We start from the raw sequence: 56,306 nt of genomic DNA, 5'->3' as shown, positions 1-56,306 counted from the left end.
AAGCCGGCGCCACCCCCCCCTTGAACCTGCCCGCCAACCCCTGCAAGCCCCTCATCAGCACCGTGGTATCCACCCCCACCGCGACAAACCCGGCGCCCAGCTCCAGGTAGCGCCGTGCCAAGGCTTCATCGGCACTGAGAATCCCTGCTGCCTTGCCGGCCTTTTGAATCTGCCCGATCGCTTGTTCAATCGCCGCCTGCACCTCGGGGTGGGCGGGATTGCCGCGATAACCCATGGACGCACTCAGGTCCGCCGGGCCGATAAACACCCCGTCAACGCCTTCGACCGCGGCAATCGCATCCAGGTTCTGCAGCCCTTCAAGGCTCTCGATCTGCACCAGCAAGCACATTTGCTCATCGGCCTGCTCCAGGTAACCGGGGATGCTGTTCCAGCGCGACGCCCGTGCCAGGGCACTGCCCACGCCGCGCACGCCCTTGGGCGGGTAGTGCATGGCGCGTACCAGCTGGCGTGCCTGTTCAGCGCTTTCGACCATGGGTACCAACAGGGTTTGCGCGCCGATATCCAGCACTTGCTTGATCAGCGCGGTGTCGCCGATCACCGGGCGGATGATCGCCTGGGCCGGGTAGGGGGCGATGGCCTGCAACTGGCCGAGCATGCCGCGCAGGTCGTTGGGCGCATGTTCGCCGTCGATCAGCAGCCAGTCGAAACCGGCGTTGGCGGCCAGTTCCGCGCAGTACGGCTCGGCCAGGCCGAGCCACAGGCCGATTTGCGCCTCGCCCCGTTGCAGGCGTTGTTTGAAGCGGTTGACGGGCATGTCCATGGGCAAGTCCTCAAACGAAACGACAGGCAATCGAACCGAGCATGTCGTAGTCGACATGGAAGGTATCGCCGGGGTTGGCCGCCACCGGGCGGGTGAAGGAGCCACCGAGGATGATCTGCCCGGCTTCGAGGGGGACGTCGTATGGCGCCAGCTTGTTGGCCAGCCAGGCGACGCCCTTGGCCGGGTGGTTGAGCACCGCCGCCGAGACGCCGGACTCTTCGATCACGCCATTGCGGTAGAGCACCGCCGGCACCTTGCGCAGGTCGATATCGCCCGGGCGCACCGCGCGCCCGCCCATGACCACGCCGGCGTTGGCGGCGTTGTCCGAGATGGTGTCGAAGACCTTGCGCGTGGCCTGGGTCTGCGGGTCGATCTGCTGGATGCGCGCATCGATGATTTCCAGCGCCGGGATCACCCATTCGGTGGCGTCGAGCACGTCGAACAGGTTCACGTTCGGCCCCTTGAGCGGCTTGCCGAGCACGAAGGCCAGCTCCACCTCGACCCGTGGCACGATAAAGCGCTCGAAGGGAATGTCGCTGCCTTCGTCGAAAAACATGTCATCGAGCAGCGCGCCGTAGTCCGGTTCGGTGATGTTCGACGACACCTGCATGGCCCGCGAGGTCAGGCCGATCTTGTGGCCGACCAGCTTGCGCCCGTCCTGGATCTTTTGCGCGACCCAGGCGCGCTGGATGGCGTAGGCGTCTTCAATGCTGATGCCCGGGTGCTCCAGGGAGAACTGCCGCACCTGTTCGCGGCTGCGTTCGGCGCGCTCGAGCTGGGCGGCGGCTTGCAGGATCTGGCTGTGGTCAAGCATGGCTAAATCTCTTACTGAGGGTTGACGATGGCAGCCTTGGTGCGCAGCACCAGCAGGCCGCCGAGGGTGATGAACAGCGCCAGCACGAACAGCGCCAGGCTGGCGCTCTGGGTGGTGTCGCGCATCCAGCCGATCAGGTACGGGGCGAGGAACGCGGCGATGCTGCCGAACGAGCTGATCAGGGCGATGCCGGCGGCCTGGGTGGTGTTCGACAGGAACGCTGGCGGCAGTTGCCAGAACATCGGCAAGGCGGCGCTGGCGCCCATGCCGGCGATGATCAACCCGCCCAGCACCATCACCGGGTTGCCTGGCGACAGGCCGGCGATGGCAATGCCCAGGGCCGACATCAGCAGCGGCACGCACAGGTGCCAGCGGCGTTCACGCTGACGGTCGGAGGAGCGCCCGCAGGCAATCATGAACAGGCAACCGGCCAGATACGGTACGGCGCTGAGCAGCCCGACCCGGCCATCGCTGCCGATGCCGGCGCCGTGGATCAGGGTCGGCATCCAGAACGCCAGGGTGTTGACTGCCAGCATCACCGCGAAGTACACCGCCACCAGCAGCCAGACCTGGCTGTCGCGCAGGATGCCGCCGAACGAGGTGATGGATTTGCGTTGTTCTTCCTGGTTCAGCTGTTCGCGCAGTTGCAGCTTTTCTTCGCTGCTGAGCCAGTTCACGCAGTCGAAACTGTCGGGCAGGCACTTGAGCACCACCAGGCCGAGCAGGATCACCGGCGCGCCTTCGATCAGGAACATCCACTGCCAGCCACGCAGGCCGGCGGCGTCGTGGAACAGTTCGAGGATGCCGCCCGACAACGGCCCGCCGACCACACCGGCCATGGGCACGGCGATGGCGAACAGCGCGGTGATCTGCCCACGGCGACGGGCCGGGTACCAGCGGTTGAGGTAGACCAGGATGCCGGGAAAAAAGCCGGCTTCGGCCACGCCCAGCAAAAAGCGCAGGACGTAGAAGCCCGAGGCCGATTCGACCCAGAGCATGCTGGTCGACAGCGTGCCCCAGACCACCATCAGGGTGGCGATCCAGCGCCGTGGGCCGACCCGGTCCAGGGCGATGTTGCTCGGTACGCCGAACAGCGCGTAGGCGATGAAGAACAGCCCGGCACCGAAGCCGTAGACCGTGTCGCTGAAGTGCAGGTCGCTGCTCATCTGCATCTTGGCAAAGCCGATGTTGATGCGGTCCAGGTGAGCGAACAGGTAGCAGATCAGCAGCAGCGGCATCAGCCGCCAGGTGATCTTGCTGTGGGTCGAGTCATGTTGGGCAAGGGCAGCGTGTTCGGCAGTATTGGCTGTGCTCATGATCTTGTACTTTTTGTCAGAGGGCCGTGGGGGGAGGGTGGCTGTGCGTCAGCCCGCCTGGTTCTGGAGAAAGGCGTGAACGTTGTTCTGCTTGAAATTCAGTTGCGGGTGCAGCTCGATCATCTCGAACGAGAGCGCCAGCAGGCGTTGACTTTGCAGCTCGGCAAAGTGCGCGGTGATCACCTCGAACAGCGCCTGGGCAACCTGGGTGCGGGTGTCCAGGTCACGGCCGTGGCCGACCTTCAGAGTCATGTGGACGAAGGCGTAGTCATGCTTGCCATCGGCCATGCGCCAGCTGTCCAGGCGCACGCCGCGGCTGCGGATGCCACCCAGGGGGAACACGCCGCTGGCGCCCAGGCTGGCGTGGACCTTCTCGAACAGGCCGGGCAGGTCGGCCTGTTGCTCGATGTTGTCGGTGTACTCAATGATGAAATGCGGCATGAAGATCTCCGTCTCATGTGGGAGCGGGCTTGCCCCGCGATGGGTGATCGCGGGGCAAGCCCGCTCCTACAGGGTTACAGGGGGAAGATGGCGTTGATTTGCCCGGTGCCGGAACTGCCGAACGGCTCGGTCAGCACCTCGACCGGCTTGTTGTAGTCGGCGCCGCCGAGCAGGCCCAGGAGCATCGCCGTGTCGTGCATGCCGCCTTCGCCGTAGCAGTGAGTGGCGTAGTCCGGAAGCATTGCGCAGAACTCCTTGAAACGGCCCTGCTTCCACAGCTCGACCACCCGCATGTCCATCTGCTTGTCGAATTCGCGGGTCCAGTTGTGGATGTTGGCTTCGGCGTTGCGGTCGTCCGAGAAGCGGTGCGACAACGACCCGGACGCCAGCACCAGGACCTTGCGGTCGCTCTTTTCGATGGCCCGGCGCACGGCGGCGCCGAAGGCGAAGCTATCTTCCAGGCGGTGCCAGGCGCACCAGGCGGCGATCGACACGACCTTGAGCTTTTGCGCCTCCGGTACATCCATGTGCATGTAGCGCATCGGTACCAGGGTGCCGTACTCAAGCTCCAGGCTCGGGATGTTGTGGGCCAGGGTGCGCACGTCAGCGGCATTGGCCTCAAGGCCGATCAGCTCGCCCAGCTCCGGGCAGCCGGGGTACTCGAAGTCCATGTTCTTGATGAAGTGCGGCAGCTCGTTGCTGGTGTAAGTGCCCTTGAAGTGCTCGCCACAGTTGATGTGGTAGCCGCTGTTGACCAGCCAGTGGACGTCGAACACCACGGCGGTGTCGGCGCCCAGTTCGCGGGCGCGGCGGCCGATTTCCTTGTGCCCGGCGATCGCCGCCTCGCGGCAGCCATGGTGCTTGCCGGGCAGTTCGGACAGGTACATCGAGGGTACGTGGCAGACTTTGGCTGCCAGGACGACTTCGCCCATGATGGAACTCCTGGTAATTGTTGTTCTTGTGTGCTGTCAGTGCCATCGCTATCGCCGGCAAGCCGGCTCCCACAGGTTTTGAGGTGACATCAGACCTGTGGGAGCTGGCTTGCCAGCGATGACGTCAGACGCCCCAGCGCGGAATATGATGACTGCCCATCGAGATACACACGTTCTTGATCTCGGCAAACACCTCGAAGCTGTATTGCCCGCCTTCACGGCCAGTGCCCGAACCCTTGACCCCGCCGAACGGCTGGCGCAGGTCGCGCACGTTCTGGCTGTTGATGAACACCATGCCGGCCTCGATGCCGCGGGCCAGACGATGCGCCTTGCCGATGTCCTGCGTCCAGATGTACGAGGCCAGGCCATACTCGGTGTCATTGGCCAGTCGCAGCGCCTCGGCTTCGTCCTTGAACGGAATCAGGCACACCACCGGCCCGAAGATTTCTTCCTGGGCGATGCGCATGTTGTTGTTCACGTCGGCAAACACCGTCGGCTGGATGAACTGCCCACGGGCCAGGTGCGCCGGCAGGTTGGCCGGGCGCTCCAGGCCGCCAGCGAGCAGGGTCGCGCCTTCCTCGATGCCGATCCTGATGTAACCGGTGACCTTGTCATAGTGGGCTTGAGTGATCATCGAGCCTACCTGGGTTTTCGGGTCTTGCGGGTCACCGACGATCAGCCGTTTGGCCCGTGCGGCGAACTCGGCGACGAACTGCGGATAGACGCTTTCCTGGATGAAGATACGGCTACCGGCGGTGCAGCGCTCGCCATTGAGCGAGAAGATGGTGAACAGCGCCGCATCGAGGGCGCGCTCCAGGTCGGCGTCTTCGAAGATCAGCACCGGCGACTTGCCGCCCAGCTCCATGGAGTACTTCTTCAGGCCTGCGGTCTGCATGATCTTCTTGCCGGTGGCGGTGCCGCCGGTAAAGGAGATCGCACGTACGTCCGGGTGACGCACCAGGGCATCACCGGCGGTGGCGCCGTAGCCCTGGATGACGTTGAGCACGCCGTTGGGGATGCCGGCCTCGACGGCCAGGCGGCCCAGTTCGTTGGCGGTCAATGGCGACAGCTCGCTCATCTTCAGCACCGCGGTGTTGCCCAGGGCCAGGCATGGCGCGGTCTTCCAGGTCGCGGTCATGAACGGCACGTTCCACGGCGACACCAGCCCGCACACGCCCACCGGCTGGTACAGGGTGTAGTTGAGCATCTGGTCGTCGACCGGGTAGGTGTGGCCGTCCATGCGTGTGCAGACTTCGGCGAAGAAATCGAAGTTGTGCGAGGCACGGGGGATCAGCACGTTCTTGGTCTGGTGGATCGGCAAGCCGGTGTCGAGGGTTTCCAGTTCGGCCAGCTGCGGCACGTTCTGCTCGATCAGCTCACCAAGCTTGCGCATCAGCCGGGCGCGTTCCCTGGCCGGGGTGTTGGCCCATTTCGGGAAGGCTTCTTTCGCCGCTGCTACTGCCTGGGCAACTTCTTCGGCGCCGCCGCTGGCGACTTCGCCAATGGCTTCACCGGTGGCTGGGTTGTAGTTGACGAACACGTCTTTGCTTTCGACCTCGCGGCCGTTGATCCAGTGTTTGATCATGTTGCTCATGCCTCTTGGCGGTTGAGGGCGAAGAACTCGGCTTCGCTGACAATACGGTTGACCAGGCGCCCGACGCCTTCGACTTCGACCACCACTTCATCGCCCGGCACCACGTCGGCCAGGCCCTCGGGGGTGCCGGTGGCGATCATGTCGCCCGGCTGCAGGGTCATGAAGCTGGACAGGTATTCGATCAGGTAGGGGATGTCGAAAATCATGTCCTTGGTACTGCCTTGCTGCTTGAGCTCACCGTTGATCCAGGTGCGCAAGGTCAGGTTGGAGGCATCCGGCACCTCGGCGACGTCGACGATCCACGGCCCGACGGGGGTGGTGGCGTCGCGGTTTTTCACCCGCAAGTTGGGCCGGTAGTAGTTTTCCAGGTAATCGCGGATGGCGTAGTCGTTGCACACCGTGTAGCCGGCCAGGTACTCAAGGGCATCCTCGCGCTTGACGTTGCGCGCAGGCTTGCCGATCACCGCCACCAGCTCGCACTCGTAGTGCATGTAGGCGACGTTGTCCGGGCGCCAGCTCACCTGGTTGTGGCCGGTGTAGGTGCCCACCGACTTGACGAACGCCAGCGGTTCGGTGGGCGGTGTGAAGGCCAGCTCGGCGGCGTGGTCGGCGTAGTTCAGGCCCAGGGCGAACATGTTGCCGGTGGCCGGCGGCAACCACTCGACCTGCTGCTCTTGCAACAGCCGGCCATCAGCCAGGCGCACGGCGTTGTCGGCCTCGACGGTGACGGCGTGGACTTCGCCCTGGTAGCGGATACGTGCGTGTTTCATCAGCGCTTCTCCTGCGCGGCAACGATGCTGTTGGTCAGGCGCCCGAGGCCGCTGATCTCGACTTCAACCTGATCCCCGGGCAGCACATCGACGCGGCCTTCGGGGGTGCCGGTGATCAGCACATCACCTTCGTGCAGGGTCATGAACTCGCTGATCTCGGCAATCAGCTGGGCAACGCTGCGGACCATGTTGGCGGTGCTGTTCTGCTGGCGCAGCTGGCCATTAATGAACAGCCTGATGCTCAGCTGCTGCGGGTCGGCGACTTGCGCGGCCGGCACCAGTTCAGGGCCCAGGGCGCAGAAGCCGTCGCGGCACTTGGCCTTGACCGCCGGGCGGTAGTAGCTGTCTTCCGGCAGGCTGAATTCATTGACGATGGTGTAGCCGGCGACATGGCTGAGGGCATTGTCGACGCTGACCCGGGTGGCACGCTTGCCGATCACCACGCCCAGGGCCGGGCCCGGTTGCAGTTGTTCGATGCCTTGCGGATAGACCACGGGCTGGCCGTGGCCATTGCGGGTGTTGGGGGTCTTGATGAACAGCACCGGCTTGACCGGCGGCTTTTGATACGGCGGCTGTTCGAATTCGGCGAGACGCTGGTTCAGCAAACCCTGGTAGTTCAGCGCAACGCCGAACAGGGTACCGCTGGCAGCATCGTGCAAGGCACGGCTCATGGGGTTCTCCTGGCTGGGGCAGGGGCAGGGTCCCTGCTCGAATAATTGTTAATGTGTTAACGTTATAATTAAGATGTTAACGAAATGCAAGCGGCTTGCTGCAGGAGTAAGCTGGCGACAGAACAACAAGAGTGACCAGGGCCATGAGCGAGCGCCAGCCAATCCCCAACATCAACATCGGTCAGGTCTATGACCAGCGCTACAGCGATGCCGAGGTGCACTACGACAAGCTCGGCAACCTGGCCGGGTTCTTCGGCCGCAACATGCCGGTGCACCGCCATGACCGGTTTTTCCAGGTGCATTACGTCAAGAGCGGCACGGTGCGGGTGTACCTGGACGACCAGCAGTACGTCGAATCGGGGCCGATGTTCTTCCTCACGCCGCCGACCATCCCGCATTCCTTCGTCACCGAGCCCGATGCCGATGGCCATGTGCTGACCGTGCGCCAGCAACTGGTCTGGCAGTTACTCGAAGCTGATCCGGGGTTGGCGCCGGGGCCGCAGGTGGCGCCGGCCTGCGTGGCCTTGAGCGGCCTGGAGCCGAGCTATGCCGCCGAGGCGCGGCGCCTGGCCCTGCTGTTCGATGAGCTGCACAGTGAGATCAACGCCAGCGCAGCCGGGCGCGGGGCGGCGCTGGAAAGCCTGACGCGGCTGATCATGACCAGCCTGCTGCGCCTGTGCGCGCGCTCGCTGCCCGCACGGCAAACCCGTCATGAAGACTTGCAGGTGTTCCACCGCTTCAACGAACTGATCGAGGCCCACTACCTCGAACACTGGCCGTTGGCGCGCTACGCCCAGGGCATCGGCGTCACCGAGGCGCGGCTCAATGAAGTGTGCCGGCGCATCGCCGACCTGCCGTCCAAGCGGCTGATCCTCGAACGGCTGATGCAGGAGGCGCGGCGCCTGCTGCTGTACACCGGCAGCTCGGCCAATGAGATCTGCTACAGCCTGGGCTTCAAGGACCCGGCGTATTTCAGCCGGTTCTTTTTGCGCTATGCGCAGCTCACGCCGGGAGAATATCGTCAGCGTCAGGCGGGGTTGCGCTGATGTCAGGGGGGGCCAGGTCAGGCTCTGTCGCCGATAGTGAATTCCCAGCAACCGACTTTCTCTATGTCGGTGCGTTCATCTTCCACGCTGAATTCAAAGTTACCCAGGACGTACAGGCCATCATCGCTGTGTTGTACTTCATCAACCGTTAATAGGCCTTCACTGAGCTTGAAGGGTTGTTGGAGGTATTCTCCGAACTCCAGAGTTACGCGTGCCTGTTCGCCGCTATCCTCATCCTCAGGCTCGGTCTCCAGAGCAAACTTGTAAGTGCCTGGCGCTAGCTTCCCCCAGCAACTCAAGGTCCATAGGTATCTTTCGGCCTCGGATCCTGCGCAAACCTCAAACGTGTCTTCGGTGAAAATGGGTTTCCACATCGTCAGGTTCAACGGTTTGCTACCGCTCGTTGTCTCCAGAATCAGGTCGATGCCCACAAAAGCATTCTCGATATCGTCCATCATGACGCGGCTCTCCAGCAGAGGGGGGGCGCTAAACCGACGTGTAACCGTCGTTCCTTAACCTAGGGGGCCTGCCTCGACCCGTCTACTGGCAAAAATGCTAGGTGCGCAGCCAGAGGTTGTCGAAACGCCAGGTGCTGAACAGCGTCTGCTCGGCTGCGGCGCCACCGACCTGGCGCGAGAAGGCGTCGAGCAAATTCACGTAGCCCCAGATCAGCAAGCCGCCGCGCTCGTACTGGATCTGCTGGGCCTGGTGCACCAGGGCACTGCGCTTGGCCAGGTCCGGCTGGGCCATGGCCTGGAGGAACAGTTCGCTGAACTGCGGGTCGTTGAAGTGGGTCTTGTTGGCCACGGCAAAGGGCGCATCGATGTGCATGGCGCTGGCCAGAAACGGCGCGCCGATGGTGCCGCCAGTGCTCAGTTGCCACTGGTCGTGCTGCGGGCCGTCGAAGGTGGCCTGGTCGACCTGGCGCACCTTGAGGCTCACGCCGATGCGCTTGGCCTGTTCGGCGAACACCAGTGCCGAAGCCAGGGCCGGGCCACTGGTGGTCACCAGCTCGACTTCGAGCTGTTCGTGGCCGGCTTCGCGCAGCAGTGTTGCCGCCCGTTGCGGGTCATGCGGGCGTGGGCCGAGGCGGTGGTTGAAGGTCGGGTCGTTCGGTGCGTACAGGTCGTTGGCCACCCGGCCCTGGCCATTCAAGGCGCGGCGCACCAGCTCCGGGCGGTCGGCCAGCAGGCGGAAGGCTTCGCGTACCTTCGGGTTGTCGAACGGTGGCCTGCTGGTGTTCATCTCGAACGACAGCCAGTTGCCGCTGACCGAGGTCACCAGTTGCAGGCGCGGGTCGCGTTCGATGATCTGCAACTGTTCGCTGGGCAGCCCGTTGGCCATGTCGATCTGCCCGGCGCGCAAGGCGGCCAGGCGCGAGACCTGGTCCTTGAAGTCGATGATCTCCAGCTCGTCGGCGTAGGGTTTGCCGTCCTTGTAGTAGTTTTCGAAGCGGCTGAACACCGAGCGCTGGCCGGGTGTGAAGCTTTTCAACTTGTAGGGGCCGGCGCCGACCGGGTTGGTCAGCGGGTGGTAATCGACCGGGACGATGCCGCCGAAGTTGACCCAGGTTTCTGCCAGCGGCAGGTAGCTGCGCCCGTCCTTGAAGCGGATGCGCACGGTGCGCGCGTCGAGCTTTTCCAGGTTGTCGCGGTCGACCCAGTGCAGCAGCGCGGCATAGGGCGAGGCCAATCGCGGGTCGGTCAGGCGGCGAATGGAGAAGATCAGGTCGTCGGCATCGATAGTCTTGCCGTTGTGAAACTCAAGGCCCTGGCGCAGGCGTACGGTCCAGCTGCTGGCGTCGGCGCTGGCCTCGGCTTCTTCGGCCAGGGCCAGGCGCGGTTGCATCTGCTCGTCCCATTCCCACAGCTTGCTGTACAGGGCAAAGCCGCGGACGATGCCGCTGCCGATGGGTTTGTGGGCGTCGAGGTTGCCGACCTGGCCGCCGGACAGCACGCCCAGGCGCAGGCGCCCGCCATGGCGCGGCTGGTCGCTGGCCAGGTTGCTGGCAGCAGGTGTATCGGGGCCGCAGCCGCTGAGCAGCATGCCGCCGCCCAGCGCCAGGCTATAGCCGAGAAAACGCCGGCGCTGGTAATCAAAAGGGTCCATGGCCTCAGCCTCCTGCCGCACGCAGGGCCGGCGCCTGGGTGTCGATCCGCCGTAATGGCGCTCGCTCGCCGCGAAAGTGCGGGAGGATGTGCTCGCCCAGGCGGTAGGCTTCTTCCAGGTGCGGGTAGCCGGCGAGGAAGAACAGGTCGATGCCTAACTGGTTGTACTCGCGAATCCGTGCCACCACGTTCTCGTAGCTGCCGACCAACGCCAGGCCCGGCGGGATGCCGATGTAGCCGAAGCCGGCCCAGACATTGGGGTAGATGAAAAAGTCGTCGAACGGCCGGGTTTCATCCTTGGCCGCGTATTCATTTTCGTAGCTCAGCTTGCGTGCGCTGCGCAGCCCGGCATGGGCGGCCACGGCCTTGACCGCGCCCTTGGCCACGCCTTCGTCGAAGAAGCGCTTGGCCTCGGCCAGGGCCTGGGCTTCGGTCTCGCGGGTGATCACATCGATCGACAGGCCGAAGCGGATGTTGCTGCGACCGTGCTTGAGCGCCCGCTCGCGAATGTCGGCGATCAGCGTGCGGATCTCGTCCGGGTGCTCGGCGCGCATCAGGTAGAAGTCGGCGTGGCGGGCGGCGAACTCCCGCGCTGCGATCGACGAGCCGGCAGTGCAGATCAGCGGCAGCTCGGCCTTTTTCTGCGGGCCGCGCAGGCCGCCGCCTTCGGCCTGGTAGAAGCGCCCCTGGTAGTGGAAGTTCTCCGAGTGCCAGTAGCCCTTGACCACGTCCATGAACTCGATGGCGCGCGCGTAGCGTTCATCGTGGTCGCTGAAGTCGCCGACCTGGCGCTGGACCGCGTCGGAGCCGCCGTTGATGATGTTCCACACCAGGCGGTTGCCGGTGGCGCGCTGGTAGGTGGCGGCCTGCTGCACGGCGACCCAGGGCGTGTAGTGGTAGGGCTGGAAGGCGGTGACGTAACTCAGGGTGCGGGTCTCGCGGGCGAGCAGCGAGCACACCGTCCACGGCTCTTCGCCGGACGGCGCGTTGACCATCAGCGCGCCGCCAAAGCCGTTGATCTCGGCGGCGCGGGCAATTTGCCCGAGGTAGTCGATGTAGGTGAAGTGATCGCCCACGGCGAAGTTCGACACGGCGCCGGTGCTGTCACTGCCGCTATGCCAGTCGCCGCGGTTGCGCGGATCGCCAGGGAGGAACTGGGTTTCGCCGTGCAAGGGCAGGCGGGTAAAGAATTCGATGCTCACGGTGATAGTCCTTATTGCACGGTGGGGTTGCAGATCGGCGCGATGGGCTGGTCGCTGAACACCTTGCGGGCGAAGGGCAGCGAGTCCTTGAGTGAGGCGTTGACCGTCTCGCTGTGGCCCAGCCCCTTGTACAGGTGGCCTTCGACGATCGAACCGGTCTTGCAGGCGTCCTGCATCAACGCCACCTGGGTGGCGGCGGCCGGGGTCTTGTCTTCGGCGCCGGTGCCGATGAAGATCGGCTGCTTGAGTTTCAGGGTCGGGTAGGACACCTGCGCCAGCCACGGCTTGAGCTGCTCGCCGCTGTTGGCCTTGCGGGTGTTGGCCGGGGTCAGGCCGGTGCCGACCACATCGGCCACCAGTGACGACAGGCAGGTGCTGCGCGCCTGTTCGAACAGCGGCAGGGCCTTGTCGGTGTAGAAGTCGCGCGGGTCGATGCGCGGGTCGTACTGCTGGGCCGCCAGCAGGGTGTAGAAGCCGTAGGCCAGGGAGGCGTCGACCTGGTCCGGGTCCTGCTCGCCGACGTTTTTCGCACCCACGGTGTAGATCACCCCGGTGCCGACGCTGCCCTTCAGGCCCAGGTCCGGGGCGTAGGTCGGCGCATAGGCGGCCGAGGCAAAGGCGCCGGCGCCGCCCTGGGACTGGCCGACCACCAGCACCTTGTTGGCCAGCCCCGGCACCCCGGCAATCACTGCGCGAGCGGCGTCGAGGATGCCGTAGGCGGCCATGCGGTTGTTCAGCAGCGGGTGGCCGCCGGGCACGCCCAGGCCTTGGTAGTCGGTGGCGACGATGGCGTAGCCCTCGTTGAGCCAGCGCGCCAGGTACTGCACGTCGCGGTACGAACGCCCGGCCCAGGACGGCGCGCAGACATCCGCCACGCCCACGGTGCCGTGGCCCCAGGTCACCACCGGCCAGCCGCCTGCTGGCGCCGTGCCCTGGGGAATGAACAGCGCACCGGAGACTGCCACCGGAGTCTTGCCGTCGATACCGTCGGTGGAGCTGTAGAGGATGCGCAACTGCGACGCCGCGCCGGGCAGGCTCAGGGTCTGTTCCAGCGGCTCGCTGCGCAGCAGTTTGCCGGGGCTGGCGGGGATGGCCTGGTTCCAGCTGTAGAACGCCGAGACCCGGCCATCGCCTTGCAGCGGGTCGGGTTTGGGCGCGAAGGTTTGCGCGGCCACGGCGCTGAACGACAGGGCCAGCAGGCTCAGGCCGAAGGCGAATGTTTTCTGCAGTTTCATCGAGAGGTCCTTGCACGGTGCGTGTGCCAGGCTTGAGCGAAATGCGTGCCAGAGCGCTGCAGGCCCTGCATTTGCGGGACTTCGTTGTCATCAAGGGGGATCTCGGGGGGCGTCGATGCTGGCCAGCAGCCACGGATTGCTGGGCGACTGCTGCTGGGGCAGCAGTGCCAATCGCATATCTCTTTATGGAATATATAAATACTAATTAATAATTATTTGTTCTAATTTGTTTCGGGCACTATGGCCCTGCGCTTTCACTGCCAGGAATGCACCATGTCGCTGATAACCCATCCCCATGCCCGGGAACTGACCAAATCCGTTCGCGCCACCGTTCTGGTGTTCAAGGACCCGCGCTCCCAGGAACTGCTCAGCCGCATCGAACGCCTGGCGCCGAGTGAAGCCAACACCCTGATCATCGGCGAGACCGGCACCGGCAAGGAGCTGGTCGCCCGCCACATCCATCAACTCAGCCGCCGCGGGCGCGAGCCGTTCGTGGCGGTCAACTGCGGCGCCTTTGCCGAAACCCTGGTCGAGAGCGAATTGTTCGGTCACGAGAAGGGCGCCTTTACCGGCGCCACCAACAGCAAGGCCGGCTGGTTCGAAGCGGCCAATGGCGGCACGTTGTTCCTCGATGAAATCGGCGACCTGCCGCTGAACATGCAGGTGAAACTGCTGCGGGTGCTGCAGGAGCGCGAAGTGGTGCGCCTGGGCTCGCGCACGCCGATCCCGATCAACGTGCGCCTGGTGGCGGCGACCAACGTCAACCTCGCCGATGCGGTGGTGGCCGGGCATTTTCGCGAAGACCTGTTCTACCGCCTGCACGTGGCAACCATCCGCCTGCCGCCGCTGCGCGAACGGCCGGGGGACATCCTGCCGCTGGCCGAGTTCTTCCTCGAAGAGCACTGCCAGCGCCTGGGCTACAGCCGCGCCAGCCTGAGCCTGGAGAGCGAACGCAAACTGCTCTCGCACAGCTGGCCGGGGAATATTCGCGAGCTGGAGAACGCCATTCACCATGCCTTGCTGGTGTGCCGGCAACAGGTGGTGCAGCCGGCCGACCTGCACCTGGTGGACATGCGTTCGGTGGGCATTCGCCAGGAGGAACACAGCCAGCCGCTGCGCCTGGCCAGCGAGCCGCCGAACCTTGAGGCGGCGCTGACGGCGCTGTTCGAGCAGAACATTCCAGACTTGTACGAGCATATCGAGGAAACGGTGTTTCGCACCGCGTACCGCTTCTGCCATGGCAACCAGTTGCAGACCGGGCGCTTGCTGAACATCAGCCGCAACATCGTGCGGGCGCGGTTGGAGAAGATTGGCGAGTTGAAGCGCAGCGAAGGTGTAGTGGGGTAGGGCCTCATCGCGGGGCAAGCCCGCTCCTACAGGGTGGGAGCGGGCTTGCCCCGCGATGCTTCAAGTCCATCTGATCCGTATAAATACCCCCAACCTGAATCTGTAACCCAGTACACCCAAAAGCCATAGTAACGGCCTCCCTGATGAGGTCCGAACCATGTATCACTATGACGAGTATGACCGTGCGCTGGTGTTCGAGCGCGTGGCGCAGTTTCGCGATCAGGTGCGCCGGTTCATGGCTGGCGAACTGAGTGAAGAAGAGTTCCTGCCCCTGCGCCTGCAAAACGGCCTGTACCTGCAAAAGCATGCCTACATGCTGCGCGTGGCCATCCCCTACGGCACCCTGGGTGCCCGGCAGATGCGCACCCTGGCGCAGATCGCCCGCGAGTACGACCGCGGCTACGGCCACTTCACCACGCGCCAGAACATCCAGTTCAACTGGATCGAACTGGCTCAGGTGCCGGACATTCTCCAGCGCCTGGCCGAGGTCGAGATGCATGCGATCCAGACCTCCGGCAACTGCGTGCGCAACATCACCACCGAAGCCTTTGCCGGTGTCGCCGCCGACGAGCTGCTCGACCCGCGGCCGCTGGCCGAGATCCTCCGGCAGTGGTCGACCATCAACCCGGAATTCCTGTTTTTGCCGCGCAAGTTCAAGATCGCCATCTGCTCGGCCATCGAAGACCGCGCAGCAATCATGATGCATGACATCGGCCTCTACCTGTACCGCGACGGCCGTGGCCAGATGTGCCTGCGGGTGATGGTCGGCGGCGGCCTGGGGCGCACGCCGATCCTCGGTTTGCAGATCCGCGAAGGGCTGCCGTGGCAGCACCTGTTGTCCTATGTCGAAGCCATTTTGCGTGTGTACAACCGCCATGGCCGGCGCGACAACAAGTACAAGGCGCGGATCAAGATCCTGGTCAAGGCGCTGGGCATCGAGGCGTTCTCCCGCGAGGTGGAGGAGGAGTGGCAACACATCAAGGACGGCCCGGCGCAACTCACCGAGGACGAGTTCCAGCGGGTCGCCGCCGCCTTCGAGCCACCGGCCTACGACAGCGTCATCGACGATGAGCTGGCCTACGACACCCACCTGGCCCAGGACCACGCCTTCGCCCGCTGGGTAGCCTGTTGCGTCAAGCCGCACAAGGTCCCCGGTTATGCCAGCGTGGTGCTGTCGACCAAGCCGGGTGACGCGTCGCCACCGGGCGACCTGACCGATGCGCAGATGGATGCAGTGGCCGACTGGTCTGAGCAGTTCGGCTTCGGCGAGATCCGCATTGCCCATGAGCAGAACCTGATCCTCCCGGACGTGCGCAAGCGTGACCTGCACGCGCTCTGGCGCCTGGCCTGCGAACGTGACCTGGGCACGGCCAACATTGGCCTGCTGACCGACATCATCGCCTGCCCGGGCGGCGACTTCTGCGCCCTGGCCAACGCCACCTCGATCCCTATCGCGCAGTCGATCCAGCGCCGCTTCGACGACCTCGACTACCTGCACGACCTGGGCGAGCTGAGCCTGAACATCTCCGGCTGCATCAACGCCTGTGGCCACCACCACATCGGCAACATCGGCATCCTCGGCGTCGATAAAAACGGCAGCGAGTGGTACCAGGTGACCCTCGGTGGCGCCCAGGGCAAGCACAGCACCCTGGGCAAGGTCATCGGCCCGTCGTTCAGCGCCGCCGAGATCCCCCAGGTGATCGAGCAGATCATCGCCACCTACTGCGCCTATCGCGAGCAGGACGAACCCTTTGTCGACACCGTGCGCCGGGTCGGCCTGGAACCCTTCAAGGAGCGGGTCTATGCCAAGCGCCCGGAGGAGCTGATATGCGTAATGTGATTGGCCTGCGCAATGGTGAGGCGCAGTTGATCGAGCACGATCCCTGGCAGCTGTTGCGCGAACCCGGCGAGGTGCTGCCCGACGGTCTGCTGATTTTGCCGCTGGCCACCTGGATTGCCCGCCGCGCCCAGCGGCCCGTGGGCCGTGACGGCTTGTGGCTGGGGCCTGACGATGAGATCGAGCCGTTGCGCGCCTGGCTGCCCCAGGTGCCGCTGATCGCGGTGGACTTCCCCAGCTTTCGCGACGGCCGTGGCTACAGCCAGGCTTACCTGCTGCGCAGCCGCCTGGGTTGGCATGGTGAACTGCGCGCGGTGGGCGATGTACTGCGTGACCAGCTCAGCCATATGCGCCAGTGCGGTTTTGACAGCTACGCCGTGCGTGAAGACAAATGCGCCGAGGATGCGCTCAAGGGCCTGGCCGGCATGAGCGTGCTGTATGGGCGTTCGGTGATCGAACCACGGCCGCTGTTTCGTCGCCGCTGACTGGTACGGCGCCGGCGCTGGTCTATCGTTTAGCTTTTGTTCGCCCGGCAACGCCGCGCCTCAGGAGCCGCCATGAACCAGGATCAGGAAAGCCGCCGCCGTTTCATCGCCGCCAGTTCCGTGCTTGGCGCCGCCGGGGCCATGTACTCGACGGCGCCACTGGCCGCGGGGGCCATTCTGCGCGGTACCGAAACGGCCGTGCCGGCCGAGCTGATCCTGCACAATGGCCGCTTGCACACGGTGGACCGCGAGCGGCCGCAAGCAAGCGCCGTGGCCATTCGCGACGGACGCTTCGTGGCGGTGGGTGATGACGCCCAGGTCATGGCCTTGCGCGGGCCGGCGACCCAGGTCATCGACCTCAAGCAACGCACGGTGATCCCCGGGCTCAACGATTCGCACCTGCACCTGATCCGCGGCGGCCTGAACTACAACCTGGAACTGCGCTGGGAAGGCGTGCCGTCCCTGGCCGATGCCCTGCGCATGCTCAAGGACCAGGCCCTGCGCACGCCAGCGCCGCAGTGGGTGAGGGTGGTCGGTGGCTGGAACGAGTTCCAGTTCGCCGAACGCCGTTTGCCGAGCCTCGACGAGCTGAACCAGGCGGCGCCAGACACGCCGGTGTTCGTCCTGCACCTGTACGACCGCGCCTTGCTCAACCGCGCCGCCCTGCGCGTGGTCGGCTTTGACCGCAACACGCCCAATCCGCCGGGTGGCGAGATCCAGCGCGACGCCAACGGCAACCCGACCGGCATGCTGATCGCCCGGCCCAATGCGATGATCCTTTATTCGACCCTGGCCAAGGGGCCGAAGCTGCCGCTGGAATATCAGGTCAACTCGACCCGCCAGTTCATGCGCGAGCTCAACCGTCTGGGCCTGACCAGCGCCATCGATGCCGGCGGTGGTTATCAGAACTACCCCGACGACTATGCGGTGATCGAGCAACTGGCCAAGACCCGGCAGTTGACCGTGCGCATCGCCTACAACCTGTTTACCCAGAAGCCCAAGGAAGAACTGGCCGACTTTAAAAACTGGACCCGCAGCGTCAGGTACGGCCAGGGCGACGACTTTCTGCGGCACAACGGCGCCGGCGAGATGCTGGTGTTCTCTGCCGCCGACTTCGAGGACTTCCTCGAGCCGCGCCCGGACCTGCCCGGCAGCATGGAGGGCGACCTGGAACCGGTGGTGCGGCATCTGCTCGAGCAACGCTGGCCGTTTCGCCTGCACGCCACCTACGATGAGTCGATCTCGCGCATGCTCGACGTGTTCGAGAAGGTCGACCGCGACATTCCCTTCAACGGACTGCCGTGGTTCTTCGACCATGCCGAGACCATCAGCCCGAAGAACATCGAGCGGGTACGGGCGCTGGGCGGCGGCATTGCCATTCAGGACCGCATGGCCTTCCAGGGCGAATACTTCGTTGAACGCTACGGCGCCAAGGCCGCGCAGCACACACCACCGATCAAGCGCATGCTCGGTGAAGGCATCCCGGTCGGCGCCGGCACCGACGCCACCCGGGTGTCCAGCTACAACCCCTGGACCTCGCTGTACTGGCTGGTCAGCGGGCGCACCGTGGGCGGGCTGGAGCTGTACCCGCAGGGCCTGGACCGCGATACCGCGTTGTCGTTGTTCACCCACGGCAGCGCCTGGTTCTCGAGCGAGCAGGGCAAGAAGGGCCAGATCAAGGTCGGCCAGCTGGCAGACCTGACGGCCTTGAGCGCCGACTATTTCAGCATCGACGCCGAGGCGATCAAAAGCCTGGAGTCGGTGCTGACCCTGGTCGATGGCAAGGTGGTGTACGGCGCCGCCGAGTTCGCCCGGCTCGACCCGCCGACTTTGCCGGTGTTGCCCGACTGGTCGCCGGTGGCCAAGGTGCCCGGGCACTGGCGCCAGGGTGCGCCGCTGACCGCACAAATACATCAGTGCGTCGGTGCCTGTGCGGTGCATGCCCATGCGCACCAGCGCGCGCGGCAAGCGTCGGTGCCGGTCAGTGATTTTCAGGGCTTTTGGGGCGCGTTTGGTTGTTCCTGTTTTGCCTTCTGAGGGATCGGGCTACCATGCCGGTTCGCCCGTTGGACAGGATGTTGCTGCATGCCATTCACTACCCGTGTTGCCCGGCCCAGTGATGCCGAGGCGCTCAGCCATGTTGCCGGCCAGACCTTCGCCCTGGCCAGCCCGCCGGATTCTGCTGCCCAGGCTTTGCAGGAATACATCGACACCCGGCTGCAGCCCGAGCACTTCGTGCTGCACCTGCTCAATCCGCGAAAGCGCCTGCGGGTGCTTGAGCACCTGGGTAAAGTGGTGGGTTACAGCCTGGTCGACAGCGCGCCGGAATCCTTGGGGATTGCCGAGGCCGATGGCGTGCCGGAGCTGAGCCGCTGCTATGTGCTGCCCGAGCACCATGGCCTCGGCGGCGCCCAGCTGTTGCTCGACGACACCCTGGCGCCGGTGCGCGGCGGCATTCGCCTGACCGTCAATGAACAGAACACCCGGGCCATCCGTTTTTATCAGCGCAATGGTTTTAGCAAGGTCGGCGAGGCCGTGTTCGAATGTGGCCCGGAGCGTCACCGCGACTGGGTGATGGTCGCGCGGCGGTGACAAAACTGGTTACAGTGTCTGCCTCAATTTCTTGCTCAAGGTTCTGTTCATGACCGATCTCAGTGCATTCCCGATCACCCGTAAATGGCCGGCCAAACAGCCCGAGCTGCTGCAGCTGTACTCGCTGGCCACGCCCAACGGCGTGAAGGTGTCGATCATGCTCGAGGAGATCGGCCTGGCCTACGAGGTGCATAAGGTCAGCTTCGAGACCAACGACCAGTTGACCCCGGAATTCATCTCCCTGAGCGCCAACAACAAGATCCCGGCGATCCTCGACCCCAATGGCCCGGGTGGCGAGCCGCTGGCGTTGTTCGAGTCCGGGGCGATCCTGGTTTACCTGGCAGAGAAGAGCGGGCAACTGCTGTCGGCGGACCCGGCCCAGCGCTACGAGACCCTGCAGTGGCTGATGTTCCAGATGGGCGGGATCGGGCCGATGTTTGGCCAGGTGGGTTTTTTCCACAAATTCGCCGGCAAGGCGTACGAAGACAAGCGTCCGCGCGACCGTTACGTGGCCGAGTCGCGGCGCTTGCTCGGGGTGCTGGACCAGCGCCTGCAAGGGCGTGAGTGGGTGATGGATGCTTACAGCATTGCCGATATCGCCATTCTGCCCTGGGTGCGCAACCTGGTCGGTTTTTATGAGGCGGGCGAGCTGGTGGGCTTTGATGACTTTGCCAACGTCAAGCGGGTGCTGGCGGCGTTCGTGCAGCGGCCGGCGGTGGCGCGCGGGTTGAAGATACCTGCATAGGCCTTATCGCGGGTCAAGCCCGCTCCTACAGGATCGGCGCAATCACTGTAGGAGCGGGCTTGACCCGCGATTCAGAACACCTGCCGAAACAACCAGTACAACCCCCCCGCCAGCACAATCGCCGCCGGCAAGGTCAGCACCCAGGCCATCAGCAGGTTGAAGAGGGTACGCATCTGCAAGCCCGAGCCATTGGCGACCATGCTCCCGGCCACCCCGGACGACAGCACATGGGTGGTCGACACCGGCAGCCCGTACATGTCCGCCGCACCAATGGTGCACATCGCCACCAGCTCCGCCGAAGCGCCCTGGGCGTAGGTCAGGTGGGTCTTGCCGATCTTCTCGCCAACGGTCACCACGATGCGCCGCCAGCCGACCATGGTGCCCAGCCCCAGGGCAATGGCCACGGCAATCTTCACCCACAGCGGAATGTAGTGGGTGGCGCTGTCGATCTGCTGCTTGAACACTTGCACCTTGGCCTGGGTATCGGCATTGAACTGCGCCAGTTGGTGCTTGTCGATCAGGCGAATGGCTTCGGAGGTCAGGTACATGTCGTTACGCACGTTGGCCATGGCCTCTGCGGGCACCCGGTTGAGCGAACCATAGCTTTTGACCTCGGTGCCGATCATCCCGGCCAGCGCTGCCAGCGCCGGCAGCAGTTCTTCACTGGCCTGCGGCTCGCGGATGAACGCGCTGAGGGTCTGTCGCGGATCCGCCGGTGCGGCCTGCGGGGCGCTGCGCTGCAAGGCCTGCTGAGTGACCTCGGCCACCGCGGCGAACTGCAGCGACTGGTTAGCCGGCATGGTGCGGTTCAGGGCATAGGCCATGGGCAGGGTGCCGACCAGGATCAGCATGATCAGGCCCATGCCTTTTTGCCCGTCGTTGGAGCCATGGGCGAAAGATACCCCGGTGCAAGTGAGGATCAGCAGCCCGCGAATCCACCAGGGCGGTGGCGTGTTGCCGACCGGCGCCTGGTACAGCTCGCGGCGCTTGACCAGCATGCGCAGGGCCAGCAGCAACAGCGCCGCGCAGGCAAAGCCCACCAGCGGCGACAGCAACAGCGAATAGCCAACCTTGCTGGCCTGGGTCCAGTCCACGCCGCTGGTGCCGTCGCGCCCGTGCATCAAGGCGTTGGCGATACCGACGCCAATGATCGAGCCGATCAACGTATGCGATGACGAGGCCGGCAAGCCCAGCCACCAGGTGCCCAGGTTCCAGATGATCGCCGACAGCAGCAGGGCGAAGACCATGGAGAAGCCTGCCGAGGAGCCGACCTGCAAGATCAGCTCCACCGGCAGCAAGGCGATGATGCCGAAGGCCACGGCACCGCTGGACAGCAGCACGCCGAGAAAATTGAAACAGCCGGACCAGACCACGGCGACTGACGGTGGCAGCGAATGGGTGTAGATCACCGTGGCCACGGCGTTGGCGGTGTCGTGAAAACCGTTGACGAACTCGAAGCCCAGGGCAATCAGCAACGCCAGGCCGAGCAGCAAAAATGGGGTCCAGGTGGTGACCACGGTGCCGGTGGCGTCGATGTCGCGAAACAGGCTCCAGGCGGTGTACAACAGCCCGCCCACCAGCAGGCTGAAAAACAGGGTCAGGGTGGTGCGGCCGGGTTTGTGGTTGAGACGGGGGCGGGGGTCAAGGTTGGCCAGCGATGGGCTGCCAGCCAGGGTCGGGGTGGTCATGATGACGGGTCCGGGTTACCAGGAAGGGTCGAGCCTTGCCCGGCCATGATAAAAACAATCGCTGACTTCATCGTGACCTCGGTCAAGGAAAGCCCTAGGATCAAGGGACCTGCCGATGGAGCGAAGCGATGATCCGCTGCAAACGCGTTTATGATCCGCTGCAAGCCAGCGATGGCCAGCGCGTGCTGGTCGACCGCCTGTGGCCGCGCAACCGGCGCAAGGACCAGTTGCAGGCCTTGTGGCTGCCGGAGGTGGCGCCGTCAACGGCGTTGCGTCAGGCTTTTCATGCCGGTGAAGTGGATTTTGCCGGGTTTGCCGAGCGCTACCGCCAGGAGCTGACGGCGCGGCCCGAGCATTGGTGGAAGTTGCTGGGCATGGCCGGGCAGGGCGATGTGACCTTGCTGTATGCCGGCAAGGACACCGAGCACAACAATGCGATGGTGCTGGCGCAATGGCTCGAGGATGAGCTGGAGCGCCAGGGGCCGGGGAGTTCGCCGGTGTGTTATGCCGACGAATTCAAATCTTGAGTCAATGGGGCTGCTTTGCAGCCCATCGCCGGCAACGCCGGCTTCCACATATCCTGGCCCTTGTGGGAGCCGGCTTTGCCGGCGATGCAAGGCGCAGCCTTGCTGAATGAGAACGACTAGAATGACTGTGCAACTGACCCCCGCCACCGACCAGCACCGCACCTTCGCCCGCGACCTCACCCGCCGGGCCATGCTGCCGTATTACCGCGAGTTCGACCTGCTCTGGCAGGAAGAAGCCTTCGACCAGGCCTGGGAGTGGCGCGAGCAGTGGTTGATCAGCGAAGCCCAGCAACCGCTGGGCTACTTCAGCCTCAGCCAGGACCGCCAGGCCCTGTTCATCCGTGAACTGCACCTGCTCGAAGGCTTTCGCGGCCGTGGCGTCGGCAGTTGGGTATTAACGCAACTGGTGGACTGGACCCGCCAACGGCAATTGCCGCTGCTGCGCCTGATGGTGTTCAAGAGCAACCCGGCACGGTTCCTGTACCTGCGCGAGGGTTTTGTCTGTGTCGGCGAAGACGAGTGCTTTTTGCGTATGCAGCGCACGCTCGCCTAGCTCGACCCGCACCACGCAGCCCCGGCGCTGGGTGGCGTCGAGCAGCAGGCCCTGCACCGGCAACAAGTCACCAATCAGCAGGTTCTGCAAAATCGGCTTGCCCTCGAAAGTGTTCGGCCCCAGCACCACCTGCTGCAAGCCCTCGACCCGCACCACCGCCTTGCCGACCTTGCCCAGGGTGTTGCCGCTCAAGGTCAGCGGCCCGGGTAGCGGCGCGGCATTGCGCAGGCTGACGGCGTATTCCGGGCTGTTGCCGATGCGGTTGCCGATCAGGCTGACGGCGCCGACCTCGCTGGCGTCCACGGCGCTGCCCTGGCTGTTGCCGATCAGGTTGTCGCTGATCAACAGCGGCGCGGCAGCCGTCGGCGCCAGGTTGCGCAGCTGGATGCCGTTGCCACGGCTGTCGCCGATCAGGTTGCCGGTCAGCAGCAGGGCGCCCTGTTGCTCGCTGACCTCGATGGCCGCCTTGTGCGCGCCGAGGATCAGGTTGTGCTCGATGCGCCCGCGGGTCTGGCCGCGCAGGCGGATGCCGCTGTTGTTGTCGATGCCGCGCAACTGGTTGTTGCGCAGCGTCACCTGGCTGTCACGCACGTCGATGGCGTACTGCTGGGACTGGCCGAACTGGCTGTTGTCGATCTGCGCCTGGCTGTGTTGCAGCTCCACCGCGCTGGACAGCTCATTGAACTGGCTGTTGCGGATGATCAGCGTGGCCGGGCGGGTCGACGCGGCCTGTTGGCTGCTCAGGGCGGTGGTCAGGCCGCGCGAGAGGTTGGCGTTGTAGCCGAGGCGGTTGAGGGTCGAGCCCAGCACCTGGGTATGGCTGCCGGCCCAGGCCACCACGAACGGCCGCCAGGCGCGGTCGGTACTGCCGGGTTTGTCGCCGGCGACACTCTCCAGGCGTGACTGGTTCAGGCCCAGCCAGCCCTGGTTGATCAGCGCCGTGCCGGAGTAGCTGTACAGGTACAGGCTGGTGCCTTCGAGCAGCAGGCCGCCATCGCTGGCGATCACCAGCGGGTAGCTGAGCAGGTAGCCGTCCTTGTAGCGCTTGATGATCTTTGGGTCGTTGAGGGCGTCGTGCAGTTGCGCCAGGCTGATGCTGCCGCCGCGCACCATTACCGCTTGCGGGTGATGCGCCTGGTAGCCGGCGATGGCGCGGAACAGGCCGTTGTTGACGAACGGCTCGAACGGCCAGCTGCCAGCCTGGGACGAGAACATCGGTTGCAGGCTGACACTGGCGCGACCCGCTGGGCGCGGGCGTTCGTTGACCTGCAACTGCACGGCCTGGCTGACCTGTTGCTGCAACTGCTGCAGGTCGCGCTGGTGTTCGGCGCTGCTCACGGCGCTCAGCGATTGCTGCAACGGCAAGCTCTGGCTGGCAGCCTGGGCCATCGCGCTGAACAGCAACGCGAGGCAGGAAAGGGTAAGCGGGCGGGCAAGCATGGCCATGACGGTTCGTCCTTGATTACGGCAGTTTGGGATAGAACGGCTTGAGCGGGCCGCCGATCTGGCTGTAGTTGTCGACCTCGCCATCCTCGCTGTCATACAGCTGGCGGGCCAGGCGGTTGCCCGGGGCGCGCTGCAGGAAGGGGATCAGCCAGGCCAGTTTGTACGGGGCGACGTCGGTCTGCGACTTGCCCTTGAGCTCGGGCAGGTTGTCGGGGTCGAGGATGCTGCGGGCGGCGAAGTTGGCCAGCAGTTCCAGGGTCTGCTGATCGTCGCTGCTCCACGGCAGGCCGTTGGCCCGCGCCGACTCGGCCAGCAGCACCAGCGGCACCAGGGCGTACTGGCTGTAGGTGGCGGCCAGCTTGCTGCGCGCCACTTCCAGTGGCAGGTAGGCGTAGCTGCCATCGCTGGCTTTCACTGCTTGCTGCAGGCCACGGCGCAGGTTGCCGTCGGCCCACTGGATGAAGTCGTCGCGCTGCACCAGCATGCCGGTCGCCGCCACGGCCCAGGCCGCCCAGTAGTCATGGTTGTTGAACCAGGTAAAGCCCGGCGTACGGCGCGGCTGGTACTCGGCGATGATGCGTTCGCCCAATTGGTTGAACCAGGCCTTCTGGGCCGGCGACAATTGCAGCTTGGCGTCGCTGGCCGCCTGGGTCATCAGCAGGGTCGAGGCCATGGCCGCCACCGCCCATTTGCGTGCAGCCATGCCGGTGCTGCTGGCGTCGGGGTTGAGCAGCGCACCGGCCTGGGCCCAGCGCTCCAGCCACTGGTCCTGGCAGGCCAGGGCCATGTTCGCCTCCTGCGGATTCTTGGCCCGCTGGAAGCGCTTGCTGGCGTAGATCAGGCCGCCGATGAACTGTTTGACCTGCTTGCCGATCTGTTCGCTGTTGGCGTCCGGGCTGCTGCGCAGGGTCGACTTGCTGGCGTCGCGCTGGTCGTACTTGCTTTGCAACTGCAAGCTGCCGGTGTAGGGCGCGGGCACTTCCTTGCTGCAGCTCAGGGTCCGGTAGTCGGCAATCATCGCCGACTGCGCGGTGGCCCGCGGCGGCCAGATCGAGCTGGCCGCCAGGCTGTCGGCCAACTGCAGGCTGGCGCACAGGCCCAGGCCCAGCGCTGTCCAGGTCTTTACAGGCATACACGGGTTTCCACTTGGGTGGCGGCGGTGCCGGGCTTGGTCGGTTCCATGAACACCGACAGCAGGTTGGCGCCGGCAAACGCCTTGGCCCGGCTCAACTCAAGGTAGTACTGGCCGCCGGTGACCACCGCTTCGCGGCGGAACCAGACTTTGTCGCGGGCACCGTTGTCGTAATAGACGATCACGTAGAAATCCTTGACGTTCTTGTCGCTGATACGGATATCGAGAAAGCCCTGGCCGTTGCTGAGGTTCCTGCGCCCTTCACCGGCGTTGCTGAGCAGCTCGATGCGCTCGTTGACCCGCAGCGGCGGGCGCTGCACACGGTTGGCCAAGACCTCGGTGGACACCGGGCAGCCGCCCTTGATCGCCGGGATCAGCTGGCGGTACATCTGCTCGGACTCCAGCTGGTAGTTGGCCGGCAGCTCCCAGATGATCAGCTTCGGCGGCGCCTTGGGTTTGTAGTTTTCCGACAGCAGGTATTCGAGCAGCGAGCCGTCCTGGCCGACGCCGGGCAGGGCGTAGTTGAGGATGTCGACCTCCAGGTACTGCTTGAGGTAGCCGTCGAAGTTGAACTGCTTGCTTTCGTCTTCACGGGCGGCGGCGTTACTGTCGCCGACCAGGATCACCTCCGGGTCCGGCGCGTCGTCGAACAGCGCGTCGGCGCCGTCGGCTTCGGGGATGGTCTGGTAGCCGCGCACGTACTGGAAACCATAGTTGTTGCCGCAGATATAACTCAGCGCCAGGTTCATCGTGCCGTCCTTGGGCACCATGACGCCGGGTTCGGTGCGGTAGCGCTTTTTGCTCAGCTGGGCATAGAACGGCTGGCGCCGTACTTCTTCGGCGACCAGCCGCGCCGTGGCTTCGGCGCCGGCCGGGGTCCAGTGGTGGTCACGACGAAAGAAGAACTCGCCCTTGGGCGGGGTGTGCACCAGTTGCATCAACGGCGGCACCACCGCGCCAGCGGCGCGCAGTTGCTGCAGGTAGCTCTCCAGGTTGCCGCTGGCGCGGGCAAAGTCGAAGCCGTGCAGCTTGTCGGCGTAGAGCTTGTCGCGGTGCATCAGGCCGCGGGTCGGTTGTACCGCCATGGCCACGTGGATGCCCTGCTGGCGAAAGGCGGCCATCAAGCGGGCGAACTCCGGACGCATGGGCGCCGGGATGCCGAAATCGTTGGTCAGGTCGACCGCCGAACGGAACAGCCAGCGGTCCTTGGCCGGGACGATTTCGCGCATCAGCTTCATGCGCCCTTCGGCGTAGTTCTGCGGGTCGCTCAGGCCCGGGCAGACCATGCACTCAAGGCTGGTGCAGTTGGCCTTGCCTGGTTCGGCGGCCATGCCTGGCGCACTGAGCAGCGGGCCCAGCAATGCGACCAGGCCAAGGGGAAGAAAGCGCTTCATGGCCATGCGTCACTCGCTCGGGTCGATGCTGTTGGCCAGGCTCATGCTCTGATAGCCGGCGCCCTTGGGCAGCAGCACGTAGCTGTAGGAGCGGCCTTTTTTCAGGAACAGCTCATCGAACCTGGCCACGTTCTGTTCATCGACGTAGGCGGCAAAGCCGATCTTGATCTCGTTGACCATGCGGCTGCCGGTCTGGTCCTTGCCCAGCGGGTCGACGATCACGTGCTTGCCGTCGACGGTCTTCAGCGCCGCCTGGGCCGGGGTCAGGTTATAGAAGGCGACCTGGGCTTTCTTCGGCTCGTTGACATACTTGTCGGCGATCAGGGTCAGCTTGTTGCCATCGTAGACCACGGTGCTGGCGGCGTTGGCCTTGAGCTGCGGCTCGATGGCGGTGCCGCCAACGGCGATCTTGTGCGCACCGGCCGGGGTGAAGCGGTAGCCGCTGAGCTGGCCGGCGGCGACCCGTTGCGGGGTGATCTTGCCGCTCAGGGTCACGTCGATGTTGGCGCCGGACAGGTTGAGCACGCGGACGAAGGCCGAGTCGGCCGGGGCCACGGCGTCATACAGGTCGGCGTTGCCTTCGGCAGCATGAGCGGCGCTGCTGCCCAGCAGCAGGGCGGAAGTGGCGAGCAGGCGTTGCAGTGCAATGTTCATCAGTCTCTCCTTAGAAATGTTGGGTCTGGCCGGGGCGGCTCAGGGAGCCGAGGCGGTGGGCGAGCAGGGTGCGCAGGGGGAATTCCCAGACCACGGTGTCGATCTCGGGGTTGCTCAACTGGTCGCTGGCGAGGAACTGGCTCATGGCCTCGAACGGCCCGCGGGCTTCCACCGAAACACTGAGCAGGTCGCGGTTGAGCGCCTCCTTGAGGAAGCCGACGAAGTTCCAGTCATCGATCTTGCTGTAGCTGGTCCCCACCAGCATCAGGCTCTGTTGTTCGCTGGCGAACAGGTCGCTGGCGCTTTGCTCGGCCTTGAGGGTTTCGTACAGGGCGATCTGGTTGGGGCCGAACTGCGGCGCCAGTTGCGCGTGGTTGAACTGGATGTAGTTCATCAGGTCGCCCTTGACCGTCTTGTCGGCGACCTTGTGCGACAGGTAGCGCTCGTCGCCGAGCAGTTCCGGGCGCTGGCGTGCCAGCTCGTAGGCGCTCAGGCGCGCGCCTTCCGGGCTCCAGTGAGTGTCGGACTTGAGGAACAGCCCGGGGCCGGCGAGGTTGGCCAGGAACGCCGAACGCAGCGGCGTGACCGCAATGTTCTGCGCCTGCAGGCGCTCGACGAAGCGGTCGTACAGGCTGATCGCCCGCGGGTCGACAGCGCGCTCGGTGTGGGCGGCATACACGTCGACTTTCATTGGCAGCGGCAGCAGGATCAGGCGCTTGTTGTGGGCCTTGAGGCGTTGCTCGATCTCGGCGATCTGCTTGAGCTGGCCGTCGAGGTTGGCCTCAAGATTGTTCGGTACGCGGTATTCCTGGTTGGTGTAGAGCCAGCCGTCCTTGCCCAGCACCACGCCTTTGGTGCCTTCGTCGAACAGCCGGTACTGGGCGTTGGCCCACAGCTGCACCGACGGTTCACGGAGGAAAAAGCGCTTCTCGTAGACCTGCTCGAACTTGCGCAGCAGCTTGCCGTCGACGAACAGGTTCCAGGCGTCGGTCTGGTTGCGGGCAAAACTGAACACTGGCGGCAGCGAGTAGACGAACATGCCCGCCAGCAGGACGCCGAAGGCAATGCCGTTGACCTTGCTGGCCGAATTCATGACCGGGTACATGGCGGTCTCCTAGAACTGAAAGTACAGAAAGGGCGAGAACGAATGCGCCGCCAGGCTGCTCAGCGCCAGGGCGAACCCGGCCCACAGCAGCAGGGCCTTGAGGCCGCCGACATGGCGCATGAAGTACTGCTCCTTGTTGCCGGCGTAAAAACGCACGTTGTTGCTGCCGGCCAGCACCAGCCAGCACAGGGCAATGGCGGCGAACGACATGGCCATCTTCGAGGCGCCGAGCACGTACAGGTCCAGCGAGCCCAGGCCGTTGAGGCCGAACAGCGCCTGGTAGATGTCGATGCTGTGGCGCAGGTCGTTGGTGAAGAACAGCGGCATGCTCAGGATGATCAGCACGAAGGTGCGCAGGTTGCGGCCCAGGTGGTAGGGCGTGGTGACCTTGGTGGCGAGGTTGAACTTGCGCTCGATGACCATGCCGAAACCGAAGAACAGCCCCCAGCAGATAAAGGCGAAACTGGCGCCATGCCACAGGCCCGACAGCAGCATGGTGTAGACCAGCGCCGGCAGCGCTCCGGCGATGCGCTTGCGCACCAGCGGCATGTACACGTAGTCGCGCAGAAAATGCGCCAGGGTCATGTGCCAGCGGGCCCAGAACTCGGTGATGCTCTGCGACACATAGGGTTGGTTGAAGTTTTCCGGAAAACGGAAGCCCATCATCAAGGCCAGGCCCAGGGCCATGTGGCTGTAGCCGGCGAAGTCGAAGTACAGCTGCAGGGTCGAGACCACCAGGCCGAACCAGGCATCGCTCAACTGCAGGGTGCCTTCGCCGATGAACAGCACGTTGATCGGCGCCAGCTGGTCGGCGATCAGCACCTTCATGATGAAGCCGAGCATGAAGCGGCACACGCCCAGGGAGAACAGCTCCAGCGAGTGAGTGCGCTGGCGCAGCTGCGGCGCCAACTGGCTGTAGCGCAGGATCGGCCCGGCCACCAGGTGCGGGAACAGCGCGACGAAGGCGGCGAAGTCGATGAAGTTGTTGGTCGGCGTAGCGTCCTTGCGGTAGATATCGACGATGTAGCTCAGGGCATGGAAGACATAGAAGGAGATGCCCAGCGGCAGGAAAATCGTCTCCAGGGTGAAGGTGTTGATACCCAGCGGCGCGAGCAGGGCGGCCAGCACGTCGGCGCCGAAGTTGGCGTACTTGAAGTAACCCAGGGTCGACAGGTTGCCGATGATGCCGATCCACAGCAGGCGAAAGGCCCAGCGCTTGTCGCCGGCATCCAGGCGTGCCTTGATGCGCAGGCCGAACCAGTAGTTCCAGTAAGTAATGGCCACGAACAGCAGGAGAAAGTCCGGCCGCCACCAGGCATAGAAGATGTAGCTGGCGGCGACGATCACCGTCGAGCGCCACGGCGCCCGGGCGAGGAAGTACACGGCCAGGAACAGCGGCAGGTAGAGGAACAGGAAGACGTTGGAGGCGAAGATCATCTCGGGTTCCGTCCTTAGTAGCTGACCACGACGCCGAAGGTCAGCTGGTAGTCATCACCACTGTCCAGGGCGTTGCCGGCGTTGAGGTAGCTGGCGCTGACCAGGGCGTTGACGTCCAGGTGCTTGCCGTCGATGGCCACCGGAAACATCTTCCAGTAGTAGTTGAGGTCGAGCATCTGCCCGACGTCCTTGCCGCCGCCGTGGGTACCCTGGGCAATGGCGCGGTTGCGCTCGCTGCGCTGGTCGCCTTCGAGGCGGATCGGCAGGGTGCCGTTGGCGTCGCGCAGCTTGAGGTCGGTAACCCGAAAATCCAGGGCGCTGCGCGGCGTCGGGTTGGTTTCCAGGGCGATGCCGTAGTAGCTCAGGTTGCGCAGGTCGAGGCTGACGAAGGAGCTGGCCAGGCGCGTGCTGTAGCTGCCCTGGCGGGTGATGCGATCCGACTGGATGGCATTCAGGCGAAAGCCGTCGTTGTCGTTGCTCGGCTTGTCGGTCAGGCCGCCGCGCAGGGCCACCCGGGGCGTCCACGGCAGGTCGTGGAAGCGTTTGCCGATCTCGCCCAGGGCCGCCCAGCCGCTGGCGTTGTGGCCGCTGCTGGTGACGCCGTTGACGTCGGTGTTGTCGACCTTGCCGTCCAGGCCTGCGAGCTCCAGGTGGTAGTCGCTGAACAGCGGCGTCACGTCGAGGTCGTCAGCCTTGAAGAACAGCCCGTAGCGCATGCCCTTGAAGTCGTAGCGGTCTTCGGCATCGTGGCCGCTGTGGTCGTTCTCGTGCATCAGGCGCACGCCGGCCCAGTTGTGCTCGCTCCAGCGGTAGGCGTATTCGCCCATCAGGTAGGTGGTGCGCTCCTCGCTGTCGGCCAGGCGGTTGACGTCGCTGTTGTAGTTGTAGAACTTCTGCGCCACGGCCACGAAGCCGCGGGAGAAGGTGTCGTTGTAGTTGAAACGCAGCGACTCGATGCTGTCGTCCCACCAGATGCCGTAGTCGTCGAAATAGCGCTGGCGCCCGGCCGACAGCGAGAAGCGCGGGTCGTCGCCGAGCAGGTTGCGTTTCACATACAGCTCGCGCAGTTCGGCGTACCAGCCTTCGGGCTGTTCGCGGTCGAGGTTGTTGGCGTTTTCGTTCTGCACGCTGGCCGACTCGCTGGAGTCGTAGTTCAGCCAGACGCGGCCATAGACCATCCACTTGGCCCAGCGTTTTTCCGGCGAGTACCAGGCGAACGACGGCTCGTAGCGCAAACTGTAGAACATCTCGCGGTTGCGGCCGACTTCGGCGTTCTCCGGGCCGTAGCCGGTCTGCACGGTGAGCTTGTTGAAGAACTCCGAAGTGATCACCGGCTCGCTGCCGTCGGCGACCCGCACCGGTTCGCTGCTGTCGGCCTCGGGGCCGGTGACTTCTTCCAGGGCTTGCGCCGGGTACAGCGGTGCCAGGGTCAGCAGGGCGCCGAACAGGGTGTGGTGGGCTTTCACAGGGTTGCCTCCTTCAACAGATCGTTGCGTGCCGCCAGGGCACGGGCGATGTCATCCTTTTTCAGGGTCTTTTCCAGGCGCTTGACCAGGCTGCGGGCACCGTTCTCGCCCAGCGCCAGGGCCACCTGGGCATAGGTGTAGGCCTTGACCGGGTCATGGCAGATGGCACGGCCGTAAGCGTGCAAGGTGGCCATGCGGTACCAGGCGGCGGTAGAGCCGGCCCGGGCCTGGGCCTGGAAAATCGCCAGGGCCTGGTCCTGGTCGGGCTGGTCGGCCACGCCCTTGCTGTAGTACTCGGCCAGCAGCAGTTCGGCGTCGGGGTAGCGGTTGGCGAGCAGCTCGTCGATCAATGCGCGGGCCTTGTCCGGATCCAGGGTCAGCCAGTTGTTGACCATGTAGAACGAGGCCTGCAGCGCCTTGGCCCGGGTCGCTTCGCGGGCCCGGACCTGGTCGATCAGCGCCTGGGTCTCTTCGGCGTTGTGCTCGGTGGGGTTGGAAATCATGTAGTTGGCCTTGGACACCATCGCCGGCACAAAGCCGCGTTCGACGGCGTTGTCGCGCCAGCGATGGGCTTCGCCGCGGGCCAGGTCCAGGGCATCGCTGCGCTGCTTGTCCGCGGCCAGTTGCGCGGCGTCCGGTTGCACCCGCGCCGGGCCCATGGCGCTGGCCTGGCGCTCGTAGCGGTCGGCTTCCTGCTCGGCGCGCTGCACGCTGTTGATGCTGTCGAGCAACGAGCCGATGCGGTGCACGATCTCCACGGCCAGGGTCGGGCGCAGCGCTTCGAGGCTGCGGGCAAAGGCCGGGAAGGCGCGGTCCTGATCGTCGCCGAGGAAGCGGTAGTAGCGATCGATCGCCCGCACATCCACCCGCACCGCCTGCTGGTACCAGCGCTCGGCGCCGGCGCGGTCACCCTGGCGCTCGGCCAGCACTGCCTGGTACAGCTCGGGGCGGCAGTTGAGCAGGCACGACTGCTGGTACAGCGCCAGCAACTGCGCCGCTTGCTCGGTGGAGACCAGTTGCGGGTACACCAGGAACACCTCCAGGGTGGTGCTGGCATTGCGCGGGTCGAGGGTCGCCGGGTAGCGCGTCAGGGCCTGGGCCATCCACTCGCGCTGACTGTTTTGCAGGCTCGGGGTGCGGTCCAGCAGGCGCGCCAGCGAGGCCAGCGCCGGGACCTGGCCGCGGCCATCGGCAAACGCCTCCTTGTACAGGCCGATGATTTCCGGGCGGCTGGCGCCATCGCTGTTGGCCAGCACATCACCGAGCAACAGCTTGGACGCCAGGTCACCGCGGTCGGCCAGGGCGCGCAGGTCGGCACTGACATTGGCGCCGGGATCTTTGTACAGCGCGTAGCGGATCTGCTCCAGGCTTTGCCCGGCCAGGGCGCTGCTGGCGCAGGCCAGGCCGATGCTGGCCAGCAGCAGGCGGGAGGGCGTCTTCGCATTCATTGCCTATTCCTTCCTTGGTGGGGCTTAGCGCGAAGCCGTGAACGGCAGGCCCAGGTACAGGTCCACCGCCACCGGCTTCTGGTACGCGGCGCGGGGCAGCGGGCTGTCGGGGGCGATGGTCAGGGCCAGGTTCTTGTTGGCTTCATCGACATGGGAGTCGACGACCTTGCCGCTGAAGGTCTCATCCAGGCCGAACACCTTGAGGTCCACCGAGGTCACCCGGCCGATGTCGGCGAGCTTGTCGAACGGCACGTTGGCGGTGACGAACAGGCCTTCATCCCTGGGCAGCAAATGCACCAGTGGCGCCTGCTTGTAGCCGTAGCCGTCCAGTGGCTTGCTCGGGAAGTACACCTCGCAGTCGCATGGGCTGTTGATCACCGTCTCGATGGTGGCGCGCCCGAGCAGGGTCTGCAGGTCGCCGGGCGAGAGGTCGGCCACTGCCTTCATGTCGGCCGGGCTGGTGAAGCTGGTGGCCAGCTGGGTGGAAATGCTCGCCACCGGCGTGCCGGCCTTGACCTCGGTCTGCCCCGGCGCCAGGAGGAACTTCACATAGCCGTTGTCGGGCATGCTGATGACCTGGGCATTGGCCGAAACCTGGGCCTGCACGGCAGGGATGCGGAAGAACAGCAGGTAGCACTTGTAGGCGACAAAGCCCAGCGCGGCGACACCTGCGGCGGCATACAGCAGGGTGCCGAGGGTGGCCTTGAGACGCTCGCCGGAGCTGCGCGCGCTGGCGTACTTGTGCTTGCGTTCCTTGATGTAGTTTTCCCGCTGCATCACGTTGAACAGGCCGTTGATGTCGGCGATCTCGCCCGACAGGTAGGCGCTGATGATGTAGCGCAGGATGTCGCGCTTCTGCGAGTCGAGCTCGACGAACTGGGCGCCGACTTCCTGGCCGCGCTGGGAGACGATCTTGATCTGGCTGTCGATGTTCAGGTCGACCTGGTTCAGGCGCAGCTGGATCGAGGCGTGGTACAGGCTGCCGATCTTCAGCGGCTCGGGGTGGAGCAGGCCGATGCCACCCAGGGAGATGTCCTGCAGGGTGCTGTCGAACGGCGGCTGGCCGGCCGCGCTGAGCTTGACCCGGGCATTGAGTTTGGTGCGCACGTACTGGCGTTCGTCGATGGCTTCGTGGACGACGTTCGCGGGTACTGCGGGTGTGCTTGAACTACTCATGGCAGGCGCCTTTCCTTAACGTTGCGTGAGTTCGAGAAGAACCGAGATGACCCCGAAGAAAATCGCGATGGATGAAAACAGCATCGCCTTGGAAGACCAGCGGTTCAGGGCGGCATCGAAGTTGACGGTGCCGTTGCTTAATGTGGTTTTTTGCCGGGTCCAGCTCTGCTGGTCCATGTGGAACAGGGCGTAGACTTTCATCAGCGAGCCGATGATCTGGTTGTAATAAAGAACGAACGGGTACACCGGGCTGACCGGGTGGCCGGCGAACAGAAACAGCACGGTGACGATGCTGCGCGACAGCAGTACCCAGAACAGGTACACCAGCAGGTACTGGATGCCGAACAAGATGCCGGCGACCACCGAGGCGGTCAGGCCCATCAGGCAGGTCCACATCGACACCCGCTGATCGAGCAGTACGTACAGGGTGAACAGGCCCAGGCGGGCGCGGCCGAGCAGGGCGGTGGCGCGAAAGTTCTGGCGCAGCGAGTTGCCGTACCAGCGGAACATCAGTTGGCGGGTGGCGCGCCAGAAACTGTTGTCTGGCGGATGCTCGACGGTCAGGGTGTTGCTGTCGGGCACGTAGAAGGTGTCCCAGCCGGCGCGCATCAGGCTCAGCCACGACGACTTGTCGTCACCGGTGAGAAACTGAAACCGCCCAAGGCGCCAGTGCTGGAGAAAATCCGCCTCGACGTCGCGGATGAAGTCCGGGTCGGTCATGACACTGGCGCGAAAGAACGACAGCCGCCCGGTCAGGGTCAGCACCCGGTGCGACAAGGCCATCGAGCACATGTTGATGTGCCGCTGGACGAAGCGCATCGAGTGCCACTGGCGCATCAGGTTGCTGCCTTCGACGTCGCAGAACTCGTTGGTGGTCAGGCCGCCGACGTTGGGCAGGTAGGCGAACAGCTTGACCGCGCGCTCGACGCAACCGGGCAGCATCATGGTGTCGCCGTCGACCACGCCGACCACCGAGTCCTGCAGCGGCATCTGCCGCGACAGGGCGCGGAAGGCATGGGCCAGGCCATCACGCTTGCCGGTGCCGCGGGCGCGGACGATCACCAGCTTGATGTCGTCGCGGTCCTTGACCTCGTTGCGCATGATCTCCTTGATGAACTGCTCGTCGCCCTTCTCGACGATCGAGGCGATCACCGTGCACGGCACCTTCAGCCGCTGTACCTCCTGGAACACCGACTGGTAGACCTTGAAGGTGGTGTGGGTGGGGATGCGAAAACTGGTCACCACCATGAACATGTGCGCCGGCAGCGCCGCATCGCCCATGCGCTCGACCGCCTTGCGCATGCGTGGGAACTTCCAGTGCAGGAAGTACATGCCGCGCAGGTAGTGGACGATGGCATTGCCATAGCGCCACATGCCCAGCGCACCGATGATGAAGATGAACTTGTGGTGTGCAGGGTCGAGGTACTGCGGTGCGACCATCTCCGACGCCAGCGCGATCAGGCCGAACAGGCAGGCCCAGGCGCAAAAACGCGCGCCTGCCTGCAGGTAGTCCGGCTGCCCTCGGGGCGGCTGTTGCTGTCGTTCCATGTAGTCGTTGCTCCTGTGTTCGGGCCACGCCCGGCTGAATGACATGCGCACTTTTCGCGCCTGGCCATGACAGGGTCGGCCGGGCAGTTGGCAGGTGTGCAGTCAATCAGGCGGGGTGCCTGGGTGAATCGCCGGGTACTCTCTGGGTGGAGTACTTTCTGGCTGGAGTGCTCTCTGCTGGAGGACGGGGCCTTACCAGCAGATACCCTCACGCTGGGCATCGCTGCCGTGGGCCATGAAACCCACCAGGTCGATGATCTGCTTGTCGCTGCTGGCATCCAGGGCCTGGGCGAAACGGTCATCGTTGTTGCCCAGCACCACCACGTCGGCTTCGCGGATCACCTGCTGCAGGTCGTTGCACAGCAGCGACGAAACGTGCGGGATCTTCGACTCGATGTACTCGCGGTTGGCGCCGAACACCCGGGCATACTCGACGTTGGCGTCGTAGATGGTGAGGTCGTAGCCTTTGCCGATGAGCATTTCCGCCAGCTCCACCAGCGGGCTTTCGCGCAGGTCATCGCTGCCGGCCTTGAAACTCAGGCCCAGCAGGCCGATACGGCGCTTGTCCTGACGGGTGATCAGCTCAAAGGCGTTCTTCACCTGGTTGCGGTTACTGGCCATGATCGAGGCCAGCAGCGGGTGCTCGACGTCCAGCTGGCCGGCACGGTAGGTGAGGGCGCGCACGTCCTTGGGCAGGCACGAGCCACCGAAGGCGAAGCCGGGGCGCAGGTAGTAGCGCGACAGGTTGAGCTTGTAGTCCTGGCAGACCACATCCATCACCTCGCGGCCATCGACGCCGGAAGCCTTGGCAATGTTGCCGATCTCGTTGGCAAAACTGACCTTGGTCGCGTGCCAGACGTTGCAGGTGTACTTGATCATCTCGGCGACTTCGATCGACTTGCGGATCACCGGCGCGTCCAGGCCCTGGTACAGCGACTGCAGCAGGTCGCCCGATTGCGGGTCCAGCTCGCCGATCACGGTCATGGCCGGGAAGTCGTAGTCCTGGATCGCGGTGCTTTCACGCAGGAATTCGGGGTTGACCGCCACGCCGAAGTCGATGCCGGCGCGCTTGCCCGAGCTTTGCTCGAGGATCGGGATGACCACGTTCTTCACCGTGCCGGGCAGCACGGTACTGCGCACCACCACGGTGTGGCGGCTGGCCTTGTCGCGCATGGCGGTGCCGATTTCGCGGCATACCGCTTCCATGTAGACCAGGTCCAGGTCGCCGTTTTTCTTGCTCGGGGTACCGACGCACAGCAGCGACATCTCGGTGGCCAGCACGGCGGCCTGGACATCCGTAGTGCCGCGCAGGCGGCCGTGGCGCACGCCGTCGAGCAGCAACTGTTCAAGGCCCGGCTCGACAATGGGCGACTTGCCCTGGTTGATCATGTCGATCTTGGCCGGCGAAATATCCACGCCCAGCACCTGGTGCCCACGAGCGGACAAACAACCGGCACAGACAGCGCCCACATAACCCAATCCAAAGATACTGATATTCATAGTTCCCTCTCCCAAGGTTCAGCAAAAGCTGACCGAGATAGTCAGTTAAACGGCATAGTCGACGCGGCAGACGCGCAAGAAAAAGCAGCGCGCTAAAAGGAGGCGATGCAGGCGTTTTTCGTTGTCTTATTACATCCTAAGGGAGTTTTTTTAACTTCGGCAAGCTGTCTCTAACTTTGAGTTGGATAAAGTTTAAAATCGCTGCGTTAAAGTTAAAAAGCCGTTATAAATCAACAAGTTAAAGTTTGTTGTTAGTTCGGCGTCAAAAATCCGATATCAACATTTTGCCGTGAAAATGGCGTCAGAAAGCCGTTGCCTCAATGGCTTTTGGCGATTTTCATGGTTTTTTTGACGGGCATTTTGCATGTTCTCTTGAGCTTCTTTATTATCCGTAAGCTGTTGTGTTCCAACGCTAATAGTCGCCAGGTGATGGCACTTTAGCTATTAACGGAAGTTGTTTGCTTATTAGTGCGCTGTGTAAGAACTGCGGGCGAGATCCGTAACCGACTCGGCGGTTGTCCTGACAATCCCGGACAGGTAGAGCGGGCTTCGACTTGTGCAGCGGACCTGATCGCGGCATAGTTCGGGCTTCGTTCGAGGCACGCCATTGAAGGCTGTGTGCTCATCCATCCGGATGCTGGATAAGAGATGTCAGACAGATGAATGGAATCGGTTCGCGTATCAGGGAAGAAAGAGAACGGCTGGGCCTGACCCAGCGCGCCTTTGGCGATATCGGCGGGGTAGAGCCCAACGCCCAGGGCAAATACGAAAGCGGTGAGCGCACCCCCAAGGCCGACTACCTGGCCGCCGTGGCGGCGCGTGGGGTCGATGCGTTGTATGTGTTGAGCGGGGTGCATACCCCGGTTGAGCACAGCAGCCTGAGCGCTGAGGAAGAACAGCTGCTCGGCAGCTTTCGCCTGCTGCAGGCGGCCGACCAGGTTGCCGTCCAGCAATTGCTGGGCAGCCTTGCCGAGCGTGGCCAGCGCCCGCCGGTAAGGGCCGGTGGCTATGAGCGGGGGATGTATGGGCGCCTGTCAGGAAAGTGAAAAAATGACGTCAGGCAAATGACGTGTTCCGTTAGGTCTACGGCTATATTTTTTGCTAAGGTGGCGGGATCCAATTACCGCCGCAGTGCGAGGTGTCTGCTTGATTAGGGTGCTGGTGGTCGATGACCACGATCTGGTGCGTACGGGCATCACGCGCATGCTGGCCGATATCGATGGCTTGCAGGTGGTGGGCGAGGCCGACTCCGGCGAGGCATCGCTGAAGGTCGCGCGCGAGCTCAAGCCCGACGTGGTCCTGATGGATGTGAAAATGCCCGGTATCGGCGGCCTGGAGGCGACGCGCAAACTGCTGCGCAGCCATCCGGACGTGAAAGTGGTGGCGGTGACCGTTTGTGAAGAAGACCCGTTCCCCACCCGCCTGTTGCAGGCCGGCGCCGCCGGTTACCTGACCAAGGGTGCAGGGCTCGATGAAATGGTCCAGGCCATTCGCCTGGTGTTTGCCGGCCAGCGCTATATCAGCCCGCAGATCGCCCAGCAGCTGGCACTCAAGTCGTTCCAGCCGCAAGGCTCGCCGTTCGATGCGTTGTCGGAGCGGGAAATCCAGATCGCGCTGATGATCGTTGGCTGCCAGAAGGTGCAGATCATCTCCGACAAGCTGTGCCTGTCACCGAAAACGGTCAATACTTACCGTTACCGGATCTTCGAAAAACTCTCGGTCACCAGCGACGTCGAGCTGACGCTGCTGGCCGTCCGCCACGGCATGGTTGACGCCAGTCTCTGAGCGCACTCATGACACCTGTGTTCGATTCAAGCGCATTCCTGGCGACCTGCAGCGGTCGCCCGGGCGTCTACCGGATGTTCGACGGTGAGGCCCGGCTGCTGTATGTGGGCAAGGCCAAGAACCTCAAGAAGCGCCTCGCCAGCTATTTTCGCAAGACTGGCCTGGCGCCGAAGACGGCTGCCCTGGTGGCGCGCATCGTCCAGGTCGAGACCACCATCACCGCCAACGAGACCGAGGCGCTGCTGCTCGAGCAGACCCTGATCAAGGAATGGCGCCCGCCGTACAACATCCTGTTGCGCGACGACAAATCCTACCCCTATGTGTTTCTCTCCGATGGCGACTACCCGCGTCTGGGCATCCATCGTGGGGCCAAGAAACAGAAGGGCAAGTATTTCGGGCCGTACCCCAGTGCCGGAGCGATCCGCGAGAGCCTGAGCCTGCTGCAGAAGACCTTCTTCGTCCGCCAGTGCGAAGACAGCTATTACAGCAACCGCACCCGGCCGTGCCTGCAATACCAGATCAAGCGTTGCAAGGCGCCCTGTGTCGGCCTGGTCGAGCCGGAGGAATACGCAGTCGATGTGCGCCACTCGGTGATGTTCCTCGAAGGCCGCAGCCACCAGCTGACCAACGAGCTGAACGCCGAGATGGAGCAGGCGGCCATGGCCCTGGAGTTCGAGAAGGCTGCCGAGCTGCGCGACCAGATCGCCTTGCTGCGCCGGGTCCAGGACCAGCAGAGCATGGAAGGCGGCAGCGGCGATGTCGACGTGGTCGCAGCCTTCGTCAATCCCGGTGGCGCCTGTGTGCACCTGATCAGCGTGCGTGGCGGGCGGGTGCTGGGCAGCAAGAACTTCTTCCCGCAAGTGGGCATCGAGGAGGAGGTGGCCGAGGTCATGGCCGCGTTCCTCTCGCAGTACTACGTGGGCAATGCCGAGCGCGAGCTGCCGGGCGAACTGATCGTCAACGTGGTGCACGAGGATTTCGCCGCGATCAGCGCTGCCATCGAAACCCTGCGCGGCCGTGACCTGACCATCAGCCACCGAGTGCGCGGCACCCGTGCGCGCTGGCAGCAACTGGCGGTGACCAACGCCGAGCAGGCGCTGAGCGCACGCCTGGCCAACCGTCAGCACATGGCTTCACGCTTCGAGGCCCTGGCCCAGGTCCTGGCCCTGGATGAAACCCCGCAACGCCTGGAATGCTACGACATCAGCCATTCCAGCGGCGAAGCCACCGTGGCCTCGTGCGTGGTGTTCGGCCCGGAAGGGCCGCTCAAGTCCGACTACCGGCGCTACAACATCGAAGGCGTGACCCCGGGCGACGACTACGCGGCCATGCACCAGGCCCTGACCCGGCGCTTTGGCCGGCTCAAGGACGGCGAGGGCAAGCTGCCCGACGTGCTGCTGGTGGACGGCGGCAAGGGCCAGCTGAACATGGCCCGTGAGGTGCTGCAGGAACTGGCGGTGCCCGACCTGATCCTGCTCGGGGTGGCCAAGGGCACCACGCGCAAGGCCGGATTCGAAACCCTGTACCTGAATGACGTGGCCCACGAGTTCACCCTCAAGGGCGACTCACCGGCGCTGCACCTGATCCAGCAGATCCGCGACGAAGCCCACCGCTTTGCCATCACCGGCCACCGTGCCCGCCGTGGCAAGACGCGCCGCACCTCGACCCTCGAAGGCGTCGCCGGCGTCGGCCCGAAACGCCGCCGTGACCTGCTCAAGCACTTCGGTGGCCTGCAGGAACTGACCCGCGCCAGCATCGAAGAAATCGCCAAAGCACCGGGAATCAGTAAAAAGCTTGCCGAGTCGATTTATGCCAACCTGCATAGCGAGTAGAATGCCTGCTCACTTTGCAGCCAGTTGTGCCGATGAATATTCCAAATCTGCTTACCGTTCTTCGCGTCCTGCTCATTCCGATCTTCATTTTGCTGTTCTATGTTCCGTATCACTGGAGCTATATCGCAGCGAGCAGTGTCTTCGCCATCGCCGCGGCCACTGACTGGCTGGACGGTTACCTGGCCCGTCGCCTGCAGCAGAGCACGCCGTTCGGCGCCTTCCTCGACCCGGTAGCCGACAAGCTGATGGTCGCCGTGGCCCTGGTATTGCTGGTGCAAGTGCACGCCAACTTCTGGCTGACCCTGCCGGCGGCGGTGATCATCGGCCGCGAGATCGTGGTCTCGGCCCTGCGCGAGTGGATGGCCGAGCTGGGGGCGAGGGCGCACGTCGCGGTGTCGAACCTGGGCAAGTGGAAGACCGCGGCGCAGATGCTCGCCCTGGTGATTTTGCTGGCCAACCCGCCGGTGCTGACGTTCTGGGTGATTTTGGGCTACGCCTTGCTGATGATCTCGGCCGGCCTGACCCTGTGGTCGATGGTGCACTACCTGCGCGCCGCCTGGCCGCACCTGCGCGAAGGCTCGGAGCAGAAATAAAGCTTTTTTGAATCAAGGGCTTGACGAGATTTATTGAATCGTTACAATAGCCCCCATCACGACGCGGGAATAGCTCAGTTGGTAGAGCACGACCTTGCCAAGGTCGGGGTCGCGAGTTCGAGTCTCGTTTCCCGCTCCAAATATGGCGCTTCAGCATTCAGCAGAGTGCTGTAGTGATAGAAAAAAGGCCCTTAGGGGCCTTTTTTCGTTTCTGCGCAAAAGCGCTGACATCCAGTGCAGGCCAGTACGTTCAAGTCTCGTTGTTTCAGTTGCATTTCCCTGGCATGGGTACTCATTGCTGGCCACGGTTACGTCGCCCCTTCGGGACGCCACGGCCCAGTGACACCCCGTTGGTTGTCGCCCCATCCGTACTGCAGGCGTACGCTAATGATCGTGTGAACTGACGCCGGGCACGCCGAAACACGTTGGCTTACTCCGCTCGGCATCCAGAGGCGAACGGCCATGCTGGTAGGTTTACTTGTTAATTAACAAGTAGCCCTCGGTCCACCGGATGTCCATGTTTTCAATTTTCTTTAGTGCTGTAATTTGTCCATCTTTCAAGTTGAGGTGGTCGTAGAGGATGTTATAAGCAAATACCCCGTTTGCACATTTGTTTTCTGGCTGGTATTTATCTTTTGAGCTGTCATTCTTGATGGCGTCTTCAATGTGTTTGTAATGCTCGCAGTTGTGCGTAATTCCATGTTTCAATGTCTGTCGGGTTGGCGTGTCATTGTTGAAAAAGCTGAGTGTGTAGTAAAGTGAGCTCAAGCCGATGAAGTGGGTGTGGCTGAAATCGTTTGAGTTGACAACGCGTTCGAATTTCTGGATTTCAGATTTGCCATCAGTCGCTATGGCTTTGTCGTACGCACTGTCGCACGCGCTGAAGTTAAATGAACCTGGCTTTGATGAGCCCTCGGGGTAGCAAGTCTGATCTTGCTGTTGCACCCTGTCCATAGCAAACCTGGCCGCATCAGCACCCAGGCCAAGCAGGCTTTCACTCACAATACGATAGGTTTTTTTATTCCATTGTACCGTATGGGTGCTATCCGCCTGCGGATCGTTGCTGGCAAAAGTAATCTGGCTTGAGGCTCCACCCATCTCAATTATCCCTAGCGTCTTGTCAGACCCTGTAAGTCCTATTAAGTAATTAAGGTGTACCCAAGCGAATGCCCCTTCTTCCCATCCTTCAGTCGTACGCACCTGACCTGTCATTAATCCCTTGCCATGGATTGCCTCGTTGACAGACTGATAAATAGATAGTTGCTGAGATGGAGACAACTCGCGCATGCCTGCTGTTCCGAGAACGCTCACGAGGACATTGTTTTTTTCCAGGGTATATCCTTTGTCATCGGCGAGCTTAATCAATGCGTCAAGCAAAGGGCTTATGAGTTGGGTGTCTGCATTTTCAGGAAAATGCACATGGCTAGCCAATGGGTTTTTAGTGCTGTATTCCACAATGGGAGTAATAGTGTCAGAGGATAATTTATAAAGAATCCCGCGTGTCTTGCTGCTTCCGGCGTCAACGACAATTTGCCATGTCTCTGAACGCGCTTCTGCGTTAATGTTTTCTACCATCGTGCCGAAAACGCACAGTGCTAGAATAATGTTTTTCAGGGTGCTAGCGCGGTAGGGCAAAGACAAGGCAAGTGCTCCATGGATAGTGGGAGTGAAAAAATACAATTCATGGCTTCAGAGGTGATTGTAATTATTACTCTCTATGCTAAGCGTTACTGACGACCTGAGGTTAAGCCAGCATTGGGATGGGCCTTTGCATTGTTGATCTATAGTGTCGGCAAATCTACTGGCAAAAATGATAGGTATCGATGATGTGTTGTGTGGTGATAGGGTCATGTATTCAGCATGGGAGTCTCCCCTGTTTTTGGTGAAATACACGACGGGTTCGCTCTGAACAACTGAATGCACTGGTTCGCCAAGGGGGCAGAACCAGGTCTGTACTATCAGCAACTGCACCTGTTGCAGGCAGCGCGACTCACGCTTTCATGCCGACAGAGAACTATCAATTTTGTCAGTAGACAGCTGCTGCTTCGCGTAAGTAGTGTCTATGCCAATGTCGTTGGATCGGAAAATGTGAGCAGGTATGGCTGCGGGTTAACGGGTTGGACGTTTGTTACATTGGGGGCATCAATGGGCGACGATGAAATCAGAGGCTTATACGAACGTCTCAGCCAGAACCGTTCTGGCGTTCCTTCATTTGACGGGGTGCTGGAGGAACTGAAGCAATTTGGATTTCCTTTGCAGGAGATGGATGAAGGTGGCGTAAGGGAGATTCTGTTAAATGCTCTGCAGGCTGCTAGGCGGGTATGCCGCTGTCTTGACTATCAGGAGTAGGTACGGGCGGATAGCAACGTCCAATGGCGTTGGCTCATGAACATATCATCAGGCAGATAGCGTTTACTGGTGCGCTGTCTGGTTCTGAACTTTTGAGCGATGAGGTGAGTAGCGCATGAACAATTTGAACTTGGCTCGCCTGAATCTGTATCGCACTCGTGAGCGCATCCAAATTGAGCTTGAGGTCGGCGAAACGGTGGAAGGGCTGCTCAAGTCGATCGACTGGAAGCACAAGACGATCAGGATCCATCGTCCCAAGCCTGGCGTAGATTGGGTACTCCAGTTCTCTGACGTTCAAACAATAGCGCCGCATTCTTGCGAAGCGACAGAATTGGACGAAGATTATTGGGGGCTTTCCTGTTTGTAGCCTTTGCCAGGCGCAAGCGGCGGTTAATGCCTACTGATGATCTGAGCATCCGTATCTACCGCGATACGGTCCATCTTTCTCTGAATGTCCTTCACGATTTCACCGATCTTGTTCGCTTCCTGCGCGTGTCTTTTGGCTGCCAACAGGGTAAGAGGTGCGACGGGGTGAAATCTGAAGGGGCGAGGGCGTGGGACATCGTGGCTTTGCTTAATGCTTTCAGCCAAGGCTCTGGCGCGTCACTCAACGACATGACACTGGCAAGGCTGGCCGGTCGCCTGGACATATTTTCTTGCGAATTAGGTGCTTGGTAACCTGAAAATCCAGTCGGGCCAAGGCAGCGGTCGATCAACCAATTCAGCGATTCCCGGGATGTCCTTGGCAGAGTGATTAAGCAACTGCTCAATAGCCCGAGCCTGTTGGACATCGAGCTGAAAGCGACGCTGGTCAAGCCTCCCCGGAAGGGGGGGCGAGGATTTGCTCCAGCGTGCGTTGCAGGACGCGCCGGGGCGGGCACTCGGCATCAGCAGGGACCGAAGCTAGGCAGGAACAGAACAAGCCTCGTCATGTGCCGCGCGCGGATTGAGCCGTACCCGCAGGGTTAGGCGACTGTCATTTTTGTCAGTATCGGCAAATCGTTGAGCGCCGTATCGTTCCGGGTGTCACGGCAGTTCAGGGTGGTTCCGGAGCTGGGACACTTGGAGATGAGTCTCGATGGACTTGATTGCTTTGCCCGCCAGCACGAAGGTTCGAGTGACTGTCGGTGTTGACCCGATGGTCGAGAGGATGGCGGTCCAGCGTCCCTATTTTGCATTCGACACCCTCTACCAGACGGCAGACGCTGATTGGGACATCTGGGGAAATTTCAAACCTGAGCAGCCCCTCGGTGCTGAGGCGGGACCTCTAACCCTGTCCGAATGCATTCGTCACCTGTCCACGCTCGGCGCTTGCGCGGCAGCCCTGGTCCAACATCCGGATGAGCGTATCCATTATTTGGCTGATCATGCGATCTGGACGATGCACAGGGCTGGGCTGAATACAGATCGAGCCATGCTGTTTGCTGCACGTGCACGGGTGTCAGCACGCTCCGGTAAGCGCGTAGAGGCAAACGCCGAACTGCTCACGGCGGGTGGGGTCAGTGCCGATCTCACCGTCAGCTACCAAGCTTTACCTGCGCAAGTCTTCGATCTCGCATTTGCCGACCATGGCAATGCCGGTTGTTCTCCAGCAACGCGTTCGCCATACCGGCGAATGTTTCCATTGCTCGTGCTTTCGCTCAAGCGTCATGCGATCACTGCATGCAGCGTGGATTACTCGGCAGAACGTTGTGCCGGCCATTTTCCGGACCACCCGATGTGGCCTATGTCAGCCGTCCTGTCCGGGCTATGCGAAGTGATGTCGCAGTTGTTGGCCCATGAGTTCCAACGTTCCGTGGAATACACGGTGATGCATGCCGAGATGCGCGCATTACGCCTGGTGGCGGCCTCAGAGCAGTTGCTGTTCAGTGCCACGCTGATGTCCGTGTCGCTTGAAGGACGGGTGTACAGCATGAGCTGTAGCGCCACTCACGGCAGAGCGGTTGTTGTCATGTTGGATGCGGTGGTGGTGATTCGTCGGGATTGAGTTCGCCGGGCGGCGCTAGCAGCACAGAAAGCGGAGGTCGGCAGCCATTATCCAGCAGCTGGAAGCTCCTGCACCAGCAGCTCCATTCTGTACCGCGCGCGGATCGCGATGGACGTTGATGGACAACCATTGATTTTTATGGAATCGAGCACCCCGACAAAACCTTCATCGGCAAGGTCGAGAAAGGCTTTGACTGGATGGGGTTTGTTTTTACGGCTGAGGGGTGCGCCGCCGTGGCACCGCGCGCATTCACCCAGCATGCCCTGAAACTCCGCCGGCTTTACGAGAGCGCGCGACACCCAGATCTCGCCAGAGGGAAGTGTCGCATGGCGGAATATCGCGCACGGTGGGCCGCCTGGGTAAAGTCAGGCGCTCCGTGCGACACGCGAGTTGCGGGATTGGTTACGGCTGCGCGAGATGGTGAGCCGAATACTTGGCACCAGGCACGGCACGCTTCCCTCCTACTGATTCGTATTCACGTTCGTGGGAGTTGCGTTCGCCTTTATAATCTCTGGAGTCGTTGACCCCGCTTGCGCCGGGTCGTTCACCTCAGTGACGGTGACCACGATAGTATCGAATCCCTCGTCCCCATACTGGCGTTCTTTCTCCAGCCAATCGCAGATTGCCTTGCGGATATCCGCCGCCATCGTAGGTACTTGCTTCAATCTGTTCTCGCATTGTACTTTATACTCCGCCTCGTCCAGATCCGTCTTCCTGGAATAAATGCCGTATTTCCAGCCCGCAATGCTCTGCACTAATTTTTCTGTAACATTCCAGTCAATGTAGGGTGGCAGCCCTTTTATCGTAATAGTCAGCATCTTGTCACCTTTGCAGGTTAATGAATGTTCCCGTGTATCAGTACAGTTCACAGTGAACTCATCCAGAACTTACTGGCCACTGTCAGAAATACTAGTTTTCTAGAACATTACGAAATATGAAATCGCCATGAAAATTCCAATCCCTCTCGGGTGCTACGTCGCCACGAGGAGAAATGGTTTTATCGCGGCAGATGGCAGAGCGCGGTGTATCTGGAATCGACGGGGTACTGTGGCGATAATGCCTGGAAGGCGATGAAGCGTTTGCGCAAACAAGGGCAACCGCTCAATGAACTGCAGACGAAGCGTTTTCAGCAGACTGTTCGGGAGGTGTCCGAGGCAGTAAATGCCACGGGCAAAGCGAAGAAGGTGACGGTGTCCTATTTCTTCAAGTCAGACAGCGGTACGCCTCAGGTGACGATGATCAAAGGTTCAGGCGAGCTGGAGATCCGGGCGCCGATTGAGCTTCCGCTCCTGGACGCTCAAAAGCTGGTTGGGATGTGCGGGTCAAGGCCCTGTAGTTGATTGCACTTTTCGATCGCCTGGCTTCGCCAAACCCTCCACGCAGTCTCCCAGCCTGACTCATGCGTCGCGGCAGGGATGATCACCCGTTGATTGCAGTCGCTCGACCGCAGATTGCCGCGAAAGCTGCTTGCGATGTCACCAGGAATCACCGCGTCGCGACCACCCAGCAGATGGCGCTGGGGCAATGATTTCAGGCGGTCCCGATAGACCATCGGGTCCAGCGAACCGTTCAGGGGCGACAAGCCTTTGAGCTGTACCCATAAGCCTGGATCAAGATTGCCGGCGATGGTCTGGATCTGCGTGACATCGTCCCGTTGCCCGGCCAGCAGCACCGCCAACGCCGCGCCACCTGAATACCCCACCAACTCGAACTCGCGATTGCCAACGCGCTGCTTGAGCCGGTCCAGCGCCTGGCTGAGACTGCTGACCACTTCCTGGGAGAAGCGTCGATCAGTCCACAGCGCAGAGCTACAGCCTGCTGCGGTGACGAACTGGCAAGGCCGTGCGAGGTAGGCATTCGGGGTCGGATCCTCAAGCGCCAGTCGCGCCACCAGCAGGTTGCGCGGGCTTGGGTCGAGGCTCGGCTGGCTGGCCGTGGCCCAGGCATGGCCGTCGCCTTCCAGGTACACCCGCAGACGCTCGGTTGCACGCTGGTCAGGTGGTGCCAGCATGGCGAGCGGGAACGGCTGCCCCGGCACAACCTCCAGGTGTCGACCGTGCTGTTCAGCCAGTTGTTGCAGCGCTTGATAGGGGGATTGGCAGGCACAGAGAAGGGCGCTGGCCAGCAGCGCCCCCACGGTTCGCCAGACGCCGGCCCACGGGCGTGGGCCGGCAAGCGGTTTGCTCATCAGAAGTCGTAACGGACTTTCGCCGAGAACACGTCGGCATCGAAGCCGGACTTGCCGATGTAGTCGTAGTTGACGCCCAGGGTCACCGCGCCCAGCTTGTAGTCGGCACCCACGCCGGCTTCGTAGCTGTCACGCGCCGCCTTGGCACCGCTGGTCACGAACGGCGTGCTGCCGAGCAGGAAGGTCGAGGTGCTCTTGGCTTCATCGGCGGCGAAGTCGTGATACGCCATCAGCTTGGCTTGCGGCTCCAGGGTACCGGCGCCCAGGGCCATGCTGCCGGCCACGCGTAGGCCTGCACCCAGTTCGATGGCTTCGTAACGCTGGTCTTCAACTTTCAGCGCTGCCGAAGAGCCTTTTTCACGGTAGCCGTCGATGTTCACCAGGCTGTAGCGGGCCGCCAGGCGCGGCTCGACCAGTACCTGCGGGTTGATGTGGTAGGTGTAGCCACCGATCAGGTTCAGGCCCAGCAGGTCGCTGTCATAGTCGGCCTTGGCTTGCGTGCCGGCAATGCTGCGCTTGCTCTGGTTGTCGTTGAAGCCGTAGGTCAGGCTGGCATCGACGAAGTAGTTGCCGTGCTCGAACCCGCCGTAGAGGGTAAAGGCATGGCTGTCGACTTCGGTCTGGTTGCCGCTTTTGCCGTTCACGTCGGTGTTGATGAAGCTGTACGCCAGGCCCAGGGTCAGGTTGTCGTTGAGCTTGCCATCGGCACCCACGGCGATACCGCGGCTGTAGGCGTTATAACCGGCAACGCCGTCACGCAGGTCCTGGCTGGCGTCGCTGTACAGCGACTGCACCCAGACACCGGCTTCCTTGAAGCCCTCGCCCGAGGAGGCGCCGCGCAGCGAACTGGTGCGGCTGCCGGTGACGTTGCTCACCAGGTTCTGGCTGGTGGTGGCGGCCTGGGTGGCGCCGCCATTGGTTTCCGGGGTCAGTTCCGAGGCCAGCTTGGCGACCTGGGCTTCGTCGGCGTTGAGCAGGGCCTGCTTGAACGGGTCGTTACTGGCCAGCTTGCCGATCATGCCGTCGGCGGTCAGGCTGCCCAGGGCTTTCTGGCTGTTGGCCGAACCACCCTGGTTGGTGATGATCTGCTCGACTTCTTCCTTGCCCTTGCCAGTGACCACGGCCACCACCTGATTGTTGTCGACGGTGAAGCTGTCGACCTTGAGCAGCGCCGAGCTGCTGACCAGGTTGAGTTTGCCGTTCGGGTCGACGCTTTCGCCGTCGGCACCCAGCAGTTCGATATGGCCGGCTTCGATCAGTTTGTAGGTGCTGCCGTTGGCATTGAAGTCTTCGCCTTTGGCCGCCAGCTGCACTTGGGCGCCCTGGCCGAACTGGGTGGTGCCGCTGACCTTGAGCACAGCCGTGTTGGCGTCGGTGGCGCTGCTCAGGTTCAGGCCCAGGGCCGAATTGCCGGCGACGTACAGGTTGCCGTCGATGCTGGTGTGCGGGGCTTCGAAGGTCAGGGTGGTTTTCAGGTTGTCGCTGACGCTGCCGACATCGATCCAGCCGCCGTCCTTCATACGAATGTTGGCGCCGTCAGCGCGGCTGTCGGTACCGGTGAACGAGGTGTCGCCTTCGATTTCGATGTTGCTCAGGTCGATCAGGTTACCGACGATCACGCTGCCTTTGCGCAGGATCAGCTCGACCGGGCGGTTGCTTTCCGAGGCGTCGATGGCCTCGTCGGCAGAAATGATCGAACCGCTGTTGAAGATGTTGAAATCGCCTTCTTCTTTGTACCAGGGCTGGGCGCCCGGGCTGTCGAAGTCGCTGAAGCCGATGGCGATGGCGGCGTCTTCGGCACGGATGGTGCCGGTGTTGACCAGGTGGTTGTTCATACCGGTGAAGCTGGCGCCGTCGATGCGGATGCCCTCGGCATCGTCGCCGCTGGCAATGATGGTGCCGTGGTTCTCGATGCCGGCCAGGTCGACCATGTCGGTGTACGCGCCCGAGCCGCTGGTGGTGGCGTCGATGGCGGTGGCGCCTGCGCCGGTGACTTCGATCAGGCCGCGGTTGATGACCTTGCCGACGATCTCGCCGCCTTCAAGGTTGATGCCTTTGGCATCTTCACCCTTGGCGATGATCTTGCCGCCGGCGGCATTGAGCAGGTCGCCCTTGATCACCGAAGAGCCGGAGAAATCCACGGCGCGGGCGACATCGCGGCCGCCGTCGTCGTTCAGTGGCGCACCTTCTGCGTAGAGCAGGCCTTCGTTGATGACGCTGCCGCCAATCTTCGCCGGGTCGATCATCAGCGCGTTGGCGCCACCGCCGATGGCGGAAATGCTGCCCTTGTTGATCACGTCGCCGCCAACGCTGTTGGCGACCCACGGCTGCGTGCCTTCCCACACGTCCATGTCGACGCCGCCGGCGAAGTTGCCGGTGCTGTTGATGGTGGCGTTGAGAATCAGGTCTTTCTCGATGCTCGAGCCATTGAGCTCGATGGCATCTTCGTCGCTGCCGCCGGTATAGGCGCCGTTGATCTCGAGATTGCCGCTGTAGCGCTGGTGCTCGCTTTTAAAACCGGCGTTGGTCAGCTGGACAGTTTCAGCGAGGGCGGGCAAGGCAGTGGCGGTTACGGCCAGGGCGAGCAGGGTCTTGCGGAACATCACGGGGTTCACGGTTCATTCCTTTAACGGTGTTTTGTGTGCTTCGCTTGCGTGCGGGCTGGACCTTGCAGCGACAAAAAAGGCGGGGCCACGCAGAAGGGCGCGGCGATGGTAAATGAGTTGACATCAAAATGATATCACTGGCGTGTGCAACCGCTATTTGACCCGAAACGGTTGAGCCGCCATGAACGCCACCGGCAGCAGCGGCGCGGCGAGGATCATCAGCACGCCGTCAGCAGTGACGGTGACCGGCGTCAGCAGTACCTGAGTGACCTTGCTCTTTTTTCGGTAGGCCGAAACCTGAAGGGGATAGGTGCTGTTCAGCGTACTGCCCTGAAGGGCGCTGATGTCCTTGCTGGACTTGAAGCGGCTGCCTTGAATTTTGTAGCGATGCAGCAGGGCGTCCTGTTGCGCCGATGCCACGAAGCCCAGCGCTTTTGCCTCGTTGACCTCGCCTGCTGCAAGTTGCCCCAGCCCGGGGATCTTCAGTTCGAATTCGCCGTCCAGGGTTTCATACATGCTGACGTGGACCGGCAGAAACTCGGCCTGCATCTTGGCATGCAGCCCTGAGCGAATCGCCTGCAATAGCTCGGGTTCGACCAGGATGAAGTAGTGGTACTTTTTGCCCAGCACCACAAAGCTCTTCTGGTCAGCCGTCACATAGAGCTGGCCTACCTGCTCTGTATAGACTTCGTCGCTGGCCCGCGGCTCATACAGCTCGCTGGTCAGGCAGCCACTGATGCTGGCGAGGGTCAGTGCAGACACTGCCAGCAGTGTGGCCCTGAGCAATCTTGGCCGGGGCGAGGTCTTTTGCATGTTTGATCCAATCCATGGAGGGGCGGTGGTGGATCATAACCTGCAAGTGGTGTGATAGCGCTGAAGAAGCGGCGTAAGCCGATCAACCCGGCGAGCCCGCTACAACAGCGGGCCCGCCGGACGTGTCAGAGCTTGGGCAGTTGTCCCACACGCCCCATCATTTCCGTTACGACCTGCAGGTCCAGAAGGAACTGCTCCACCGTCTTGAACTCGTTGTCGTTATGCCCGGTGTACTTGACGTCGGGCATGGCCAGGCCGAACTGCACGCCGTTGGGCAGTTCATGCACCGAGGTGGCGCCGGCGGAGGTGCCGAACTCCTGCTTCATCCCCAGGTTTTCGCTGGCGACTGCGAGCAGCGCCTTGACCCATTCACCCTCGGGGTTGCGGTACATCGGCTCGGCGATCGAGTAGTCGAAGGTCGGTGTGATGCGGCTCTGCTTGCTCCACGCGTCCAGCTTGCCGGCGATTTCGCTTTTCAGGGCTTCCGGGCTTTTGCCCTTAGGCACACGCAGGTTGACGGCCAGTTTCAAGGCCTTGTCGTCCAGGCCGACGTAGGTCAGCGAGGTGGTCAGCGGGCCCATGAACTTGTCCGAGAAACCGACACCCAGTTTGCCGCCCAGGTAGTCCAGGCCCCAGTTGTCGGCGGCGTAGCGGGCGGCGTCGGTGATGTGGTTGTGCTTGAGCGCGACCTTGCCGTCGAGGCTGTTGATGAAGTCGAGCATTCGCGCCACCGGGTTGACCCCGGACTCAGGTTCAGAGGAGTGCGCCGAGACGCCGGTGACGGTCAGTTTGACGTCCTTGCCATCGACCTTGGCGCTGACCTCGAAGTTGCCGCCATTGGCCTTGGCATACTCAGCGCCGGCTTTTTGCAGGGTGGCAGCCAGCTCGGCGGGCTTGTCGGTCACCAGGGTCGCCACCGAGGTCGAAGGGATCTGGTTGGTGGCCAGGCCGCCGGTCAGGGTGGTGATTTCAGCGCCTTGGCCATCGCCTGCGCGCCGGGCAAAGCTGGCCATGACCGTGCCGTAGCCTTTCTCGGCAATCACCACCGGGTAGCCACCGTCCAGTGCCAGGTTGTAATTAGGCGTCGGGTTGCGCTCGAAGTAGTAGGGGATGGCGTCGCCGGTGGTCTCTTCGGTGGTGTCGACCAGCAGCTTGAAGTTGCGTGCCAGCGGCAGCTTCTCTTCCTTGATGATTTTCATGGCGTACATCGCCACGACGATACCGTTCTTGTCGTCTTCGGTGCCGCGACCGTACATGCGATCGCCAACCAGGGTGACCTTGAACGGGTCGAGACGGGTGCCGTCCTTGAGTACCCAGTTCTCCGGCGTCACCGGCACCACGTCGGCGTGGGCGTGAATACCGACCACTTCATCGCCTTGGCCTTCCAGGGAAATTTCATAGACACGGTTGTCGATGTTGCGAAAGTTCAGGTTGAAGGCCTGGGCCAGGCTCTTGATCTTCTCGGCGATCTTGATGAATTCGGGGTTGTCGTGCTGATCGACGCCGTCGACGCGGAAGGTCGGAATAGCCACCAGTTCACGTAGGGTCTGGGTGGCCGCATCGCCGTACTTCAGCCGGGCATAGATCCCCAGCAGGCGATGGATTTCGTTCTGCTGTTCAGCCGTCAGCTGCTTGTTGGTCAGGAAGGCGGCGATGCTCTGGTCGAGCTTGTCGGCCTTGCCGAGTTCGCTTTTCGCCACACTGGCCAGGAACTGGCGGAAATCCTTGACCGAAGCGTCGCTGAAGCTCTTGAGAATGGCCGCGCTCTGCTGTGGGGTGATGTTGGCATAGGCAGGCGAGGTGATCGATGCCAGGCCAGCGAGCATCAGGGTGGCCGCAGCCAGTTTTTTCAGGGCGAAGTTCATTGCGGGGGGCATTCCTTTGCAGGCAAATGATGAGAAAGGATGGGTGCAACAAAACATTTCCAAGCTACCACTTAGAGGGGCTGGTACGGGAGTACCTGAAGTGGGATGTGTCGCACAGAACTGCAAAAGCGGCGCAGAAACGAAAAAGCCCCGGGAGAGGCTGGCTTGCAGTTTTCAGCTACGGGGGCACGGAGCGAAATCGAAGCAGGCTTCCAGTGCGCAAATGTCGTCCGGGCGGGGCAGGCTGATCCGGTGAGTCAACGACAAGGTCATGGCATCGGTATCGATATGCAGGGTGTCGGTGAATAGCGGCAGCGGCAGCAACTCGCCACTGTGCAGGCGCATCAGCACAAAGGGCCGGTGCTCGGGCAGTTCCACGCAGAGTTGGCCGTTGTGGCTGAGTGCAGGCGGGGTAAGGTTGAACAGTTCGATGCGAAGGTTCGCGGGCAGAAAGGCGATTTGCTGGTCGACGGGGGCAGCGTTCCAGTAGGCAAAGTCGAAGTCGGCGGGTAACCCCGGCCAGGGTTTTTTCTGCCAGGCTTTGTCGTAGGTGCCGGCCAGGGCCAGGCGAGGCGCCCAGGCCCGGCCCACCACCCCAAACCCTGCCGGGCAGTAGCCGTAGGTGGCGGACAGCTGGGCCATGTCGGCGGCGCTGATGTCGCCGTCCGGATGGTGGGTGACGTGCAGGTGGGTGACCGGCCTGTCGAGCGCCTCGATTTGCGGGGCCGCCAGGCGCTGGAGTGGCGCGTCCATGGACCAGGCGTGTTTCTCATGGCGTTTTTCGATCCAGCCCCGGCCCAATGGATTGCTGTAGCAGACCTGATGGAGCAGGTACGGCTCGGCGCAATTGTCCGGATAGTCGGGGTTGGGCAGCACACTGCTGCCGCCGAAGGCGTACTCCCAGCGCAAGGGCACGCGGATGGCCGGCTCGGCAGCAGACAAGCGCCAGCCGCTGAACAGACCATGCTCAAAGTGTCGAGGGCCGCTGAAGCGCAGGTGCTTGTCGAGCAGAATGCCCCGCGCCTCATGGTGTTCTGCTTCGTGTTGTGCGGTGCATGGCTGTTCGCTCAATGGAGCGCTCAGGCGGATGCCAGCAGTCCAGGACGTTGTCGGTTCGCCGCCGGGGGCGTGGGCATGGCCGTTGATGATCACATCGCAGCGGGGTTTGAACGGCGCCAGGTCGCTTTCTTCGTAGACGCTGCTCTGGCCCTGTTCACCGAAGTAACGATCGGCTGCGCACAGCAGGATCGGCTCGTCAGCCATCACTTCGGCACTGCAGTGCCCTGGCTGGCCCGGGATGGGCTGCAGACGATAGCCAACCTTCATCACCACGACGGGGTAATCATTGCCCCGGGTATCGAGCGCACTGAAACATAACGCGGCAAAGGGCGTCAGGTTGCGAAATTCCATAGTGGGTCCTTCAATTGATGTCGACGTCCTTGCCGTTAATGTGCATAGCGCCCTGGGGCTGGAGCTGCACGGGAAGCCCCAGGGGGAAATCTAGGCGGGTGTGGCTTGAGGCCTCAAGAGAGGAGAGGTAATTCAGACGGGTCCTACGGCTTCCTACGCGCTTGACTGTCAGATGCGCCGGAGCTGATTCCGTTTTTCGCTGAGTAGGGGTTGGAATGTGTACCGGTCGTGGAGGCGGCTTCAAGGTGCCGTCCGTGATTCGAGATCCAGATCTTCTGGCCATTTCACTTTGGGTGCCTTTTCAACAACCGCGGCCACCTGGCGGTGCAACTGAGCATCGAGCCCCTGGCCTTGAGCAGCCTGCTGAGCATCGATGGCCAGTTGGTGCCTTACCGGCATGGCGCGCCACAGCGCACCGGCTTGGTCTGGCCCAATGACCTGAGCAGTGCCAGCGCCAGCCAGCTGACGCTGGTGCACAGCAGCGGCAACACCGCCAGCCTCAGTTATCGTGGGCCCTGGTCGCTGTTTCGCCTGCTCAGCCGCGCCCAGCTCAACGGCCGGACCGACACCAGCGTCGACCTGACCTTTGCCGTGGCTGATGGCCTGATGCGCTACCGCGTCGGTGTGCACAAGGCCAACAACCCGGTCACCCAGCGCAGTTTTGAAGGGTTTGCCTTGCCCAGGACGTTGCTGGAAGCACGTCGCGGCCCGCCCATCGATGACGAGTCATAGGTGCGCACCTGCCTGGAGTGGGTGGGAGCGGGCTTGAACTGGTCAACAGATTTTGGACACCGGTTTAGGTTCATGCCGCAACCTTGAGCTTTTTCTCCATGGCTACCGGGGTTTCATAGCCGTTGTAGCTGTGGAGACGCTTAAGGTTGTAACGCATCAGATAAGCCTGGATGTCTAACTGTGCTTGCGCTTCGGTTTCGTAACCTTCTGCTGGCATCCACTCAGACTTCAATGCACCGAAGAAGCGCTCCATGACGGCGTTATCCCAGCACTGGCCTCGGTGACTCATGCTCTGTTCCAGACCGTACTCCTCAAGAGCAGCCCTGAATTTATGGCTGGTGTACTGACAACCCTGATCCGAGTGGAACATCACTCCAGCCGGTCTACCTCTAGATTCGACCGCCATTCGTAGCGCCTCGCAGGCAAGCCGGGCATCGGCGATCATTGAGAAAGCCCAGCCCACCACTCGGCGAGCATACAAGTCGATCACAGCCGCCAAGTACAGCCAACGCTTGCCTACCTGGATGTAGGTGACATCGCCGCACCACACCTGGTTGACCGTCGAGACGTTGAAGTTTCGCTTGAGCTGGTTACTCGCGATCAATGCTTCTGTGCCCGATGATCGGTAACGATGCGGCCTGCGTTGCTTGCATTGCAGACCGGCTTCCTTCATCAGCATACGTACCTTGTATCGCCCGGCTTTATGGCCAGCACGACGCAATTCCCGAACCAGCGTTCGCGACCCAGCAGAGCTACGAGAGGCCTTGAAAAGGCTGGCCATCGTTGAACGCAGATCCTCTCTGACCGGATCCTTTCGTCCCTGGCGTTTTCGCCATGCGTAGAAACTACTGCGCCGAACTCCAAGGACGCGACAGCAGTCGAAAACACCAAATTGCTCACTCAGTTCGTTGATCAGCGAGAACGATCCTTGGAGTCCCGAAGCAGGAGAGCACTGGCCTTTTTTAGGATTTCGATATCCCGGTCCTTTTGCCGGACTAGCGCTTCCAGCTCCTGGATTCGCTGCTGCTCTGGAGTGATGGCCTTCGCGCCGACCGGTGTTTGACCTTCTCGTTCCTGGCGCAGTTGCTCGACCCAGCGACGAAGCGCGGTCCGCCCTAGACCAAGGCTCTCGCAGACATCAGGGACTGACTCACCA

At 62.8% G+C, this 56,306-nt stretch carries 51 protein-coding genes, 1 tRNA gene and 2 pseudogenes (1 of these 54 running past the window's edge); 20 read left to right on the top strand and 34 right to left on the bottom strand.

The genetic code is table 11. The annotated features are described in order from the left end of the window. The 8 genes from hpaI to JV241A_RS14130 form a co-directional block, all read right to left on the bottom strand. Window positions 1-781: the 5' portion of a 4-hydroxy-2-oxoheptanedioate aldolase gene (gene hpaI / locus JV241A_RS14165; protein ID WP_134063145.1), read on the bottom strand. It extends 23 nt beyond the left edge of the window; only the first 781 of its 804 coding nucleotides appear in the window; the start codon lies at window positions 779-781; its stop codon lies beyond the left edge, outside the window. 10 nt (window positions 782-791) lie between these two features. Continuing rightward, a complete protein-coding gene (gene hpaH, locus JV241A_RS14160; RefSeq protein WP_134063143.1) occupies window positions 792-1,595 on the bottom strand; it encodes a 2-oxo-hept-4-ene-1,7-dioate hydratase in 804 nt (267 codons plus the stop codon). An 11-nt stretch (window positions 1,596-1,606) separates the two neighbouring features. Continuing rightward, window positions 1,607-2,911, bottom strand: coding sequence for an MFS transporter (locus JV241A_RS14155; protein WP_134063141.1), 1,305 nt, complete (start codon window positions 2,909-2,911; stop codon window positions 1,607-1,609). A gap of 48 nt (window positions 2,912-2,959) precedes the next feature. After that, on the bottom strand, window positions 2,960-3,352 hold the full coding sequence (locus JV241A_RS14150; RefSeq protein WP_115087198.1) for a 5-carboxymethyl-2-hydroxymuconate Delta-isomerase: 393 nt from the start codon (window positions 3,350-3,352) through the stop codon (window positions 2,960-2,962). 74 nt (window positions 3,353-3,426) lie between these two features. Next, window positions 3,427-4,284 carry a 3,4-dihydroxyphenylacetate 2,3-dioxygenase gene (hpaD, locus tag JV241A_RS14145; RefSeq protein WP_134063139.1) on the bottom strand — a complete coding sequence of 286 codons (858 nt, stop codon included), beginning with the start codon at window positions 4,282-4,284 and terminating at the stop codon, window positions 3,427-3,429. A 124-nt stretch (window positions 4,285-4,408) separates the two neighbouring features. Next, the gene (gene hpaE, locus JV241A_RS14140) at window positions 4,409-5,869 is read right to left on the bottom strand and encodes a 5-carboxymethyl-2-hydroxymuconate semialdehyde dehydrogenase (RefSeq protein WP_134063137.1); all 1,461 of its coding nucleotides are present in this window, start codon (window positions 5,867-5,869) and stop codon (window positions 4,409-4,411) included. A gap of 5 nt (window positions 5,870-5,874) precedes the next feature. Next, entirely contained in the window at window positions 5,875-6,648 is a 774-nt protein-coding gene (locus JV241A_RS14135) for a fumarylacetoacetate hydrolase family protein (RefSeq protein WP_134063135.1), read from the bottom strand. Further along, window positions 6,648-7,319 (bottom strand): fumarylacetoacetate hydrolase family protein, encoded by a 672-nt coding sequence (locus tag JV241A_RS14130; RefSeq protein ID WP_134063133.1) that lies wholly within the window; start codon window positions 7,317-7,319, stop codon window positions 6,648-6,650. Before JV241A_RS14130 ends, JV241A_RS14135 begins: the two co-directional genes overlap by 1 nt. Before the next feature lie 143 nt (window positions 7,320-7,462). On the opposite strand from JV241A_RS14130, the gene hpaA reads away from it, so the two are divergent. Next, window positions 7,463-8,365, top strand: a complete 903-nt coding sequence (gene hpaA / locus JV241A_RS14125; protein WP_115087194.1) for a 4-hydroxyphenylacetate catabolism regulatory protein HpaA — start codon at window positions 7,463-7,465, stop codon at window positions 8,363-8,365. A 17-nt stretch (window positions 8,366-8,382) separates the two neighbouring features. Here the strand turns inward: hpaA and JV241A_RS14120 are convergent, their stop codons facing one another. The 4 genes from JV241A_RS14120 to JV241A_RS14105 all read right to left on the bottom strand — a co-directional run bounded on the left by JV241A_RS14120 (window position 8,383) and on the right by JV241A_RS14105 (window position 12,910). Further along, window positions 8,383-8,823 carry a hypothetical protein gene (locus tag JV241A_RS14120; protein ID WP_134063131.1) on the bottom strand — a complete coding sequence of 147 codons (441 nt, stop codon included), beginning with the start codon at window positions 8,821-8,823 and terminating at the stop codon, window positions 8,383-8,385. A gap of 97 nt (window positions 8,824-8,920) precedes the next feature. Beyond that, complete coding sequence (locus JV241A_RS14115) at window positions 8,921-10,474, bottom strand: ABC transporter substrate-binding protein (protein WP_134063129.1); 1,554 nt, start codon at window positions 10,472-10,474, stop codon at window positions 8,921-8,923. 4 nt (window positions 10,475-10,478) lie between these two features. Further along, window positions 10,479-11,675 carry an LLM class flavin-dependent oxidoreductase gene (locus JV241A_RS14110; RefSeq protein WP_115087191.1) on the bottom strand — a complete coding sequence of 399 codons (1,197 nt, stop codon included), beginning with the start codon at window positions 11,673-11,675 and terminating at the stop codon, window positions 10,479-10,481. Between the two features lie 11 nt (window positions 11,676-11,686). Next, window positions 11,687-12,910, bottom strand: a complete 1,224-nt coding sequence (locus JV241A_RS14105) for a lipase family protein (RefSeq protein ID WP_134063127.1) — start codon at window positions 12,908-12,910, stop codon at window positions 11,687-11,689. A gap of 273 nt (window positions 12,911-13,183) precedes the next feature. Between JV241A_RS14105 and JV241A_RS14100 the strand changes: the two genes are divergently transcribed. From JV241A_RS14100 to JV241A_RS14075, 6 genes are all read left to right on the top strand, one after another. Further along, window positions 13,184-14,257 carry a sigma-54 dependent transcriptional regulator gene (locus JV241A_RS14100; RefSeq protein WP_134063125.1) on the top strand — a complete coding sequence of 358 codons (1,074 nt, stop codon included), beginning with the start codon at window positions 13,184-13,186 and terminating at the stop codon, window positions 14,255-14,257. 157 nt (window positions 14,258-14,414) lie between these two features. Further along, window positions 14,415-16,097: a nitrite/sulfite reductase gene (locus JV241A_RS14095; RefSeq protein ID WP_115087188.1), complete on the top strand. Its 1,683-nt coding sequence runs from the start codon at window positions 14,415-14,417 to the stop codon at window positions 16,095-16,097. After that, window positions 16,085-16,579 carry a DUF934 domain-containing protein gene (locus tag JV241A_RS14090; protein WP_115087187.1) on the top strand — a complete coding sequence of 165 codons (495 nt, stop codon included), beginning with the start codon at window positions 16,085-16,087 and terminating at the stop codon, window positions 16,577-16,579. The genes JV241A_RS14095 and JV241A_RS14090 overlap by 13 nt, the downstream gene beginning before the upstream one ends. 198 nt (window positions 16,580-16,777) lie before the next feature. After that, on the top strand, window positions 16,778-18,616 hold the full coding sequence (locus tag JV241A_RS14085) for an amidohydrolase (protein ID WP_166675703.1): 1,839 nt from the start codon (window positions 16,778-16,780) through the stop codon (window positions 18,614-18,616). 48 nt (window positions 18,617-18,664) lie between these two features. Further along, the gene (locus JV241A_RS14080; RefSeq protein WP_134063123.1) at window positions 18,665-19,171 is read left to right on the top strand and encodes a GNAT family N-acetyltransferase; all 507 of its coding nucleotides are present in this window, start codon (window positions 18,665-18,667) and stop codon (window positions 19,169-19,171) included. Window positions 19,172-19,220: 49 nt separating this feature from the next. Further along, a complete protein-coding gene (locus JV241A_RS14075; RefSeq protein ID WP_115087184.1) occupies window positions 19,221-19,916 on the top strand; it encodes a glutathione S-transferase N-terminal domain-containing protein in 696 nt (231 codons plus the stop codon). 71 nt (window positions 19,917-19,987) lie between these two features. Here the strand turns inward: JV241A_RS14075 and JV241A_RS14070 are convergent, their stop codons facing one another. Beyond that, on the bottom strand, window positions 19,988-21,604 hold the full coding sequence (locus JV241A_RS14070) for an inorganic phosphate transporter (protein ID WP_134063121.1): 1,617 nt from the start codon (window positions 21,602-21,604) through the stop codon (window positions 19,988-19,990). A gap of 128 nt (window positions 21,605-21,732) precedes the next feature. Here JV241A_RS14070 and JV241A_RS14065 point away from each other — a divergent pair, with 128 nt between their 5' ends. Both JV241A_RS14065 and JV241A_RS14060 read left to right on the top strand, forming a co-directional pair. Beyond that, on the top strand, window positions 21,733-22,131 hold the full coding sequence (locus JV241A_RS14065; RefSeq protein ID WP_115087182.1) for a DUF488 family protein: 399 nt from the start codon (window positions 21,733-21,735) through the stop codon (window positions 22,129-22,131). Between the two features lie 121 nt (window positions 22,132-22,252). Next, window positions 22,253-22,684 carry a GNAT family N-acetyltransferase gene (locus JV241A_RS14060; protein ID WP_134063119.1) on the top strand — a complete coding sequence of 144 codons (432 nt, stop codon included), beginning with the start codon at window positions 22,253-22,255 and terminating at the stop codon, window positions 22,682-22,684. Window positions 22,685-22,927: 243 nt separating this feature from the next. Here JV241A_RS14060 and JV241A_RS27660 read toward each other — a convergent pair. The 11 genes and pseudogenes from JV241A_RS27660 to JV241A_RS14005 form a co-directional block, all read right to left on the bottom strand. Continuing rightward, window positions 22,928-23,797: pseudogene (locus tag JV241A_RS27660) on the bottom strand (right-handed parallel beta-helix repeat-containing protein); the annotation flags it as partial. A 349-nt stretch (window positions 23,798-24,146) separates the two neighbouring features. Then, window positions 24,147-25,262, bottom strand: a complete 1,116-nt coding sequence (locus JV241A_RS14050) for a polysaccharide lyase (protein WP_134063117.1) — start codon at window positions 25,260-25,262, stop codon at window positions 24,147-24,149. After that, window positions 25,253-26,656 (bottom strand): alginate biosynthesis protein AlgX, encoded by a 1,404-nt coding sequence (locus tag JV241A_RS14045; RefSeq protein ID WP_240047865.1) that lies wholly within the window; start codon window positions 26,654-26,656, stop codon window positions 25,253-25,255. Before JV241A_RS14045 ends, JV241A_RS14050 begins: the two co-directional genes overlap by 10 nt. Window positions 26,657-26,665: 9 nt before the next feature. After that, the gene (locus tag JV241A_RS14040) at window positions 26,666-27,310 is read right to left on the bottom strand and encodes an alginate O-acetyltransferase AlgF (RefSeq protein ID WP_115087178.1); all 645 of its coding nucleotides are present in this window, start codon (window positions 27,308-27,310) and stop codon (window positions 26,666-26,668) included. Between the two features lie 10 nt (window positions 27,311-27,320). After that, complete coding sequence (locus tag JV241A_RS14035) at window positions 27,321-28,415, bottom strand: alginate O-acetyltransferase (RefSeq protein WP_134063113.1); 1,095 nt, start codon at window positions 28,413-28,415, stop codon at window positions 27,321-27,323. Between the two features lie 9 nt (window positions 28,416-28,424). Further along, a complete protein-coding gene (locus JV241A_RS14030; protein WP_115087176.1) occupies window positions 28,425-29,852 on the bottom strand; it encodes an MBOAT family O-acyltransferase in 1,428 nt (475 codons plus the stop codon). Window positions 29,853-29,866: 14 nt separating this feature from the next. Continuing rightward, on the bottom strand, window positions 29,867-31,318 hold the full coding sequence (locus JV241A_RS14025) for an alginate export family protein (RefSeq protein ID WP_134063111.1): 1,452 nt from the start codon (window positions 31,316-31,318) through the stop codon (window positions 29,867-29,869). Continuing rightward, window positions 31,315-32,766 (bottom strand): sel1 repeat family protein, encoded by a 1,452-nt coding sequence (locus tag JV241A_RS14020; RefSeq protein ID WP_115087174.1) that lies wholly within the window; start codon window positions 32,764-32,766, stop codon window positions 31,315-31,317. Before JV241A_RS14020 ends, JV241A_RS14025 begins: the two co-directional genes overlap by 4 nt. A gap of 24 nt (window positions 32,767-32,790) precedes the next feature. After that, window positions 32,791-33,942 carry a PilZ domain-containing protein gene (locus JV241A_RS14015; protein WP_115087173.1) on the bottom strand — a complete coding sequence of 384 codons (1,152 nt, stop codon included), beginning with the start codon at window positions 33,940-33,942 and terminating at the stop codon, window positions 32,791-32,793. A 15-nt stretch (window positions 33,943-33,957) separates the two neighbouring features. Continuing rightward, complete coding sequence (locus JV241A_RS14010; protein WP_134063109.1) at window positions 33,958-35,490, bottom strand: glycosyltransferase; 1,533 nt, start codon at window positions 35,488-35,490, stop codon at window positions 33,958-33,960. A 192-nt stretch (window positions 35,491-35,682) separates the two neighbouring features. Then, window positions 35,683-36,990 carry a UDP-glucose/GDP-mannose dehydrogenase family protein gene (locus JV241A_RS14005; RefSeq protein WP_115087171.1) on the bottom strand — a complete coding sequence of 436 codons (1,308 nt, stop codon included), beginning with the start codon at window positions 36,988-36,990 and terminating at the stop codon, window positions 35,683-35,685. Between the two features lie 659 nt (window positions 36,991-37,649). Here JV241A_RS14005 and JV241A_RS14000 point away from each other — a divergent pair. From JV241A_RS14000 to JV241A_RS13980, 5 genes are all read left to right on the top strand, one after another. Next, on the top strand, window positions 37,650-38,036 hold the full coding sequence (locus JV241A_RS14000; protein ID WP_134063107.1) for a helix-turn-helix domain-containing protein: 387 nt from the start codon (window positions 37,650-37,652) through the stop codon (window positions 38,034-38,036). A 100-nt stretch (window positions 38,037-38,136) separates the two neighbouring features. After that, window positions 38,137-38,775, top strand: a complete 639-nt coding sequence (gene uvrY, locus JV241A_RS13995) for a UvrY/SirA/GacA family response regulator transcription factor (RefSeq protein WP_010221877.1) — start codon at window positions 38,137-38,139, stop codon at window positions 38,773-38,775. A gap of 8 nt (window positions 38,776-38,783) precedes the next feature. Further along, window positions 38,784-40,607 carry an excinuclease ABC subunit UvrC gene (gene uvrC, locus JV241A_RS13990; protein WP_134063105.1) on the top strand — a complete coding sequence of 608 codons (1,824 nt, stop codon included), beginning with the start codon at window positions 38,784-38,786 and terminating at the stop codon, window positions 40,605-40,607. A 32-nt stretch (window positions 40,608-40,639) separates the two neighbouring features. After that, window positions 40,640-41,200, top strand: a complete 561-nt coding sequence (pgsA, locus tag JV241A_RS13985; protein ID WP_010221879.1) for a CDP-diacylglycerol--glycerol-3-phosphate 3-phosphatidyltransferase — start codon at window positions 40,640-40,642, stop codon at window positions 41,198-41,200. A gap of 63 nt (window positions 41,201-41,263) precedes the next feature. Next, a tRNA-Gly gene (locus JV241A_RS13980) sits at window positions 41,264-41,339 on the top strand. A gap of 335 nt (window positions 41,340-41,674) precedes the next feature. Here the strand turns inward: JV241A_RS13980 and JV241A_RS13975 are convergent. Continuing rightward, window positions 41,675-42,841, bottom strand: coding sequence for a hypothetical protein (locus JV241A_RS13975; RefSeq protein ID WP_240047864.1), 1,167 nt, complete (start codon window positions 42,839-42,841; stop codon window positions 41,675-41,677). Window positions 42,842-43,117: 276 nt separating this feature from the next. On the opposite strand from JV241A_RS13975, the gene JV241A_RS13970 reads away from it, so the two are divergent. From JV241A_RS13970 to JV241A_RS13955, 4 genes are all read left to right on the top strand, one after another. Beyond that, window positions 43,118-43,549, top strand: a complete 432-nt coding sequence (locus tag JV241A_RS13970; protein ID WP_134063103.1) for a hypothetical protein — start codon at window positions 43,118-43,120, stop codon at window positions 43,547-43,549. Between the two features lie 115 nt (window positions 43,550-43,664). Continuing rightward, a complete protein-coding gene (locus tag JV241A_RS13965) occupies window positions 43,665-43,916 on the top strand; it encodes a hypothetical protein (protein WP_115087168.1) in 252 nt (83 codons plus the stop codon). A gap of 26 nt (window positions 43,917-43,942) precedes the next feature. Next, complete coding sequence (locus tag JV241A_RS13960) at window positions 43,943-44,227, top strand: hypothetical protein (RefSeq protein WP_134063102.1); 285 nt, start codon at window positions 43,943-43,945, stop codon at window positions 44,225-44,227. A gap of 400 nt (window positions 44,228-44,627) precedes the next feature. After that, complete coding sequence (locus tag JV241A_RS13955; RefSeq protein WP_134063099.1) at window positions 44,628-45,536, top strand: hypothetical protein; 909 nt, start codon at window positions 44,628-44,630, stop codon at window positions 45,534-45,536. 47 nt (window positions 45,537-45,583) lie between these two features. Here the strand turns inward: JV241A_RS13955 and JV241A_RS13950 are convergent, their stop codons facing one another. Then, window positions 45,584-45,796 carry a hypothetical protein gene (locus JV241A_RS13950; RefSeq protein ID WP_134063097.1) on the bottom strand — a complete coding sequence of 71 codons (213 nt, stop codon included), beginning with the start codon at window positions 45,794-45,796 and terminating at the stop codon, window positions 45,584-45,586. Between the two features lie 201 nt (window positions 45,797-45,997). Beyond that, entirely contained in the window at window positions 45,998-46,354 is a 357-nt protein-coding gene (locus JV241A_RS13945; RefSeq protein WP_115087165.1) for a hypothetical protein, read from the bottom strand. Between the two features lie 252 nt (window positions 46,355-46,606). Here JV241A_RS13945 and JV241A_RS13940 point away from each other — a divergent pair, with 252 nt between their 5' ends. After that, window positions 46,607-46,876, top strand: a complete 270-nt coding sequence (locus tag JV241A_RS13940; protein WP_134063096.1) for a hypothetical protein — start codon at window positions 46,607-46,609, stop codon at window positions 46,874-46,876. On the opposite strand, the gene JV241A_RS13935 is transcribed toward JV241A_RS13940, so the two are convergent. The 5 genes from JV241A_RS13935 to JV241A_RS13915 form a co-directional block, all read right to left on the bottom strand. Then, entirely contained in the window at window positions 46,834-47,724 is an 891-nt protein-coding gene (locus JV241A_RS13935) for an alpha/beta hydrolase (protein WP_134063095.1), read from the bottom strand. The genes JV241A_RS13940 and JV241A_RS13935 overlap by 43 nt on opposite strands. After that, complete coding sequence (locus tag JV241A_RS13930; protein ID WP_134063197.1) at window positions 47,724-50,327, bottom strand: autotransporter outer membrane beta-barrel domain-containing protein; 2,604 nt, start codon at window positions 50,325-50,327, stop codon at window positions 47,724-47,726. The genes JV241A_RS13935 and JV241A_RS13930 overlap by 1 nt, the downstream gene beginning before the upstream one ends. A 156-nt stretch (window positions 50,328-50,483) precedes the next feature. Continuing rightward, entirely contained in the window at window positions 50,484-51,143 is a 660-nt protein-coding gene (locus tag JV241A_RS13925) for a hypothetical protein (RefSeq protein WP_233674288.1), read from the bottom strand. Window positions 51,144-51,268: 125 nt separating this feature from the next. Next, window positions 51,269-53,008, bottom strand: a complete 1,740-nt coding sequence (locus JV241A_RS13920; protein WP_134063093.1) for a dipeptidase — start codon at window positions 53,006-53,008, stop codon at window positions 51,269-51,271. Between the two features lie 174 nt (window positions 53,009-53,182). Further along, a complete protein-coding gene (locus JV241A_RS13915; protein ID WP_134063091.1) occupies window positions 53,183-54,418 on the bottom strand; it encodes a DUF2169 domain-containing protein in 1,236 nt (411 codons plus the stop codon). A gap of 300 nt (window positions 54,419-54,718) precedes the next feature. On the opposite strand from JV241A_RS13915, the pseudogene JV241A_RS13910 reads away from it, so the two are divergent. Continuing rightward, window positions 54,719-55,150 (top strand): annotated as a pseudogene (locus JV241A_RS13910) (type VI secretion IcmF C-terminal domain-containing protein); the annotation flags it as partial. 70 nt (window positions 55,151-55,220) lie between these two features. Here the strand turns inward: JV241A_RS13910 and JV241A_RS13905 are convergent. Next, window positions 55,221-56,054 (bottom strand): IS3 family transposase, encoded by an 834-nt coding sequence (locus tag JV241A_RS13905; RefSeq protein ID WP_240047866.1) that lies wholly within the window; start codon window positions 56,052-56,054, stop codon window positions 55,221-55,223. Between the two features lie 8 nt (window positions 56,055-56,062). Continuing rightward, the coding region (locus tag JV241A_RS27655) for a transposase (protein ID WP_240047863.1) at window positions 56,063-56,306 on the bottom strand (244 nt) is incomplete at its 5' end.

This window comes from Pseudomonas sp. JV241A (assembly GCF_900275665.1).
Taxonomy (GTDB): Bacteria; Pseudomonadota; Gammaproteobacteria; order Pseudomonadales; family Pseudomonadaceae; genus Aquipseudomonas; species Aquipseudomonas wadenswilerensis.
Note: the sequence above shows the minus strand (reverse complement) of the source record. Positions and strands in the feature narration are given on the sequence as shown.

Coding starts and splice junctions, on each gene's coding strand:
- JV241A_RS14040 (WP_115087178.1), bottom strand. CDS start 27,310: ATGAACATTGCACTGCAACGCCTGCTCGCCACTTCCGCCCTGCTGCTG.
- JV241A_RS14105 (WP_134063127.1), bottom strand. CDS start 12,910: ATGAAACTGCAGAAAACATTCGCCTTCGGCCTGAGCCTGCTGGCCCTG.
- JV241A_RS13950 (WP_134063097.1), bottom strand. CDS start 45,796: ATGCTGGGTGAATGCGCGCGGTGCCACGGCGGCGCACCCCTCAGCCGT.
- JV241A_RS14155 (WP_134063141.1), bottom strand. CDS start 2,911: ATGAGCACAGCCAATACTGCCGAACACGCTGCCCTTGCCCAACATGAC.
- JV241A_RS14050 (WP_134063117.1), bottom strand. CDS start 25,262: ATGCCTGTAAAGACCTGGACAGCGCTGGGCCTGGGCCTGTGCGCCAGC.
- JV241A_RS13940 (WP_134063096.1), top strand. CDS start 46,607: ATGAAGCGTTTGCGCAAACAAGGGCAACCGCTCAATGAACTGCAGACG.
- JV241A_RS13915 (WP_134063091.1), bottom strand. CDS start 54,418: ATGGAATTTCGCAACCTGACGCCCTTTGCCGCGTTATGTTTCAGTGCG.
- JV241A_RS14045 (WP_240047865.1), bottom strand. CDS start 26,656: ATGAAGCGCTTTCTTCCCCTTGGCCTGGTCGCATTGCTGGGCCCGCTG.
- JV241A_RS14150 (WP_115087198.1), bottom strand. CDS start 3,352: ATGCCGCATTTCATCATTGAGTACACCGACAACATCGAGCAACAGGCC.
- JV241A_RS14010 (WP_134063109.1), bottom strand. CDS start 35,490: ATGGAACGACAGCAACAGCCGCCCCGAGGGCAGCCGGACTACCTGCAG.
- JV241A_RS14070 (WP_134063121.1), bottom strand. CDS start 21,604: ATGACCACCCCGACCCTGGCTGGCAGCCCATCGCTGGCCAACCTTGAC.
- JV241A_RS14015 (WP_115087173.1), bottom strand. CDS start 33,942: ATGAGTAGTTCAAGCACACCCGCAGTACCCGCGAACGTCGTCCACGAA.
- JV241A_RS13955 (WP_134063099.1), top strand. CDS start 44,628: ATGGACTTGATTGCTTTGCCCGCCAGCACGAAGGTTCGAGTGACTGTC.
- JV241A_RS13925 (WP_233674288.1), bottom strand. CDS start 51,143: ATGCAAAAGACCTCGCCCCGGCCAAGATTGCTCAGGGCCACACTGCTG.
- JV241A_RS14060 (WP_134063119.1), top strand. CDS start 22,253: ATGACTGTGCAACTGACCCCCGCCACCGACCAGCACCGCACCTTCGCC.
- JV241A_RS14065 (WP_115087182.1), top strand. CDS start 21,733: ATGATCCGCTGCAAACGCGTTTATGATCCGCTGCAAGCCAGCGATGGC.
- JV241A_RS14000 (WP_134063107.1), top strand. CDS start 37,650: ATGAATGGAATCGGTTCGCGTATCAGGGAAGAAAGAGAACGGCTGGGC.
- JV241A_RS13930 (WP_134063197.1), bottom strand. CDS start 50,327: ATGTTCCGCAAGACCCTGCTCGCCCTGGCCGTAACCGCCACTGCCTTG.
- hpaH (WP_134063143.1), bottom strand. CDS start 1,595: ATGCTTGACCACAGCCAGATCCTGCAAGCCGCCGCCCAGCTCGAGCGC.
- JV241A_RS14080 (WP_134063123.1), top strand. CDS start 18,665: ATGCCATTCACTACCCGTGTTGCCCGGCCCAGTGATGCCGAGGCGCTC.
- JV241A_RS13945 (WP_115087165.1), bottom strand. CDS start 46,354: ATGCTGACTATTACGATAAAAGGGCTGCCACCCTACATTGACTGGAAT.
- hpaA (WP_115087194.1), top strand. CDS start 7,463: ATGAGCGAGCGCCAGCCAATCCCCAACATCAACATCGGTCAGGTCTAT.
- JV241A_RS14115 (WP_134063129.1), bottom strand. CDS start 10,474: ATGGACCCTTTTGATTACCAGCGCCGGCGTTTTCTCGGCTATAGCCTG.
- JV241A_RS14020 (WP_115087174.1), bottom strand. CDS start 32,766: ATGAATGCGAAGACGCCCTCCCGCCTGCTGCTGGCCAGCATCGGCCTG.
- pgsA (WP_010221879.1), top strand. CDS start 40,640: ATGAATATTCCAAATCTGCTTACCGTTCTTCGCGTCCTGCTCATTCCG.
- hpaD (WP_134063139.1), bottom strand. CDS start 4,284: ATGGGCGAAGTCGTCCTGGCAGCCAAAGTCTGCCACGTACCCTCGATG.
- JV241A_RS14030 (WP_115087176.1), bottom strand. CDS start 29,852: ATGATCTTCGCCTCCAACGTCTTCCTGTTCCTCTACCTGCCGCTGTTC.
- JV241A_RS13960 (WP_134063102.1), top strand. CDS start 43,943: ATGCCTACTGATGATCTGAGCATCCGTATCTACCGCGATACGGTCCAT.
- JV241A_RS14090 (WP_115087187.1), top strand. CDS start 16,085: ATGCGTAATGTGATTGGCCTGCGCAATGGTGAGGCGCAGTTGATCGAG.
- JV241A_RS14095 (WP_115087188.1), top strand. CDS start 14,415: ATGTATCACTATGACGAGTATGACCGTGCGCTGGTGTTCGAGCGCGTG.
- JV241A_RS13935 (WP_134063095.1), bottom strand. CDS start 47,724: ATGAGCAAACCGCTTGCCGGCCCACGCCCGTGGGCCGGCGTCTGGCGA.
- JV241A_RS14100 (WP_134063125.1), top strand. CDS start 13,184: ATGTCGCTGATAACCCATCCCCATGCCCGGGAACTGACCAAATCCGTT.
- uvrC (WP_134063105.1), top strand. CDS start 38,784: ATGACACCTGTGTTCGATTCAAGCGCATTCCTGGCGACCTGCAGCGGT.
- JV241A_RS13920 (WP_134063093.1), bottom strand. CDS start 53,008: ATGAACTTCGCCCTGAAAAAACTGGCTGCGGCCACCCTGATGCTCGCT.
- JV241A_RS14135 (WP_134063135.1), bottom strand. CDS start 6,648: ATGAAACACGCACGTATCCGCTACCAGGGCGAAGTCCACGCCGTCACC.
- JV241A_RS14120 (WP_134063131.1), bottom strand. CDS start 8,823: ATGATGGACGATATCGAGAATGCTTTTGTGGGCATCGACCTGATTCTG.
- hpaE (WP_134063137.1), bottom strand. CDS start 5,869: ATGATCAAACACTGGATCAACGGCCGCGAGGTCGAAAGCAAAGACGTG.
- JV241A_RS13970 (WP_134063103.1), top strand. CDS start 43,118: ATGCACTGGTTCGCCAAGGGGGCAGAACCAGGTCTGTACTATCAGCAA.
- JV241A_RS14035 (WP_134063113.1), bottom strand. CDS start 28,415: ATGTACCCGGTCATGAATTCGGCCAGCAAGGTCAACGGCATTGCCTTC.
- JV241A_RS14005 (WP_115087171.1), bottom strand. CDS start 36,990: ATGAATATCAGTATCTTTGGATTGGGTTATGTGGGCGCTGTCTGTGCC.
- JV241A_RS14130 (WP_134063133.1), bottom strand. CDS start 7,319: ATGAGCCGTGCCTTGCACGATGCTGCCAGCGGTACCCTGTTCGGCGTT.
- JV241A_RS13965 (WP_115087168.1), top strand. CDS start 43,665: ATGAACAATTTGAACTTGGCTCGCCTGAATCTGTATCGCACTCGTGAG.
- JV241A_RS14075 (WP_115087184.1), top strand. CDS start 19,221: ATGACCGATCTCAGTGCATTCCCGATCACCCGTAAATGGCCGGCCAAA.